The following is a 57,671-nucleotide window of genomic DNA, read 5'->3' as shown; positions in this document are numbered from 1 at the left end:
AGCACCTCGACGTCGCCGAGGTCCTCGATGGCGACCAGGCGTTTCACGAGCACTTTCAGCCGAGTGAGGCGGCGCGACCCGGTGGCGAGGCTGGTCGTGACGACCACGGGCAGCAACTGCGGGGTGACGCCGACCGCGATGGCGAGCGAGAACAGCATGGCGTCGAGCAGCGGGCGGCCCATGATCAGGTTCGTGGTGAACACTCCGGCAGTCAGCGCCGCGGCGACCCACACCAGCAGTCCGGAGAACCTGCGCAGCCCGATCTGGAAGGCCGTCTCCGCGTGCCGCTCACCCAGGCCGGCGGCGATCGCGCCGAAAGCCGTACCGGCGCCGGTCTGGGACACGGTCCCGGCGGCGGTTCCCGCAGTGACGACCGTGCCCATCAGCGCCGTGTCGCCGGGGTTCTTGCGAACCGGCAACGACTCCCCGGTCAGCACCGACTCGTCGCACTCGAAGTCCCGTGCCTCGGCCAGCTCGATGTCCGCGGGAACGACGGCGCCAAGCCTCAGCTGGACCACGTCCCCGGGCACCAGGTCGATGACGTCACGCTCGACGAGGGTGCCGCCGCGCAGCACGCGCGCCCGGCTGCGCATGTGCTCGTGCAGCGCCTCCACCGCGCGCTCGGCGCGGTACTCGTTGGCGAAGCCCAGCCCGACGCTCAACGCGACGATCACACCGATCACCACCGCGTCGGTCCGCTCCCCGACGAAGAACGACACGGTGGCCGCGACCAGCAGCAGTATCAGCAGTGGGCTGCGGAGTTGCCTGGCCAGCACCGCGACGGGGCGCGCCCGGTGGCTGCGGACCGCGTTGGGGCCGACCTTGGCCCGGACGGCCGCAGCCTGTTCGTCGGTGAGCCCTGTCGCGGCCGGTTCCTTCACCGTGAGTCCTCGGGCATCGGCGGATCCGGTCATGCGCTCCATGCCCTGAAGCAGATCACCCAGGCGTGTGGGGTGACCGCAGGCCAAAGGCATCCCCCTGGGGGACCTTCGGCCTACGTTGCCGCATCCTGGTCAGGCGGGTGCCTCCGATCAGTGCGCGAGACCGGGACCTTGACCGGAGTGCCTGTCGCTCGCGGGAGCGGCCGCATCAGGCCGGCCAGGACAGCGAGGCAGGCGACGATGACCCCCACGATCGGTGGAAGTACGGCCCACGCGGGTTCGTCGCCGCGGGTTTGCGCGACGAAGCGCGTGACCATGATCGGTAGTCCGGTCAGTGCGAGGAAGGCCAGCAGACCGGGAGCGGTCGTGTAGGCCCATGGCCGGCCCCGAAGGAGCAGTGCTCCGGAGATGAAGGCCGCGGGCAGGAAGAACGACAGGTCGAGCACATGCACCGGGCTGGACGGCAGGGCCGGCTCGCTCACGGCGGCGACCCAGACCAGGAAAAGCGGCCCGACGTGGACCGACAGTGTGTAGATGACGTAGTTGTAGGTCATGAAGGCCACGGCGCCGAGCCACGTCAGGTACGCGCGGAGCGAGCCCCGGCGGGCGAGGAACGCGAGCACGGCGATCGCCGGGGAGACCACGGCGAGATCGACGGCGTCCTGGGCGATCGCCTGGTTGACGAAGGCGCTCGTCTCTCTGCCGTAGATGCCTTCCAGGTCGGACAGCGCGTAGATATTGCCTGCAGCGGCCAGGAGCGCCGCCGTGACCGACAACCGTAGCCAGACGCCGGAGGCCCGGCCGGCCCATGCCATCGAGGCGGCAGAGGCGGGCCGGGAAGTGACAGTGGTCATGACCGTCTCACAGCTCGAAGACCAGCCGGGCGGGGATTCGGCCGGCGAGGACGTCCTCGACGCATTGGTTGATCTCGTCCAGTTTGCGAATCTCGTACTTCACCGTGGTGCGGCCGGCGGCGTGCAGGCGGAACACCTCTGCCAGGTCGGCGCGGGTGCCGACGATGGACCCGATCACGCTGATGCCGCCCAGCACCGTCTCGAAGATGGGCAGGGACATCGCGTTGTCCCGGGGCAGCGAGACCAGGACCAGGCGCCCGCCACGACGCAGCGACGCGTGCGCCTGCTGCAGGACGCCCGGATCGGCCGCCAGGACGACGGCCACGTCGGCACCGCCGAGGTGGCGTATCGCGGCCACCGGGTCCTCGGCCGCGGCGTTAACGACGTGGGTGGCGCCGAGTTCACCGGCGAGGAGGAGCTTTTCGCCCGTCACGTCGACCGCGACGGTCTCGGCCCCGAAGATCTGCGCGTACTGCTGAGCCAGATGCCCCAGCCCGCCGATGCCGAAGATCGCCGCACGCTCGGCCGGGCGCAGCCCGGACACCTTGACGGCCTTGTACGTGGTGACTCCCGCGCACGTCAGCGGAGCGGCGTCGAACGAACTCACGGCTTCGGGCACGAGGACCACATGGCCCGCATAGGCCGCGACGTAGTCGGCATGGCAGCCGTTCAGGCTGTAGCCCGTGTTCAGCTGGGACTCGCAGAGCGTCTCCCGCCCGCTCACGCAGTAGTCGCAGATGCCGCACGCGTAGCCCAGCCACGGAACCGCGACCCGCTCCCCGACGGCCCGGCCGGTGACGCCGGGGCCGACCTGCTCGATCACGCCGATGCCCTCATGCCCGGGTGTGAGCGGCAGAGCCGGCTTGACCGGCCAGTCCCCGCGGGCGGCGTGAATATCGGTGTGGCACAGCCCGCTTGCCTCGACACGCACCAGGACCTGACCGGGTCGCAGCTCCGGGACCGGAACGTCACGGATCTCGATCGGGCCATCGAATCGGGTGACCATCGCTGCACGCATTGTCTTCTCCTCTCCACCGGGGCTCCAGCGTCCGGCTTGCGCCGCCGCGAGCCTCGTATCCGGGGCTGCTCGGACTGTCACTCGGCCATGCGGGCGGCCGTCTCGACGAGCCGGTTGGCGTAGCCCCACTCGTTGTCGTACCAGCCGAAGACCTTCACCAGCTCGCCGTCCGCCTGGGTGAGCGCGGAGTCGAACACGCAGGAGGCGGGGTCGCCCACGATGTCGCGGGACACGATCGGGTCGGTGCTGTAGCGCAGCACGCCCTTCAGCTCCCGGTCGGCGGCGTCGGCGAAGGCCCGGTTGACCTCCTGAACCCCCACGGGGCGGGACAGCACCACGGCGAGGTCGGTGAGCGAGCCGTCCTCGACGGGGACGCGCAGCGCGACGCCGTCCAGCCGGCCCGCGAGCTCGGGCAGCACCTCGCCGACCATCCGGGCGGCCCCGGTCGTGGTCGGGACGATGTTCACGGCGGCCGAGCGGGCCCTGCGGGGGTCCTTGTGAGGGGCGTCCAGCAGCCGCTGGTCGGCGGTGTACGCGTGCACGGTCGTCATGAAGCCGCGCACGAGGCCGAAGTTCTCGTGCAGCACCTTCACCATCGGGGCCACGCAGTTGGTGGTGCAGGAGGCCATCGAGACGATCTCGTGGCGGCGGGGGTCGTAGGCCGCGTCGTTGACGCCGGGGACGATCGTGACGTCCACGCTCCTGCCGGGCGCGGAGATGAGCACGCGGCGGGCGCCGCCCTTGAGGTGGCGGGCCGCGTCGTCCCGCGTGCGGAACCTGCCGGTGGCCTCGATCACCAGGTCGGCGCCGTACGCGGCCCAGTCGATGTGCGCGGGGTCGCTGCGCGCGGTGACCGGGATGGAGCGGCCGTCCACGTCGATGGAGGAAGCGTTCGCGGTCACCGGCACGCCGAGGGGGCCGTGCGTGGAGTCGAACCTGAGCAGATGGGCGAGAGTCGCCGCGTCCGCGAGGTCGTTGATCGCGACAACCTCGATGCCCATGGGCAGCGCGCGGCGCAGCACGGCCCTGCCGATCCTGCCGAACCCGTTGATGCCGATCCTCATGGTGATCCTCCTCAGCGCTGGCTGTACCGCCATCGTCCGTACCGGCACGGAGCGGCCGTAGAGGCGTAAGTGCCGCAGACGGGGGCGCAACAGCCCCCGCGCGAAGGCCTTCCGCCTCTCCGCCCGCGCGGGGTGGTGCGATGGGATGAAGGAGGTGTCACGAGGAGGAAGAGATGCGTGTGAAGGTCGCCCAGGTCATGGCCCGCGACGTGCCCGTCGTAGAGGGCGGCATGCCGTTCAAGACAGTCGCCCAGGTGCTGATCGCCGCGGACCTGGGCGCCGTGCCCGTGGTCGACGCCGACGACCGGGTCATCGGCGTCGTCACGGACGCGGACCTGTTGCTCAAGGAGGAGTTCAAGGAGCAGTACGCCCACGAGGGCTACCGGCCGCCGTTGCGCGCCCGGCTGCGGCGCCTGTTCGGCCGGGCGGGGCGCGGATGGCGCGAGAAGTCGCGCGGTGACACGGCCGCCGAGCTGATGACGTCCCCGGCCGTCACGGTCGGCCCGGGAACGGCGGTGGTGTTCGCCATCCGGCTCATGGACCGGCACGGCGTCACGCACCTGCCGGTCCTCGGGCCGGACGGCAGGCTCGAGGGCATGGTCGGCCGGCACGACCTGCTGCGGGTCTTCACCCGTCCGGACGCCGACATCGCCCGCGAGATCACGGTCGACACCTTCGGCCGTTCCCTCTTCGGCGACCTGGCCATGGTGACCGTGACGGTCGACCAGGGCGTCGTGACGCTGACCGGTCGCCTGCACTGGCGCAGCGACGCGCTGACGGCAGCCCGGCTGGCCCGCGGTGTCAACGGTGTGGTGGACGTGATCGACCGCTTGGAGTGGGAGGATGACGACACCCACACCTGGCGCCACCGATGACAGTTCATCGCTCCGAGTGCCGGGGCCGGCGACGGTGAGCGAACCCACGACCATATGGCTGGTCGGGCACCCGTCAGTCGCCGGTTGCGCCGCCGCGGCACCCCGGGCCCTGCCCGAAGTCGTTCCGACGGTCAGGGGCGGCCCGCGGGCTCCCAGCCGCGGCGGGGCGGGCGCGACCCGGCGTGGTCGTCCCGGCTTCGGTAGACGATGTACGGGCGGGTCAGGTATCCGACGGGGGCGGTCAGCATGTGCACCAGCCGGGTGAACGGCCAGACGGCGAACAGGACGATCGCGCTGAGCGCGTGCAGCTTGAACAGGATCGGCGCGGCCGCCATCAGGTCACCATCCGGCTGGAAGTAGAAAACCGACCGGAACCAGGGCGAGATGGTGGTGCGGTAGTCGTAGCCGCCGCCGACGATGTTGGCCATGACCGTCGCGGTCAGCCCGAGCGCGATCGTCATGGCGAGCAGCGCGTACATCAGCTTGTCGTTGCGGGTGGTGGCGGTGAACACCGGGCCGACCGTGCGGCGGCGATAGACGAGGATCGCCAGGCCGGCGACCGTGCAGATCCCCGCGACCGTGCCGAGCACGACCGCCGTGAGATGGTAGGCGTGCTCGCTCACCCCCACCGCCTCGGTCCAGGTCTTGGGTATCACCAGACCCCCCACGTGACCGAGCGCCACGACCAGGACGCCGAAGTGGAACAGCGGGCTGCCGATCCGCAGCAGCCGCGACTCGTACATCTGGGACGAGCGGGTCGTCCAGCCGAACTTGTCGTAGCGGTATCGCCAGACGTGGCCCAGAACGAAGACCGTCAAGGCCACGTAGGGGGCGACCACCCACAGAGTCACGTCGAGCGCGTTCACCGCGATCCTCCCGGCGTCCCGGCCTGCACCGGGACGAAAGCCTCATGCCCGTACGACTCCAGGCCGACCTCCTCGGCCGGCGGTCCCTCCTCGGCCATCCGCAGCGCGGCACGGCGCTCCCGCTCGGTCGGTGGGGGCAGCGTCGCCAGCACCGCCGCCACGACGTCGGCGTACGGCGAGTACTCCTCGCCCAGGGCGCGCAGCAGCGTCTCGACACCGGCCCGGTGCTCGCGCAGCAGCCGCACCGCCTGTTCGGTGGCGCCCCGCCCGGACAGCTCGCACACGACGCCCAGGTGGTCGGGCAGCTCGTCGGCGATCTCGAACCCCGCCGCCTGGTAGGCGTGCTTGAAGCGCAGCAGGGCCATCCCGCGCCGCCGGGTGTCGCCGTAGGTGTAGTAGGTCAGATAGGGGCAGCAGCGGCGCTTGAGGTCGAATGTGGCCACGTAGTGCTCGGCCAGCTCCGGCAGCGGGGTGGCGGCCACGTGGTCGAGGAAGGCGGCCAGCCGCCTGGCCGGCTCGCCCGGCCCGAGCTGCGCCACCGTGGAGTTCAGCAGCGGCAGCGCCTCGATCAGCCGCTCGTCCGGATACGACAGCAGCACCGAGGCGGTCAGGTGCACCGCACGATCGGTCATGACTCGTCCTTCCGCTTGGGGAACAGCCCGTCGGGGGTCCCCTTGCCGTCCCAGTTGAGCAGGTTGACCCGGCCGCGCAGCTCGTCCGCCCGGTCCAGTTCGCCGGTTGACTGCCGTTCCCTCAGCGCGTGGAAGTTCTCCACCGCCACGGGGGCCGGCGGTCCTGACGCCTCGCCGAAGGGGCCGCCCATGCCGGGGCCGCCGTCGTAGTCGAGACTGCACCCGGTGGCGAGCTCCTCCAGCTGTGCGCCCTGCTCGGCGTGCGCCTTGGGGATGACGTACCGCTCGCCGTAGGGGGCGATGGCCAGCAGCCGGTACATCTCCTCGATCTCGCCACCCTTGAGACCCACGGCGGCGGGGATGGACTCGTCGCGCTCCCCCGCGAGGTTGATCCCCCGCATGTACGACCGCATGGCGGCCAGGCGGCGCAGCACCGCGCGTACGGGCTCGGGGTCGCCGGCGGAGAACAGCTCGGCCAGGTAGCCGATCGGGATGCGCAGCGCGTCGATGGCGCCGAACAGGTTGCCGGCCCGCTCGCCGTCGTGACCGGTCTCACGCAGCACGTCGACCACGGGCGACAGGGGCGGGATGTACCAGACCATCGGCATGGTCCGATATTCGGGATGCAGCGGCAGCGCCACGCCGTAGTCGAAGATCAGCTTGTGGATCGGGGAGTTGCGGGCCGCCTCCAGCCAGTCCTCGGGAATGCCGGAGGCCCGCGCCGCGGCGATCACCTCGGGGTCGCGGGGGTCGAGCATGACGCTCTTCTGCGCCTCGTACAGGGCCTTCTCGTCCGGCGTGGACGCGGCCTCCGCGACGCGGTCGGCGTCGTAGAGGACGAGCCCGATGTAGCGCAGCCGGCCGACACAGGTCTCCGAGCACACGGTCGGGATGCCGACCTCGACCCTCGGGTAGCAGAAGGTGCACTTCTCGGCCTTGCCGGTGCGGTGGTTGAAGTACACCTTCTTGTACGGGCAGCCGGTGACGCACATCCGCCAGCCTCGGCAGCGGTCCTGGTCCACCAGCACGATGCCGTCCTCGGAGCGCTTGTACATGGCGCCGGAGGGGCAGGAGGCGACGCACGACGGGTTGAGACAGTGCTCGCAGATGCGCGGCAGGTAGAACATGAAGGCCCGCTCGAATTCGAGCTTGACCTGGTCGGACATCTTGCGCAGCACCGGATCGGCGGGGGCAAGCTCGGGTGCGCCGGCAAGGTCGTCGTCCCAGTTGGCACTCCACTTGATCTTCGTCGGCTCGCCGGTGATGAGCGAGCGGGGCCGGGCGACCGGCGTGTCCTCGGTGACCGGCGCGGAGAACAGGCGGTCGTAGTCGTAGGTCCAGGGCTCGTAGTAGTCGCCGATGGACGGCATGAGCGGGTTGGCGAAGATGGTCAGCAGCTTCTTCAGCCGTCCGCCGGCTCTGAGCTGGAGCCGGCCCCGCCGGTTGAGCTCCCAGCCGCCCTTCCACTTGTCCTGGTCCTCATAGGTTCGGGGGTAGCCCTGGCCGGGCCGGGTCTCGACGTTGTTGAACCAGACGTACTCGGTGCCGGCCCGGTTGGTCCATGCCTGCTTGCAGGTGACCGAGCAGGTGTGGCAGCCGATGCACTTGTCCAGGTTCATCACCATCGCGAGCTGGGCCATCACACGTGTCATCTGTCGCTCACCACTCCTCGTTCACTACGCGGGCGACCTGTCGTGCCGGAGGCTCGCCCATCGAACAGAGCCTCGGCCGACCACTCCGCTCACTGGGTCGGGTTCGCTCGCGCATCAGTAGTCCACCTCCTGGGTGCGGCGGCGGATCACCGTGACCTCGTCCCGCTGGTGACCGGTCGGCCCGAGATAGTTGAACGCGAAGCTGAGCTGCGCGTACCCGCCGATCAGATGGGTGGGCTTGATCAGCAGGCGGGTGAGGCTGTTGTGGATGCCGCCGCGGCGTCCGGAGGTCTCGCTCTTCGGCACGTCCACCACGCGCTCCTGTGCGTGGTACATGTACACGGTCCCCGCGGGCATGCGGTGGGAGACCACGGCCCGCGCGACGACCACGCCGTTGCGGTTGACCGCCTCGACCCAGTCGTTGTCGCCGATGCCCGCGCGCGCCGCGTCGGCCGGGCTCATCCAGATCGTCGGGCCGCCTCGCGACAGCGTCAGCATCAGCAGGTTGTCCTGATACTCCGAATGGATCGACCACTTGGAATGCGGAGTGAGGTAGCGCACCACGATGCCGTCCTCCGCGCCCGGTCCCGTGGCGAGGGCGGCGGCGTTGAGCGGCGGCCGGTAGACGGGCAGCGCCTCCCCGGCCTCCTGCATCCAATCGTGGTCGAGGTAGAAGTGCTGGCGGCCGGTGAGCGTGTGCCAGGGCTTTCGGTGCTCGACGTTGATGGTGAAGGCGGAGTAGCGCCTGCCGCCGGTCTCGCTGCCCGACCACTCCGGCGAGGTGATCACCGGTGTCGGCCGCGCCTGCGTGTCGGCGAAGGTGATCCGCCGATGCTCGTCGGCCAGTCCGCCGAGGTCGGTGCCGGTGCGGCGGGCCAGGGTCGCGAACCCCTGGGCCGCCAGCCTGCCGTTGGTGGTGCCGGACAGCGCGAGGATCGTCTCGCACATCGCGACGTCGGTCGCGAGCGAGGGCCGGCCGTCGGCCGCTCCCCCGCGCACGGTCCCGTTCACCCGGCCCAGCCGTCCGACCTCCGCCGCGACGTCGAACGTGACGCCCTTGGTCGTGGCGCCCAGACGCTCGGCGAGCGGGCCGAGCGCGGCCAGCTTGTCGGCGATCGCGCCGTAGTCCCGCTCGACCACCACGATCTTCGGGAACGTACGGCCCGGCACCGGCGCCTCGCCGGTCTGCCGCCAATCGCGCACCCGTCCATGCGGGCTGGCCATCTCGTCGGGCGTGTCGTGGAGCAGCGGCACTGCGACGACGTCCCGGCGCACGCCCAGGTGGTCGCGGGCCAGCGCACCGAACGCCCGGGCGATGGAGTGGAAGGCGGCGAAGTCCGTCCGGGTCTGCCACGGCGGGTCGATCGCCGGGGTGAACGCGTGCACGAAGGGGTGCATGTCGGTGGACGACAGGTCGTGCTTCTCATACCAGGTGGCCGCGGGGAGCACGATGTCGGAGAACAACGTGGTCGAGGTCATCCGGAAGTCCAGCGACAGCAGCAGGTCGAGCTTGCCCCGGGGCGCCTCGTCCCGCCAGCTGACGTCGCCGGGCCGCCGGTCGCGGCCGTTCTCCTCCGCCCGCACGGCGTCGGAGGCGCCGAGCAGATGGCGGAGGAAGAACTCGTTGCCCTTCGCCGAGGAGCCGAGCAGGTTGGCCCGCCACACGGTGAGCACCCGCGGCCAGTTCTCCGGCGCGTCGGGATCCTCGCAGGCGAAGCCGAGGCGGCCCGCGCGCACCTCCTCCACCACGTACGCACCGGTTTCCCGGCCGGCGCGCTCGGCCTCGTCGGCCAGGTCGAGCGGGTTGCGGTCGAAGGTGGGATAGGACGGCATCCATCCCATCCGCGCGGACTGGGCGAGCAGATCGGCGCTGGTCCTCCCCGCGAACGTCCCGCCGCCGAGCGGTGAGGCCACCACGTCGGCGGTGTGCTCGTCGTAGCGCCACTGGTCGGTGTGCAGATACCAGTAGGCCGTGCCGATCATCTGCCGGGGCGGGCGGGCCCAGTCGAGCCCGGAGGCAAGCTGCGCCCATCCGGTGACCGGGCGGCACTTCTCCTGCCCGACGTAGTGCGCCCAGCCTCCGCCGTTGACGCCCTGGCAGCCGGTCAGTGTGACCAGCGCCAGGAACGCCCGGTACATCGTGTCGGAGTGGAACCAGTGGTTGGTCCCCGCACCCAGGATGATCATCGATCGACCGCCGGACTCCTCGGCGTTGCGGGCGAACTCGCGCGCGATGCGCGCCGCCGCGTCCGCCGGCACCGAGGTGATCGCCTCCTGCCAGGCGGGGGTGTACGGCTGCGCCGGGTCGTCGTAGCCGGACGGCCACTCCCCCGGCAGCCCGTCGCGGGCCACGCCGTACTGCGCGAGCATCAGATCGAAGACCGTGGTCACCAGATGTCCGCCGACGCGCCGGGCGGGCACGCCCCGGCGCATCACTCCCGCGCCGGGGCCGTCGAACCCGCCGTCGAACCTGTCGTCGAACCGGGGCAGCGCCACCTCGGCCGCCTCCCCCTGGCCGGCCAGGGTGAGCACCGGATCCACCTCGCCGAGGTCGAGGTTCCAGCGGCCCTCGCCCTCGGCGGAGAACCGGAAGCCGAGCGAGCCGCCCGGCACCATCGGTTCGCCGTCGTGGGAGTCCAGCAGCACCGTTTTGAAGGCGGCGTCCTCGCCCTCCTCGCCCAGGTCGGCCGAGGTGAGGAACTTGTCCGGCACGTACGCCCCGTCGTGCTCGCGCAGCCGCACCAGGAAGGGCAGATCGGTGTAGCGCTTCACGTAGTCGAGGAAGCGGGGCGTCTCCCGCTCCACGAAGAACTCCCGGAGGATCACGTGGCCCATCGCCATGGCCAGGGCGCCGTCCGTGCCGGGGTGCGGGGACAGCCACTCGTCGGCGAACTTGGCCGCGTCGTTGTAGTCGGGGGCCATGACGACGACCTTCTGCCCCCGATAGCGGGCCTCGGCCATGTAGTGGGCGTCGGGAGTGCGGGTGACCGGGACGTTGGAGCCCCACAGCATCAGGTAGGAGGCGTCCCACCAGTCCGCCGACTCCGGCACGTCGGTCTGGTCGCCGAACACCTGCGGCGAGGCCACCGGCAGGTCGGCGTACCAGTCATAGAACGACAGCATCGTGCCGCCGAGCAGCGAAACGAACCGCGCGCCCACGGCGTGGGAGACCATCGACATGGCCGGGATCGGCGAGAAGCCCGCGACCCGGTCGGGCCCGTACGCCTTGATCGTGTGCACGTGCGCGGCGGCGACGATCTCGGCGGCCTCGTCCCAGGAGACGCGGACGAGCCCGCCCCTGCCGCGGACCTCCTGGTAGCGGCGGCGCTTGACGGGATCGGTCGTGATCTCCGCCCAGGCCGCCACCGGGTCGCCCAGCCGTGCCTTCGCCTCGCGGTACATCTCCACCAGCACGCCCCTCGCGTACGGATAGCGCACCCGCGTCGGCGAGTAGGTGTACCAGGAGAAGGCCGCGCCGCGCGGGCAACCGCGCGGCTCGTATTCGGGCCGGTCGTCCCCCACGCTGGGGTAGTCGGTCTGCTGGGCCTCCCAGGTGATGATGCCGTCCTTGACGTACACCTTCCAGGAGCACGACCCGGTGCAGTTCACCCCGTGCGTCGACCGCACCACCTTGTCGTGGCTCCACCGGTCCCGGTAGAACACGTCGCCCTGCCGCCCGCCGACCTGGTGGAGCGTGCGCAGGTCCGGCGACACCTCGCCGCGGCGCAGGTGACGTCCCAGCCCGAGCAGGGCGTCACCGAGTGGCCCGTCAATCCTCGACATCGATTTCCTCTTCCTCACGTCACACGAGGTCGCCGGCCGCTTCGGGCCGCGCGGGGGCGCCGGGTCGCAGCACGAACCAGCAGTAGACCAGCGCGGCCGCCGCGACGGCCGCCAGCAGCATGAGCCCGATCGCGTACGAACCGGTGGCCTGGTAGATGAGGCCCATGACGATCGGCGGCAGGAAACCGCCGAGACCGCCGACCGCGCCGACCACCCCGGTCGCGCTGCCGATCGCGTGCGCCGGCACGGCCCCGCCGAGCAGCGCGAAGACCGCCCCGTTGCCCAGGCCCAGCGCGGCCGCCATCGCCAGGAAACCGGCCGTGGCCAGGGCCATCGGCGGCGCGAACGACACGGCGACCGCGCACACCACCGCTACGGCGAGCGCCCCGGAGAGCACGGTCTCGCCACCGAAGCGATCGGCCAGCCAGCCGCCCACCGGCCGGGCGAGCGTGGCCAGCACGACGAACCCGGCCGCCCGAGCCGCCGCGTCGGCCGTGAACAGCCCGTAGACCGCCTTCAGATACAGCGGCAGGTAGGCGCCGAACGCCACGAACCCGCCGAAGGTCAGCGCGTACATCGCGGCCAGTTCCCGGGTGACGCGCAGCCGCCCCGCGGCCAGGAACCTGACGAGGAACGGTTCGGTCGCACGACGGGTGCCCGGCGCCTCACGGCCGAACGCCAGGAACGCCAGCCCGACGACCACCAACGCCACCGCGACGACGAGGAACGGCGTCGGACGGCCGAACCGGTCCGCCAGCCACGGCGTGGCGAAGCCGGAGATCGCCGTGCCGATGTTGCCCATCCCGAAGATCCCCAGAGCCAGCCCGCGGCGCTCCGGCGGGAACCAGGCGTTGACGAACGGCACACCGATCGCGAAGGTCGCCCCCGTCAGGCCCAGGACGAACCCCCCGGCCAGCAGCGGCGGATAACTCTCGGCGAAGGCGAGGAAGACCACCGGGACCACGCCGAGCGTGCTCGCCACCGCGAACATCAGCCGCCCGCCGTACCGGTCGGTCAGCGCGCCGAGCACGATCCGGCCCAGCGATCCGACGATGACCGGGATCGCGACCAGGACCGACGCCTCGAACGGCGTCAGCCGGAGCAGTTCCTTATACGTCGAGCTGAGCGGGCTGATCAGCGCCCACGCCCAGAAGTTCACCGCGAAGCCTGCCGTCGCCAGTGCCAACGCGACCGCCCGGCCGCGCATGCGCGTCTCCTCGGCGGCCGCCGTGCCGACTGTCATACCGTTCCTCCGGGGGAAGAGGATCTTCCGCCATCACCCTCCTGTGGGGGCGGCGGGGACGTCAGGGCTTTTGGTCCTTCAGCTGTTACCCGAAAGACCCTTGGTCACCGTGCGCGCCGAAGGTCCCGCCGGGCCTAGACCTACGACCCGAGCGGGTCGGTGGTGTGAGGTCCTTTGGGTGGGACGTCCGGCCCTGCCGGAGGGGAGGCGGCGGGTGTGTGCTTGGTGCGTCGTCATCGAGACAAGGAGGTCACGATGAACCTCATGGAGCGGAGCCAGGGCCGGTTCCCCTTCCCTGAACTGCTGGAGCTGCTGGAGAGCCCGGTCTACGGGTTCCGGCCGTTCGGCCAGATCATCCGGGTGGAGGACTTCGTCGCGGACGGCCGGTACGTGCTGCGGGCGGAGCTGCCCGGCATCGACCCCGACAAGGATCTGGAGGTCACCGTCGGGCACGGCGTGCTCCACATCCGGGCCGAGAAGACCAAGGAGGCCGAGGACACCAAGGAACCGCGCCGCTCCGAGATCACCTACGGCGCGTTCTCCCGCTCGGTCACGCTTCCCACGACGGCCAGGGAAGAGGACGTGACGGCCGTTTACCGAGACGGAGTCCTGGAGGTCTCGGTCGGTCTGGAGGAGGAGCACAAGACGGCCGACCGCAGGATCGTCGTTCAGCACTGACCGCGAGACACGCCACCCTCGCAACCACCGGAGGGCGGACGGGACGGGCGGAGGCCGGCCGGGCCCCCGCCCGTCTCCCGCAACCGCCCGGATGACTTTGGTCCCCGTGGTCGATGACTTCCGCGCGCGGTGGGCGGATGGTCCAGGACCCACAGTGGAGACGGAACCGACGAAGGGGGTAGACGATGACCGTCACCGAGGTCAGGCGTCAGGGAGACGCGCAGGCGCCCGCCCGCGTGGCGTGGCGCGGCTTCCGCGGCACGACCTGGCGCGGGAGCGTCGACGTGCGCGACTTCATCCAGGCCAACTACACCCCGTACGAGGGCGACGAGTCGTTCCTCGCCGGGCCGACCGAGCGGACCCGCACGGTCTGGGCGGAAGTGTCGGACCTGTTTCCCGAGGAGCGGCGGCGCGGGGTGTACGACGTGGACACCGCCACGCCTTCCTCGATCACGGCGCACCGGCCCGGCTACATCGACTCCGAGCGCGAGCTGATCGTCGGGCTGCAGACCGACGCCCCGCTGAAGCGGGCGATCATGCCGGCGGGCGGGCTGCGGATGGTCGAGAACGGCCTGGCCGCCTACAGGTACACGCTCGACCCCCGGGTGAAGGAGATCTTCACCACGTATCGCAAGACGCACAACGACGGCGTCTTCGACGCCTACACCCCGGAGATCCGGGCGGCCCGCCGCGCGGGGATCATCACCGGGCTCCCCGACGCGTACGGCCGCGGACGCATCATCGGCGACTACCGGCGGGTCGCGTTGTACGGCGTGGACCGGCTGATCGAGGCCAAGCGGGCCGAGCTGCGCACGCTGGACGGCGAGTTCTCCACCGACGCGGTCATCCGCGACCGGGAGGAGCTGGCCGAGCAGCTGCGCGCCCTCGACGAACTGAAGCGGATGGCCGCCTCCTACGGCCACGACATCTCCCGGCCCGCGGCCACCGCGCGCGAGGCCGTCCAGTGGCTCTACTTCGCCTATCTCGCCGCGGTCAAGGAGCAGAACGGAGCGGCCATGTCCCTCGGCCGCACCTCCACGTTCGTGGACGTCTACCTGGAGCGGGACCTCGCCGAGGGACGGCTCACCGAGCAGGAGGCGCAGGAGCTGGTCGACGACTTCGTCATCAAGCTGCGCATCGTCCGATTCCTGCGCACCCCCGAGTACGACCAGCTCTTCTCCGGCGACCCGACCTGGGTGACCGAGTCGATCGGCGGCGTCGGCGCGGACGGCAGGCCGCTGGTCACCCGCACCAGCTACCGCTACCTGCAGACGTTGCGCAACCTCGGTCCGGCCCCGGAGCCGAACCTGACGGTCTTCTGGTCGCCGCGGCTGCCCGAGCCGTTCAAGCGCTTCTGCGCCCGTCTGTCCATCGAGACCAGCTCGATCCAGTACGAGAGCGACGAGCTGATGCGGCCGCGGCACGGTGACGACACCGCCATCGCCTGCTGCGTGTCGGCCGCCCCCGTCGGAAAGCAGATGCAGTTCTTCGGCGCCCGGGTCAACCTCGCCAAGGCCCTGCTGTACGCGATCAACGGCGGCCGGGACGAGATCAGCGGCGAGCAGGTCGGCCCCGTCTACCCCGCGCTGACCGGCGACGTGCTCGACTACGAGGAGGTCGCGGCGGCCTTCGACCGGATGATGGACTGGCTCGCGAAGACATACGTGAACGCGCTGAACGTCATCCACTACATGCACGACAAGTACGCCTACGAGCGCATCGAGATGGCACTGCACGACTACCCCGTCACGCGCACGCTCGCCTGCGGGATCGCCGGCCTGTCGGTGGCCGCCGACAGCCTGTCGGCCGTCAAGCACGCGACGGTCCGGGTGCTCCGCGACGTGACCGGGCTCGCCGTGGACTACGTGGTCGAGGGCGACTACCCGGCGTACGGGAACAACGACGACCGCGCCGACGGCATCGCCGTCGACCTCGTCAGGTCGTTCATGGACAAGATCCGCCGCAACCCGTCCTACCGCGACGCCGAGCACACCCAGTCGGTGCTCACCATCACCTCCAACGTGGTGTACGGCAAGCACACCGGCAACACGCCCGACGGGCGCAGAGCCGGGACGCCGTTCGCCCCCGGCGCCAACCCGATGAACGGCCGCGACCGGCACGGCCTGGTCGCCTCGGCGCTGTCGGTGGCCAAGCTCCCCTACGACCAGGCGCAGGACGGCATCTCGCTGACCAGCACCGTGACCCCGGACGGGCTGGGCCGCACGGCCGAGGACCGGGTCGCCGACCTGGTGGGCGTGCTCGACGGCTACTTCGACGCGGGCGGCTTCCACATGAACGTCAACGTGCTCGACCGGGCCACCCTGATCGACGCGATGGACCACCCCGAGAAGTACCCGCAGCTCACCATCCGGGTCTCCGGCTATGCCGTCAACTTCGTCCGGCTGACCCGCGAGCAGCAGCAGGACGTGGTCGACCGCACCTTCCACGGGCGGCTGTGATGCGCGAGCCCCTGCTGCGCGACGCCGCCGCCGAGCTCTGCCAGACGGAGCCCGCGGCCGGCACCGGCGTCATCGAGTCGTGGGACCTGTCGGTCGGCGTGGACGGACCCGGCACCCGCTTCGTGGTGTTCACCTGCGGCTGCCCGCTGCGCTGCCTGTACTGCCACAACCCGGAGACCTGGCGGATGCGCGACGGCCGCCGGGTCACCGTGGACGAGGTGATGACCGAGGTGGACCGTTACCGGCGGTTCATCTCGGTGGCCGGCGGCGGGGTGACGGTCAGCGGTGGCGAGCCGCTGCTGCAGCCCCGCTTCACCGGCCAGCTGCTGCGCCGCTGCCGTGACAGTGGCCTGCACACCGCGCTGGACACCTCCGGCTACCTCGGGGACCGCGCGAGCGACGCGCTGCTGGCCGCCACCGACCTCGTGCTGCTCGACATCAAGTCGTGGGACCCGCGGGGCTACCGGCGGCTGACCGGGGCACGTCTGGAGCCGACCCTGCGCTTCGCTCGCCGATTGGCCGATCTGGGCCGCCCGGTCTGGGTGCGGTTCGTCCTGGTTCCCGGCCACACCGACTCCGTGGAGAACGTGGACGGCCTGGCCAGGTTCGTCGCGACGCTCGGCAACGTCGAGCGGGTCGACGTGCTGCCCTTCCATCGCATGGCCGCCGGCAAGTACGCCCGGCTCGGGCTCACCTTCCCTCTGGCCGACGTCAAGCCCCCGGACAGGGCCCTCCTGGAACGCGTACACGCCCAATTCGCCGCCCACGGCGTCCGCAGCGTCTGACCATCACCACCAGCAGGGCCACCCCCGTGGCGATGCCTCCGGTGACGACCGGGTCGTAGTGCGATCCGTGGTCGGGGAACAGGGACCAGCCGACGTTGGAGGCGGCATGGCAGACGACCGCGGTGAGCACGCTCGCGCTGCGCAGGTACAGCGAGACGATGACGACCCGCAGGGCCACCGTGTGCAGGCACTGGCCCGCTATCCACAGCGGGCCGTGGCCGGCCTGTGCGTACGGGATCAGGTGCCAGACCGCCCATGTCACCCCGAGGATGACACCGGTGACCGGCAGGCTCCAGCGGGTGGACAGCGGATCGGTGGCGTACGCCGTCCATCCCGCCTCCTCGCAGGCGGCGGCGACGAGGAACACGGCGAACAGCAGTGGAACCTCGATCAGCGAAATCCGCGGCTCGGGCAGTGACCGGCCCAGCAGGACCGTCACGGCGTAGGAGCCGGCCACGACGCCCAGGGGGAGCGCGATCCGGCGCCGGGCGGCCACCGGCTCGGCCGGTCCCTGGAGGTGATGCCGGGCTCCAATCCTGCGTCCATGCGCTGTTGCCTGCGCCAGTTGTCGATGGTCTGGTCGCTGATCCGCAGATCGGCGGCCACCTGCTGTCTTACCGGGAGCCTCACCTCATTCTCAACTCCTCCGGCCCGCCCCCTCCTACGCCCATCCCGATCAGCGTGATCGGAATCGAACCGGTTCGATAAGCTGCTTCGACCGAACGTGCGCAGACATCATCGGCACAGCAGGCGTGCACGGCCATGCAGGTCGCGTCGGGCACCGGTCGCGTGAAGCCGGCCTGGGCGCGGTGGCCGGGACCGTAGCCCGCGGCGACCGGCTCAGCGGAGCGGCGGCGAAGGTGAGCGGGTGGGTCGTGGTTTTCGGTCACGTATTGCGCACCGACGCCGATGATAGAAAAGTTTCGGGGACGACTACGCTCGCCTGGGCCGGCGCGCAGATGCCGTGATGGCGATCTCGTCGATCCCGACCCCGGCTCCTCCCCCGTCGGGTCCTCCTCGAACAACAGCACTGGATGCCTAGGACCCGCGCGGCTCTTGGGTCCACGGGGTCGCGTGACGGCGGCGCGGCGAAGGTGTATCACGGACATTTCCGGCTCTTGACCATCCCGTCGGGACACGCTTATGGTCAAGTCGAATCGGTTCGCCGAATCGATTCGACCCGGCCGCACCCCCCGACGGGAAGGCGCATGGTCACACCCTTGTCTCGGCGGGCACGCAGGATCGCGGCGCACGCCGTCCTCGCCTCCGCACTCGCACTGACCACGACCCCGTGGCCGCGACATGGGTCGACTCGTCCGCGAAAGAAGGAAGAATGTCAGCTCATCCGAAACGCTTAGTCACCATTGGGCGTCCCGACGGTACAGCTGCGGCACCCGGCCAGGGCCGGGGCCTGAACGGCAGGAAGGGACTCGCAGTCCTCGGGACACTGTTCGCCACCGCTGCCTTGCTGGTCAGCGGCCAGCAGCCCGCCGCGGCAGACCCGAACGTCAGCTCTGCCGGCGTGAAAGAGCTGAGCGTCGATCTGTCCGCGAAGACGAAGCGGTCTGAGGGGGTGGGTCTTGGCATTCTCTACGGCATCACGCAGGACGGGTTACAACCGTCCGACGAATTCCTCGAACCGCTGAAGATCAACGCCTTCCGCAGCGGCGGCTGGTATGCGGGCGGCTGGATCAAGGACAAGTACACCTTCGGACCGGGCACCCAAGCCAACATCGATGCGGTCATCGCCGAGGCGAAGCGTCTACAGCGCCCGCCCCGTCATAAGGTCGAGTACCAGGTCCTGCTCAGCGATGTGTTCGGTTCGACCGGCGGGGCTCCGGCGAACACGCTGTGGCCGTGCACCGGCGGCGACTGCAGCAACTGGATCACGTTCATCGACGCGACTGTGTCCAAGCTCCAGGCTTCCGGCCAGAAGTTCACCTACGAGATCTGGAACGAGCCCGACCTCAGCATCTTCTGGAGACCGGGCGTCAACACGGAACAGTACTTCCAAATGTGGGACAGCGCCTACCGCGAGATCCGGCGCATCGCCCCGGCCGCGACAATCGCCGGCCCGTCGTTCGCCTACACCCCTGAGCGACACCCCGAGGAATGGCAGGCCTTCCTGGCCCACGTCAAGGCCGCGAACACTGTCCCGGACGAGATCACCAACCACGATGAGGGGACCGTGGACGACCCGGTCACCGTCGGCAAGTCCCTATCGGACGCACTCGACGCCAACGGGATCGCCCAACGGCCCCTCTCGGCCAACGAGTACCAGCCCGCGGATCGCCAGACCGCTGGAGATACCGCCTGGTACAACGCCCGGCTGGCTCAGTCGAACTATGCCAACGCCATGCGCGGCAACTGGAGCTGCTGCGTCATTCCGAACCTGACCGGGCTGCTCACCAAGACCCCGAGCGGATGGGCGGCCAACGGAAACTGGTGGGCGATGCGCACCTATGCCGACCTGACCGGCACGCTGGTCTCCACCTCCGAACAAGTCGGGTCGACCGCGATTTCCGCGTCCGAGGACCCCGCGAAGAAGCGCGCTGTGGCGCTGCTCGGTGACATCCAGGGCGCATACGTCGGGCCGATGACCGTTACCTTCAAGGGGCTGTCCTCGACGCCGTGGTTGGTCCGCGACGGCCTCGTCCATGCAACTGTCTACAGGATCCCTGACCAGGCACCCCTGTACACGCGCCAGGTCGTCCTCAGCCAGGACGTCAAGGTCGAGAACGATGCCATCACAGTGCCGTTCGACTTCGAGTCGCGGCACGACGCCTACGGCGTCTATCTGTCCTGGACCGAACCACAGGCGATCTCTCTCGACGCCCCGGCCGCCGTGCAGCCCGGGAGCACCTACACGGTCCCGGTGACGTTCACCAACGGCGGTGGGCAGATGGATCGCGACGTCCGGACGAGTCTCGCCGCCTACACCCCGGACGGCCAGCCGGCCCCCGGATTCACCATCACCTGCGCGGACGGTCACGCGCCGGCGTGCCCAGGCGTGCCCAAGCTGGCCTCCGGTCAGAGCACTGTCGTGCGGTACACGATGACGACCTCCGCCGATCTGCCCCGAGGCAACTACCGGTTCACGGCGGTCGCTACGGCGAAGTCGGAAGGACAGGACATCTCCGTGAAGAACTCCGTCGACGCGTTGCTGCACTGTGAGGTCGGGGACGTCTGCGAGGCTGAGGATGGAGCTCTGTCCGGCGGAGCATGCCTGGCCACGGACCATCCCGGGTATACGGGATCGGGCTTCGTCGCGTGCTTCACCGCACGGGGGCCGAGCGTGACTCAGCAGATCGTCGCCCAGGATGCGGGCACGTACTCACTGGACCTCCGCTACTCGGCCGGCCCTGACGGTCCGGCCGGCACCCGGAGCGCATCGGTGTCGGTAAACGGCGGAGATCGTCACCAGATTTCACTTCCGCTCACCGGGAGCTGGAACACCTGGGCCGACGCGACCATTCCGGTGCAGTTGGTGGCGGGTATCAACACGATCAGCGTCAGCTACGGTTCCGGTGACACCGGGTGGTTCAACCTCGACCACATGGTCGCCGCCAAGTAGCGCAAGGACTGCAATCTCGGTCGTATGTTCAGGCAGCCCCATCCGGCACCCAGCTCCATCGGTGGCGGATGGGGCTGCCGCTTTAACGCTCCGGATACATGAGAGAACCGCCCCGGGATGCCGGAGAGTCGATCGGCTCGAAGATGACTCTCGTGGCACGTCCATCGCGCCCATGCGGACTGGAAGGGCTGCGCCCGCGAGTTGGACACGTACGGTGCTCCGCTCGGACAGAGGCGCCTGCCATCACCACAGCCGGGCCGACCCGATCCTGCCCGAGACCGGGCTGAGTAGCGGCTCCGACCTGTTCGACCGGCCCGAGAACGCGGCTTCCTCGTCCGGCGGTTGGTTCGAGATGATCTCGGGTGACTCCGGCCGCGCCGGCTGAGGCGCGTGGCCGTCTTGAGGACTTCCCGGGTGAGGTGTTCACCCCGTTCGCCCGTAGGGAGCAGCGGTCGGCCTGGCCATCCCCGAGGCGTGAGTGCTGGACGACACCGGGCACGCCAAGGACGGGAACGCCTCGCCGGGGTGGCCCGGCAGTACACCGGCACGGCGGGCAGGGTCGCCAACTCACCGCGGCATCGCCCGCCACGAGGACGGCCACCTGCCCGAGTGCCGGCTGCCGGCCGAATGGCCGCCCGGTGCCGGCGAGCCCACCGATCACTGGCTGTCCACCCTGCTCACCGACACGCGGCTGCGGGACCTGGTCCGCCTGGCGAAGATCCGCCGGCGGATCGAGCACGACCGGGCGGCCCCTACCCACGCCTGACCGAGGACCAGCCCCGTTCGCAGCGCAGGCGCTCTCATCATCCCGGCCCAGGGTCTTCCGGCCGGAGGCGCTGCACTTTTCGGTCAGGCCCACTGCCTCGGAAAACGTAACATTCCCGAATTACGGACAGGCTTGACTGGCGTTGCACCAGCTCTTTATGGTCTATGGACCGAACCATATACCTTTGGAGGTGACATGGTCAGCGGGGAAGCTCTCGACAGCGCTGTCGATGCCTTGGCGGAGGAAGCCTTCGCTTTCCTCGAGCGCCTCGTCGCGGCGCCCAGCACGGTCGGCCACGAGGCCGAGGTCTGTGACGTATTCGGGGCGGAGCTCGCCGCGACCGGTTTCGACGTCGAGTTCCTGCCGATCCCGGAGGAGATCGTCTCGGACCCGCTCGCCGGCGTCGGTCAGACGTCCTATGCCGGGCGGGCCAACGTCCTGGGAAGGCGGGGCCATGGAGACGGCCCGTCCCTTCTTCTGAACGGCCATCTGGACGTGGTGCCGGCCGACACACCCGAGTTGTGGAGCAGCCCCCCGTTCCAGCCGGCCCGGCGGGACGGCCGGCTGTACGGCCGTGGCGCGGGCGACATGAAGTGCGGTTTCGCGATGGGTGTGCTCGCCGTACGGGCCCTCGACACGGTGGCGCCTGGGTTCGACACCGGTCGGCTGATGTTCCTGGGTGCCATCGAAGAGGAGTGCACAGGCAACGGCACGCTGTCGGCGTCGCGGGCCGGGGTGCTCGCCGACGCCGCCGTCGTACTCGAACCCACCGACCTCGGCATCCTCACCGGAGGGGTCGGCGTGATCTGGCTCGACGTGCGCGTCGTCGGCCGGTCCGCGCACGCCGAGTCCGCCCACATGGCCGTCAATCCGGTGGATCTGTGCGGCGTCCTCACCGAGGGTTTGCGGAAATGGTGCGAACGGCTCCCGCAGGAGGCGCCCGACGAGGCCTTCGCCGAGCTGGCGAGCCCGTACAACCTCAACGTCGGGGGCATCTCCGCCGGTGACTGGCACTCCAGTGTGCCGACCGACGCCGTGCTGAGGCTTCGAGTGGGTTTCCCACGGTCATGGTCCCCCGGCGAGGCCGAGCAGCGGATCAGGGCCGCCATCGAAGACATCGCGGCCCGTGACGGCCGGTTCCCGTCCAAGCCCGTCGTCACGGCCTCGGGGTTCCGGGCGTCCGGGTACGCCCTCGCGGACGGGCATCCGCTGATCGCCGCGATGGCCAGGGCCCATCGCGAAGTGCATGGCGCCGACCCGCGCAGGTTCGTCATGGGCACCACCACGGACGCCCGGTTCTACGTCAACGACTTCGGCGTCCCCGCCCTCTGCTACGGCCCGCAGGTCTACGACATGCACGGGATCGACGAGAGCGTCGAGCTGAGCAGCATCGTCGACGGAGCAAAGGCGCTCGCGCGCTTCCTCCACCACTGGTTCGAGCGGCAGCACCGCGGATGAGTGAGATCTTCGAGGCTCCGCTGCTGAACGAGCTGCAGCGTGACAACACTGACCCGCTGGCCGGGCCGATCGTGGTGCGCAACGCGCCGGAACAGATCGTGGAGCGTCTCGTCACCGCCGTCGCCCTCGGGGTGTACGTGCCCGGCCAGGCGCTTCCGCCCGAGCGCGAGCTCGCGTCGTTGCTCGGCGTCTCCCGGGCGACCGTGCGTGAGGCCCTGCGCCGTATGACCGACAGCGGCTTCATCGAGCAACGCAGGGGCCGCAATGGCGGCTCGTTCGTGCTGGAGGACTGGCGGCCGTCGTCGGCCGACCTCATCCGACGGCACCTGATGCCCAACTGGGCCCGCTTCGAGGCGTTGTTCGATGCCCGCCAGCTCTTGGAGCCGGTGATCGCCGCGACGGCGGCCCTCCGTCGCAACGACGGCGACGTGGCGGCCCTTTCCCAAGCCCTCGACGACTACCACGCGGCCACCGACCGCGAGGAGTCCCGCGTCGCCGACGAGCGCGTGCACCGGGCGATCGCGGAGTCGACGCACAATTCCGTCCTGGTCGGCCTGAGCGCTCAGATCCGTACGAGGATCAGTCTTGACCTGGGCGCCGAGCCGTACACGCCGGAGATCCGCCGGGTCGCCGCGGTGCAGCACGGGTTACTGGCCGACGCCGTGATCGACCAGGACCCCGAACGCGCCTCGGCCATCGCCCTCGAGCATTTCGGCCTGACCGAGAAACTGGTTCGCGACCTGGTGGCGCGAGTCCAGGAGCTGGCGAGCCTGGAGACCGACGAATGAACCCGCGCCTGCTCTTCGTGCTCCGACGGCTCGGGCTCACCATCCCGGTGCTGTTCGTGATGAGCGTCGTCATCTTCCTGATCATCCGGCTGGTTCCCGGCGACCCGGTCCGGACCATGCTGGGTTTCCGCGCCACCCCGCAGTCGATTGCGCAGGTGCGGGCCCAGCTTCACCTCGACGACCCGTTGTGGATGCAGTACCGCGACTGGGTCGCCGGTGTCCTGCACGGCGATTTCGGCCAGGACTTCGTGAGCAAGGCGCCGCTCAGCGAACTGCTCGCGCAGCGCATCCCCGTCACCTTGGAAATCACGCTGCTGTCGATGCTTCTCGCCGTCGCCGTCGGCGTGCCGCTCGGCGTCCGCGCGGCGGTCGGCGGCCGGTGGGCGCGCCGCCTGACCGAGGGCTTCGTGGTCTTCGGGATCAGCGTCCCCGACTTCTGGCTCGGCATCATGCTCGTGCTGCTGTGCGCCGGCACGATGATGTGGCTGCCGCCGTCGGGATACGTGCCCTTCCTCGAAGATCCCGGCGGCAACCTCACGTACATGATCCTTCCGGTGCTCACGCTGGCCGTCGCCGAGGCGGCGTACATCATCCGGACGACCCGCGGGGCGATGCTGGGGGTGATAGGACGGCCCTTCATCGTCTACCTGAGGGCGAAGGGCACCAAGGAACGCTCCATCGTTTACCGTCACGCCCTGCGTAACGCGGCGACGCCCATCGCCACGGTCATCGGCATCCAGTTCGGTGTGCTGCTGGGCGGCGCGATCGTCGTGGAGACGCTCTTCGCGCTCCCGGGAGTCGGCCGGCTGATCGTCACGGCCATCAACCAGCGCAACTACCCGGTGGTCCAGGCCGGGCTGCTTGTGGTGGCGACGCTGTTCATCCTGGTCAGCCTCATCACCGACCTGGTGGTGGGCTTCATCGACCCGCAGGTGTCCGACAGGGGAAAGTCATGACGGCCAAGAGCATCCCCGCATGGGTGACCGCCATGGTCAGAGCGTTCTTCTGGCTGCCGCGCTCCGCGCGGGCCGGCGCGCTCATCCTCGTGGTGCTGGCGATCGTCACCCTCCTCGCGCCCTTGATCGCCCCGCACGATCCCAACGCCATCGACCCCACACACGTGCTCGCCGCGCCTGACCTGGGGCACCCCTTCGGAGCCGACGCGCTCGGCCGGGACGTGTTCAGCCGCACGGTGTACGCCCTGCGGACCAGCCTGGCGATCGTCTTCGCGGCCGTGGCCGTCGCCTCCCTCGCGGCCCTGCCGCTGGGGACGGTCGCCGGCTACTTCGGCGGATGGGTCGACCAGGTCATCTCGCGCCCGCTGGACATGCTTCTCGTCCTTCCCGCGCTCCTCCTCGCGATCACCCTCATCGCGATCGTGGGGCCCGGGAGCATCGTGGCGGCGCTGGCCATCGCGCTGATCTACCTGCCGATTTTGGCACGGGTGCAGCGTGCGGCGTCTCTCGTGGTCGCGCATGCGGGTTTCGTCGAAGGCGGTCGGGCCCGCGGCTGGTCGTCGCTCGCCGTGCTGCGGCGCCACGTCGTGCCGAACGCGCTGGGCCCACTGCTCGTGCAGGCGGCGATCCTGGCAGGGTTCGCGGTCCAGATCGAGGCTTCGTTGAGCTTCCTTGGCCTTGGCACACAGCCGCCCACCCCGTCGCTCGGGCTCATGCTCTCCGAAGGCCGCGACGTGCTCACGCAGGCGCCCTGGGTCGAGATCTTCCCCGGACTGGCCATCGCGGTCATCGTCCTCGCCTTCAATCTGCTCGGTGACGGGCTGCGTCACCGCCTCGACCCGCAGGGGATGGTCTCGTGAACCGCGCCATGCTTCAGATCGACGACGTGCGGGTGCGCATCCCGGTGACCGGAGGTCGCTGGGTGGAGGCCGTGGGCGGGGTCACGCTTTCCGTCGGCTCCGGGGAGATCGTCGGCCTGGTGGGAGAGTCGGGCTGCGGCAAGTCCACGCTCGGCGGAGCCGTCATGGGCCTGCTGCCCAGCGGGTCACAACTGTCCGGCCAGGTGCTGCTGGACGGCCGGGATCTGCGCGGTCTCACCGCCGAGGAGTATCGCCGGGTACGCGGCAACGACATCGCCCTGGTCAGTCAGGACCCCTCGGCCAGCCTCGACCCGACATTCGCGGTGGGGGCCCAGGTCGCCGAGGCCATCCGCAACCATCGCGACATCGGCCGGCGCGAAGCGCGCGAGCGGGCCGTCGAGTTGCTGCGCGCCGTGGGCATCCCGGATCCCGGCGCCAGGTACTCCGACCCGCCCCACCGGTTCTCCGGCGGTATGAAGCAGCGCGTAGTGATCGCCGCGGCTCTCGCCAACGATCCCTCGGTGCTCATCGCCGATGAACCGACCACCGCCCTCGACGTGACCATCCAGGCCCAGATCCTGCACCTGCTACGCGACCTCACCGTCCGCACGGGCACCGGAGTGCTGCTGATCACGCACGACCTCGGCGTCGTCGCCCAGGTCTGCGACCGCATCGCCGTGATGTATGCCGGACAGGTCGTGGAGCAGGGGACGGTCCGCGACGTCTTCGCCGACCCGCTGCACCCGTACACCCGGGCGCTGCTCGACTCGCAGCCGGCCGCCCACCACCAATCCGGAGATCTTCCCGTCATCCTCGGCCAGGTGCCCGATCTCACTGATCCGCCCGCCGGTTGCCGGTTCGCGGCGCGATGCGCCCGGGTCCACGACCGCTGCACCGCGGCCCCGCCGGTGGTGGAGACGCGGGGCGGGGGCCGAGTCGCCTGCTGGCTGCACGACGCTCTCCCACCTGTGGCCCAGGAGGCCTCATGACCGCACTACTCGACGTACGCGGACTCGTCGTCACCTTCCCCGCCCCCGGGTCGGGCCTACGGCGCAAACGCGTGCACGCGCTGTCCGGCGTCGACCTGTCCCTACGGCGCGGCCATACCCACGGGCTGGTCGGTGAGTCGGGCAGCGGGAAGAGCACGCTGGCCCGCTGTGTTCTCGGCCTGCAGCGGCCGGACGACGGCTCGGTGGTCTTCGACGGCACGGAGATCGTCGGATTGCGGGGCAGCGCGCTGCGCGACATTCGCCGGCGCATCCAGCCGGTCTTCCAAGATCCGCTCGGCAGCCTGGACCCGCGGTGGACGGTCGGCCGCAGCGTGCGCGAGTCGCTGGACGCCTTCGGCGTCGGGTCGCCGCTCGATCGGGAGCGCCGGGTCCGCGAACTACTCGACCTGGTGGGGTTGTCGCCCGACCACGCGGACCGGCACCCCGTGCAACTGTCCGGCGGCCAGCGGCAGCGGGTGGGAATCGCCGCGGCGCTGGCCAGCGGCCCTGACCTCATCGTGGCCGACGAACCGGTGAGTGCCCTCGACGTCAGCGTGCAGGCCCAGATCCTCAATCTGATGGCGCGGCTGCAGCGCGACCTCGGCGTGGCCTTCCTGTTCGTCAGCCACGACCTCAGCGTCGTCGAGCACGTCAGCAATGAAGTCAGCGTGATGTACCTCGGGAAGATCGTGGAGACCGCGGATCGGGCCGACCTGTTCGCCGGTCCGGTGCACCCGTACACCCGGGCGCTGCTGGACGCTGTCCCGGTTCCCGAGCCGGACGCGCGGCTCGTCCACGTCCCGCTGTCCGGCGACATTCCCAGCCCGATCGACCCGCCGTCGGGGTGCAGGTTCCATCCCCGCTGCCCGCGACGGGTGGACTCGTGCTCGCGGGAACTTCCCGCCCTCACGCCCGTCGAGGCGCTCAACAGCACCGGCCACACCCCCCACCGCGTCGCATGCCCCGTCGTGCTGCCGGCCCGGCCGTAGCACGACCCGACTCCACAACAGAACTGATCTCGGAGGTCCCGTGTCAACCGCTTTCGTCAATGGCATCACGATCAACTACCAGCTCGAAGGCGAGGGGCCCGAAACGGTCGTCCTCGTCAACGGCCTCGCCGACGACCTGGAGACCTGGGGGGCCCAGGTGCCCGCACTGCTGGACGCGGGGCTGCGGGTCCTGAGCTTCGACAACCGTGGTATCGGCGCGTCGGACAAGCCGGCAGGGCCGTACACTTCCCGGCTACTCGCCGACGACGCGAAGGCACTGGTGGACCACCTGGGCCTGACCGGCATCCACCTGGCCGGCGTCTCCATGGGAGGGATGATCGCCCAGGAGTACGCCCTGGCGTACCCGGGCGACCTGAAGTCCCTGACGCTCGCCTGCACCTATGCCGCGCCTGGGCCGTTCTGCTCCCGCATGTTCGCGCTGTGGGCCGACATGGCCAGGGAGATGGGCGTCCCCACGGTGATGCGGGACGTCGGCCTGTGGGCCTTCACCGTGCCGTTCTTCGAGGAGCGGCCGGAGGAGGCCGCGGAGTTCGACACCGCGATGGCGGAGATGACCATGTCCGTCGAGGCGTACCTGTCCCAGCTCAACGTCATCCAGACCCACGACACCACCGAGCGGCTGGGGCAGATCAGCACTCCGACGCTTGTGCTCGCGGGCGAGGAGGACATCCTCATCCCGGTCCGGCTCTCGCGGCGTCTGCAGGAGGCCGTGCCCGGCTCGCAGTGGGCCACCGTTCCCGGCGGCCATGCCTGCCTGTGGGAGACCCCCGAGCCGTTCAACACCACCCTTATCGACTTCGTCCGCGCCCACTCCGGCTGACCAGGAGAAAGTCATGACATTCAATCCCGGCCCTGACTTTTCCCGGCGCTCGTTCCTGCGGCGCGCCGGCCTCCTCGGGTTCAGCGTGGTCGGCGTCGGCGCGGCCGGCTCTCTGCTGTCGGCCTGCGGCCCCACCACCACCTCGGCTGCCGGAGGCGGAGCCGCCGCCGCGCTGAAGGCGGGCGGCGTCCTCAAGGCCGCCCTCACCGGCGAGCCGGACAGCCTCGACCCCGCCGTGTCGTCGGTCTACACCGGCGCTCAGGTTTACGACGGCATCTTCAGCAAGCTCGTCGACCTCGGACCCGACGGCTCCGTCATCCCGCGACTGGCCACCAAGTGGACCGCCCAGGACGACAAGACGTGGGCCTTCGACCTGGCCGACAACGTCTACTTCCACAACGGTGAGAAGTTCAGCGCGACCGACGTGAAGTACACCTTCGAACGGATCCTCGACCCGAAGACCGCGAGCGCGTACGCCCCGCTGTACACGCCGATCGACTCGATCGAGGTGGTCTCCCCCACACAGGTGATCTTCCACCTGAAGTCGTCGTTCGGGCCGTTCCTGACGAACCTGGCCAACAACGGCGAGATCGTCAACCAGAAGGCGATCGAGTCGAAGGACCCGGCCCGCAACCCGGTCGGCACCGGGCCGTTCCAGTTCGTTGAATGGGTCCAGGGCGACCACATCACGCTGAAGAAGTGGGACAAGTACTTCCGCTCCGGTCGCCCCTACCTCGACGAGATCGACTTCCGGTTCCTGCTGGTGGACCAGAGCCGCATCGACGCCCTGTCGGCCGGGGAGATCAACTGGGCCGACGCCGTTCCGCTGCAGCAGCTGCCCACCCTGAGCAAGGACCCGCGCTTCACCTACAAGACCAGCCCCGTGGCCGGCATCCCGGACTTCCTCGCGATGAACGTCGCCAAGGCGCCGTTCGACAAGAAGGAAGTGCGTCAGGCCATCGCCTGGGCCATCGACCGCAAGGTGATCAAGGACATCGCCTACTTCGGGTCGGGCGAGGCCGGCGTGCAGGAGGTGCCCAGCGGATCTCCGTGGTACGACGGCGTCGACCCGTTCGCCGCCGGGCCGAACCTCGACAAGGCCAAGCAGCTCCTCGCCGCCGCCGGATACCCCAACGGGCTGACGATCCGCTACCTCGGCCTGCCGCAGTATCCGGAGCTGCTGAAGACCGGCGAGATCGTCGCCGAGGCGCTGAAGAAGATCGGCATCACGATGCAGATCGAGCAGGTCGACGTATCCGTGTGGTTCGACAGGTACTCCAAGGGCGACTACGAGATCACCAGCGCCTACCAGGAGCGCACCATCGACCCGGACAACTTCTACTCGCTCGTCGTGAGGACGGGAGGCTCCATCAACTCGATGAAGTACTCCAACCCGGCCCTCGACAAGCTCATCGACCGGGCCGCAGCCTCCACAGACATGGCCGAGCGCAAGAAGCTCTACACGCAGATCCGCGCGATCGTCCAGGAGGACTGCCCGCTGATCTTCGTGCACTACGAGACGCTCAACTACCTCATGCAGAAGAACGTGGGCGGCTCCGTCGTGAACCCCACGCTGGAACTCAACCTGGAGGACGTGGCCTTCACCGGATGACGTGCGCCCGATGCCGGGGTGCGGGGTCCGTTCAGGTCGGGCCAGGCGGGGCAGCTCGGGGAGTTCGGGGCACGCACCCACGAGTTCCTGCAGGAACGTGGTGCCGGCCTCGCGCGGCCTGCCGGGCCGTCCACCGCCCTCGGCCCGAGCTCCGGGCGGGCCCGCCTGTCCTACCGCCGGGCCGGCGAATGCTTCGAGGCCCCATCCCCGGTGATCACGCTTGTGCCGGCGCGCGCCTATGGCGCCTGCGGGCGATCGCGCGCGCGATCAAGGGGAAGCCGATCAGGGCCGGGAGCAACCAGTAGGCAACGGTGGGGAGCCTGTCCCAGAGCGGCAGGTGGGGGCCGTTGTCGACGTAGAAGCCGGTCAACACCAGCACGTAGGACGCGCCCATTGCGAGGATGTGGAGGTCGGGCCGGCGCCGCCGGTTGGCGTAGCCCGTCAGCGCGGCGGCGAAGCCAAGGGTGCCGATGACGAACAGGTGGACGTTCTCCCGCCAGCGGATCGCCGACATGACGGTCAGGGTGAGGTAGACGACGGCCCACGCCCACAGGTAGACGCGGCCGAATCGCCGGTGCAGTGGGCTTTCCTTGCGCGTCAGTGCGGCGATCGCGCCGCAGCTCACGCAGGTGATCCCGGCAGTGACGTGGATGGCGAGTGCGGCGAAGAAGACCGGTCCCGCGTTGGGGATCGGAGTGCCCAGGATGTCGATGTGGTCCATCGCATCTCCAATACGTAGCGTTCCTACATGTAGCAACGCTACTCCGGGTCTTGGCTTCCGGGAAGAGCAGATATAGCGTTACTACCTATGAGGGCGGAAGCACTGAAAGGACACCTGGACGGTCTCCTGCTGGCCACGCTGGAGGACGGACCGCAGCACGGCTATGCGGTGAAGGAAGCGCTGTGTGACGCCACGGGCGGCAAGCTCGATCTGCCCACCGGCACCGTTTATCCGGCGCTGCACCGACTGGAGCGCGCGGGCCTGATCAAGGGAAGCTGGTCGGTGGTGGGCGGTCGCAGACGGCGCACTTATGAGCTGACCGAGCAGGGGCGACGCTCTTTGGCGGGAGCACGCGACCACTGGCGGGAGTTCGCCGCGGTCATGTCCGCAGCGCTGGGTGGTGGACCGTGGCCGGCCACGAACTGATCGAACGCCACCTGCGGACGCTCGCCGAACGGCTGCCCGACCCCGTGGTCGACGAGCTCGCCGACGGCCTCTTGGCGTCCTACGACGACCAGATGGAGCGGCTCGGCGATCCGGACGCGGCAGCCCAGGCCGCCCTGGCGGACTTCGGCGACGCCGACACCGTCACCGCCGCCTTCATTCGCGCCTCACCGGCCAGGCACGCCGCAATCACGCTGCTCGTGGCCGGACCGATCGTCGGACTGGGCTGGGGAGCCACTCTCGTCACCGCCAACGGCTGGACCTCGGCGATCCCGCTCCCCTTACGCCTGACCCTCGGTCTCCTGCTCGGCTCGGTCGTGCTCATGCTCGTGACCGCCCTCCGTGAACAGCGGCACTACCGCACCGTACGGCTGGCCGCCCTGGGCGGCGCGGCAACCGTCGCTGTCGTGGACACGCTCATGCTGGGCATGGTCGTCACGCTTGTGCCGCCGCCGTCCTTGCTGCTGCTCGTGGCGCTGAGCGGCAGCGTCGCGAGGATCATGCTGGCGGTGCGAGCTGTCCCCACGCTGATCACACGCCTATGACTATGCCGCGGTGTCGTCTCGCCGGGGGGTGCTGCCCGCCTGGCAGGAGGGTCGCGACGAGGCGCCGCCGCTGACCGGGAGTACGCCCGCGCGAGGACGTCCCGGGCGGAGGCGATAAGAGCGGCGGGATCAGCTTTCCTGCTGCGCGTCGATCTCGGTGATCAGCGCCTGGATGCGGGTCTTGATCTCGTCCCGGATCGGGCGGACGGCCTCGACGCCCTTGCCGGCGGGGTCGTCCAGGGTCCAATCGAGGTACTTCTTGCCTGGGAAAATCGGGCAGGCATCCCCGCAGCCCATGGTGATGACGTAGTCGGAGGCCTGCACCGCCTCGGGGGTGAGCACCTTGGGGATCTGGCCGGAGATGTCGATGCCGACCTCCTTCATCGCCGCCACGGCGGCCGGGTTGACCTGCTCGGCGGGCAGCGACCCGGCGGAGCGGACCTCGATGCGGTCGCCGGCCAGGTGGGAGAGGAATCCGGCGGCCATCTGGGAGCGGCCGGCGTTGTGCACGCAGACGAACAGAACGGACGCGACAGGAGCGGTCGTGGGCATCTTCTATTCCTTCTTACCGATAGTGGTGCGGGTCAGGCCCGGGGCAGGGTGGCGGGCAGGTCGGCGACTCGCGCGTCGATCGCGTCGCGGATGGCGTGCAGGAGGTGGCGGCCGGGGCCTCAGGTTCCTATCAGCACCGACTGATGTGAAAGTATCAGTACATGCTGATGTCAGTCGACACTGATCTGTTACGGGTGCTGGCCGATCCCCTGCGGCTGCAGATCGTGACCCTGCTCGCCCGGGAGACGCTGTGCACCACCCACCTGGTGGCCGAGACCGGCGCGCGGCAGACCAACCTGTCCAACCACCTGAAGGTGCTGCGGGACGCCGGGATGGTGGACACCGAGCCGTGCGGCCGGTTCACCTACTACCGGCTCAAGCCTGACGTCATCGCCTCTCTGGCGGGGCAGTTCGCCGAACTCGCCGAGACCGCCCGCGCCACCGCCGCCGCCGACAGGAAGAGGTCCTGCCCATGACGGCCCCCGAGCCCGCGCTCGCCGCGCCCGGCGGCGTGGTGGGCAAGCTGTCGCTGCTGGACCGGTTCCTGGCAGTGTGGATCCTGGTCGCCATGGGCCTGGGCCTGGGCCTCGGCCGTGCCGTCCCGGGCCTGAACGACGTGCTGTCGAAGGTCGCGATCGGCGGCGTCTCCCTGCCGATCGCCCTCGGCCTGCTGATCATGATGTATCCGGTGCTGGCCAAGGTCCGCTACGACAAGCTGGACGCCGTCACCGGTGACCGCCGCCTGATGATCTCCTCGCTGGTCACCAACTGGGTCGTCGGCCCGGCCGTGATGTTCGCCCTGGCCTGGATCTTCCTGCCGGACCTGCCGGAATACCGCACCGGCCTGATCATCGTCGGCCTGGCCCGCTGCATCGCCATGGTCATCATCTGGAACGACCTGGCCTGCGGCGACCGCGAGGCCGCCGCCGTCCTTGTGGCACTCAACAGCGTGTTCCAGGTCCTGGCGTTCGGCCTGCTCGGCTGGTTCTACCTCGACCTGTTGCCCGGCTGGCTCGGCCTCGGCCAGGGGAAGCACCTCGACATCTCCGCCGCCAAGATCGCTCTCAACGTCGTCATCTTCCTCGGCGTCCCGCTGCTGGCCGGCTTCCTCACCCGCCGCCTGGGAGAACGTCGGCTCGGCCGCGAGCGGTATGAGAGCGCGTTCCTGCCGAAGATCGGCCCCTTCGCGCTGTACGGGCTGCTGTTCACGATCGTGATCCTGTTCGCCCTGCAGGGCAAGACGATCACCTCCGAACCCGCCGACGTCGCCCGCATCGCGCTGCCGCTGCTGGCCTACTTCGCGCTGATGTGGTTCGGCGCCTTCGCCCTCGGCAAGGCCCTGGGCCTGTCGTACGACCGGACCGCCACGCTGGCCTTCACCGCGGCCGGCAACAACTTCGAGCTGGCGATCGCCGTGGCCATCGCCACCTTCGGCGTCACCTCCGGCCAGGCCCTGGCGGGGGTCGTAGGACCGCTGATCGAGGTCCCCGTGCTGGTGGCGCTGGTCTACGTCTCTCTCGCCTGGCGCCGCGGATTCGCCCCCGCCACGCCCTGACAGGACTCCCCCATCGACGGCACGGGGGCCGCCCCGGTACGTCCGGAGCAGCCCCGCCGCGTACAGGCCCGGACTGTGGTTCTCAGGCGGGGGCGGCGCCGGTCAGCAGCCGGCCCATCCCGGCCAGCACGCTCGGCTCGACCCGGTAGTACACCCACGTGCCCCGCCGCTCGGAGGCCAGCAAACCGGCTTCCTTCAGCTTCTTCAAATGGTGAGAGACGGTCGGCTGGGACACCCCGACATCGGAGATGTCGCACACGCACGCTTCGCCGCCGGGCGCGGAGGCGACCGCGGAGAACAGGCGCAGCCGCACCGGGTCGCTGAGCGCCTTGAACATCGCCGCCGTCCGCTCGGCTTCTGCGGCCGTGAGCGTGCGTTCGGTCAGCGGCGGGCAGCACGGCACCACGGCCTCGGACTCCAGCACCGGCAGCGTCCGCGAATTCGACATGCATTTATGTTGACACACATCGAACCAACACGTGAGGGCCAACCCAGTCCGCTCATCCGGTGGCGGCTGCAGGCCGGTCAGCGGCGCAGGCGGGCGGCCAGCCGCCGGGCGGTGCGGACGGCGTCCCGTCCCACCCCGCGCAACGAGTTGGACGACAGGCTGCGCTGCCATTCCAGCCCCACGTAGGCGAGCAGAGGATGGGTGAGCGATGCGCCGTCGCGGTGCAGCGGACGCCCGGCCGCGTCCAGCGCGCCGAGCCGTGCCAGGTAGGGCAGGTCGGGGCGGTAGCCGGTAGCCGGCACGATCGCATCCACCTGCTCGGTCGTGCCGTCCGCCCAGGTGACCTTGCCGTCGCCGGCCTCGGTGAACAGCGCCCGCCGATCCGGAGCGCCGGAGTTCAGGGCTGAGCGGTAGCGGCCGTCATCGAGCACCGGCTGAGTCGGAGGTGTGCGCAGCAGACGGCCCAGCGGCGCGGTGTCCAGCCCGGTGACGGTCAGCCAGAAGTGCAGATCCCGGCCAAGGATGTGCTGACGGGCGAACCGTACCGGCGCCCGGGTGGCCAGCGTCACCCCCGCCACGGTCGCGAGTTCGGCGGCGATCTGCACCGCGGAGTTCCCCGCGCCGACCACGATGACCCGCTGACCGGCGAACGGCTCGGGGGCGCGGTAGTCGGCCGCGTGCAGCACCGTCCCTGTGAAGTCCTGCAGACCAGGTAGTGCGGGCCGGTGCGGGTTGCCGAATGTTCCGCTCGCCGCGACCACGGCCCGCGCGGAGAGGAGGCTGCCGTCGGCTAGGGCGATGCCGAACCCCTCGCCCTCCGCGCTGACCTCCGCCACGCGGGCACCGGTGCGAATGTCGGCGTCCAGGCGGTCGGCGTAGGCGGTGAGGTAGTCGACCACCTCGTCACGGTGTGGGTAGCGGTCCGGGTCCCCGCCGAACGGCATGCCCGGCAGCGAGCTGTAGCGGGCCGGGGAGAACAGGGTGAGGCTGTCGTAGTAGCGCGGCCACGACCCGGCCGGCCGGTCGGCGGCCTCCAGCATCACCGGCGTCAGCCCTTGCCGTCGCAACGCGTACGCCGTGGCCAGCCCCGACTGGCCGCCCCCGATCACCACAACCTCGGCATCCATGACGCACCCTCTCTTTGATTTGATGAATGTCTATGTTGACGGTTATCGAAACAGATGCCATGCTGGCCGCGCAACTTATAGACGAATGTCGAATCAGAGGAGACGCCGTGACCACGCACGCCGCCGAACTGCCCGTCGTCGTGATCGGAGCCGGTCCCATCGGCCTTGCCGCCGCCGCCCACTTGATCGAACGCGGACTCGACCCGTTGGTGCTGGAGGCCGGCCCCGCCGCAGGGTCCGCCGTCCGGGAGTGGTCACACGTGCGGCTGTTCTCCACCTGGGGCGAGGTCGTCGACCCGGCCGCCGAAAAGCTGCTCGCTCCCACCGGCTGGGTCCGCCCGGACGCGGCGACGTACCCGACCGGCGGAGACTGGGCCGAGCAGTACCTTCAGCCGCTCGCCGACGCCCTCGAAGGCAAGGTCCGCTACAACGCCACCGTCACCGGCGTGGCCAAGGCCGGACGAGACCGCGTGGTCGACTCCGGCCGCGACGAGCAGCCCTTCACCGTGCACGTACGCACCGCCGACGGCTGCGAAGAGCGAATCAGCGCCCGTGCGGTCATCGACGCCTCCGGCACCTGGACCACCCCCAACCCGCTCGGCGGCGACGGTCTGCCCGCCATCGGCGAAAAGAGCGCGACCAACCGCATCTCCTACCGCGTCCCCGACCTGAGAGACCCGGGCGTACGCGCCCGGTACGCGGGGCGGCGCACCGCGGTGGTCGGCTCCGGGGCCTCGGCCTTCACCGCGCTGGCGGCCCTTGCCGACCTCGCCACCCAGGAGCCGGGCACGCACGCGGTCTGGATTTTGCGGCGGGGCATCGGCGCGGGCACCTTCGGCGGCGGCGAGGCGGACCAGCTTCCCGCACGCGGCGCCCTCGGCGTCGCGGCCAAGGCCGCTGTCGAGGCGGGACACGCCACGGCGGTCACCGGCTTCCGCGCCGCCGCAGTCGAGCATGATAGTGACCGCCTGGTGCTCATCGCCGATGACGGCCGCCGCACCGAGCCGATCGATGAGGTCATCGTGCTGACCGGCTTCCGCCCGGACCTGTCGTTCCTGTCCGAGGTGCGTCTCGGCCTGGACGAGCGCCTTCAGGCCCCGGTCGCGCTGGCGCCGCTGATCGACCCCAACGTGCATTCCTGCGGCACCGTCTACCCGCACGGCGTGGGCGAGCTGTCCCACCCCGAGCAGGGCATCTACCTGGTCGGCATGAAGTCCTACGGACGTGCCCCGACGTTCCTGGCCATGACCGGATATGAGCAGACCCGCTCCATCGCCGCCGCCCTGGCCGGTGACCGCGAGGCCGCCGAACGCGTCGAACTGGTCCTGCCCGAGACCGGAGTGTGCGGCGGCTCCGGCCTGTTCGACCAGCCCGAGAACGCGGCTTCCTCGTCCGGCGGCTGCTGCGCCGCCCCGGCCACCTTGCAGATCGGCATCGGCGCTCCCGTCTCCTCCGGCGGCTGCTGACCCGGTGACCGACCTTCACGATCGCACGGCCGCGACCGGAGATGACGACCGGTCGCGGCCGCGTGCCGTCCTGCCCGCTCTGTGCGCCACCCAGATCACCAGCTGGGGAGTCGTCTATTACGCCTTCCCCGTGCTCAACCCGGCCATCACCGCAGACACCAACTGGCCCGTTGCCGCCACCACCGCGGCCTTCTCCGCCGCCCTGCTCGTCTCCGCCCTCGTCGGCATCCCCGTCGGCCGCATCCTGGATGCCCGCGGCCCACGGGCGGTGATGACCATCGGGTCCATCCTGGCGACGCTCAGCGTGCTGGCCGCCGCCTACGCGCCCAACCTGCTCACCTTCACCGCTGCCTGGCTCCTTGCCGGGATCGCGATGGCGGCGACCTTCTACCAACCGGCGTTCGCCGCCGTGACCCGCTGGTGGGGACCCGACCGCGTCCGCGCGCTCACCATCGTGACCCTCGCCGGCGGGCTGGCCTCCACTGTCTTCGCCCCCCTGACCGCCGCCCTCGCCGAGCATCTGTCCTGGCGCACCACCTACGCGGTGCTCGCCGCCATCCTGGCCGTCGTCACCATCCCGGCCCACGCCCTCGCGCTGAGAGCCCCCTGGCCCCTCGCCCCATCGCCACCGTCCGGTCAGCCTGCACATGGACCTGGCGATGCGCTGGTGAATGTGGCCAGGAGCAGGCCGTTCCTCCTGCTGGCTGCCGCGCTGACCGCCTCCGCCTTCGCGATGTACGCCGTCGTCATCGCGCTGGTTCCCCTTCTCACCACGCGTGGCGCCTCTACCACCGCCGCCGCCTGGGCACTCGGCCTAGGCGGCGCCGGCCAGACCCTCGGCCGCACCCTGTACGCCGCTCTCGCCCGCCGCACCGACGTGAGGCTCCGCACCGCCGCGCTGATGGCGGCCGGTGGCGCCACCACCGCTGCCCTGGCCATCATCCCCGGACCCGTCGCGCTACTCACCGCGATCGCCGTCGCCGCAGGCATGGTGCGCGGCAACCTCACCCTGCTCCAGGCCACCGCCGTCCCCGACCGCTGGGGCACCACCCACTACGGCCGCCTGTCCGGCCTACTGGCCGCCCCCGCCACCATCGCCGCAGCTCTGGCCCCCTTCGTCGGGGCCGCTCTCGCCCCACCCCTGGGCGGGTACCCGCAACTGTTCACCCTGCTAGCGGCCATGTCCGCCCTCGCCGGCCTCCTCGCCCTGGGCACCGGCCGCATTAGGCAGTGATCACGGAACAGCGTCCTCTCCGGACGGTCGTAGGTGACGATCCATGGTTGGCCGCCATGCCGGCTGGGTGTTGGGGTGAAGCATCTCGTATTCGATCGGGGTCGCGCTGATGACCTACCTCGCCTGCGCGGCGGTCCTGCGCCTGCTGCGCTCTGCTCCTCCTGCCACGGAGGCTGAGCCGCGCCACCGGTGACGTCAGATGGCGGGGCTGCGGCGTTCAGTCATGAGGACGTCGCGCCAGACGCCGTGATGGCGGCCGATGCGTTCGCGGGTGCCGAGGACGCGGAAGCCGGCCGCCTGGTGCAGGGCCAGGCTGGCCGTGTTCTCGGGGAACACGCCGGATTGGATGGTCCAGACGCCAGCGTCCTCGCGCGGCCCGCATCGGGCGGATCTCGAAGCCGGGAGCGACGGGCGGCTTGGCGGCCTTGACGATGGCCGAGTGGACGCCGTCGCCGTGGTCGGCGGTGGGAGTGATGGCGATGCCGGTGAAACCGGCGTCCAGGAGCAGGGTGCGATACTCGCCGACGGTCAGGGAACCGGCCGTGCAGCCGATGCGGGTCTCGGTGCGGCGGCGCAGGTCCTGGTCGGGGATGGCGTCCTCGGTAACGACGTCGCTGACGCCGAAGCGGCCGCCGGGGCGCAGGACGCGGAACGCCTCGGCCAGGGTGGCGGCCTTGTCGTCGGACAGGTTGATGACGCAGTTGGAGATGACCACGTCGACCGTACGGCCGGGCAGCGACGTGCTCGATGGTGCCGTGCAGGAACTCGGCGTTGGTCCCGCCGGCCTGTGCGGCGTTGTCGCGGGCGAGGCTCAGCATGTCGGGGCTGGCGTCCAGCCCGTAGACCCTGCCGGTGGGGCCGACGCGGCGGGCGGACAGCAGGACGTCGATTCCGCCGCCGGAGCCGAGGTCGAGCACGACGTCGCCCTCGTGCAGGTCGGCGGCGCCGACGCAGCCCTCGCCAAAGGAGGCGGAGTCGTGGCCGGACTGGGCGGTCATCGCAGTCCTGGCGAACCTGGAGTAGCGGTCGACGATCTCATCGTGAGCCACGGCGGCCTCGGTCACGCGCGGGCGCGCGCGGCGACAGGCCCAGGTCGCCCCCGGCCTCACCTCATCCTGCCGGGGCGGGGATCCGGTAGGTGGGACGCGGGTAGCCGGGCTTGAACGACGGGACGCCGGCGCTCTGCACGGCCGATGTGCCGCTGGCGGCGGACACCACCTCCACCGCCTCGGCCACCGCGGCGTCGAGCTCGGCGGGCTCACACGCGACGCGGGCGTTGAGCCGTGCCACCGCACCGGTGAACGTCCTCCCCACCGCGGCGTCCACGGTCGGCTCGGCGCCGCCGGCGGTCACGCTCACCTTGCTCAGGTCACCGGCGGACTCCAGGCTGACCTTCACGTGGCCGATCATCCAGCCGTTGCGGGCGGCGGTCGCGGACAGGTGCTCCAGCAGCGCACGGGCCCAGGCGTCCGGGTCGAAGCCCTCCACCGCCGTCACGTCCAGGCTGAGGTTCAGCCACGCCAGCGCGGCCTCGGCGTTGGCGTAGCGGTCGTAGTCGATGTCGAGACCGCGTCCGGCGGGCTGCGAGCCCAGCCAGCGGGACACCAGTTGCTCCAGCCCTTCCCCGGTTTTCGCCGAGTAGCCGACCACGGTGGCGGTGGGGTACCGCTCGCGCAGATCCGCGATGACGGCGGCGGCCTCCGCCGCGCCGAGCAGGTCGATCTTGTTGAGCGCGATCACGTCGGCTTCCTGTAACTGCTTGCCAAACAGGTAGGACATGTCCGACTCCGTGTCGTCCAGCGGCAACGACGTACGGAGCGCGTCGAGCCTTTCCGGTTCGACGACGACCAGGAGGGGGGCGGGCGCGAAACGTTCGCCGTAGTGAGCGCTGAGCGGCCGGATGACGGTGGCCTGCAGATCGGTGCAACTGCCCACCGCCTCGGCGAGCAGTGTGTCCACCTGGTGGCCGTCGACCAGGCGCTGCGCGACGGTCAGCAGGTCTTCGAACCGGCAGCAGAAACATCCGCCCGTGACCTCGCCGGCCTCCGCGATCGCCGACTTGGCGAGCTGGGTGTCCACCAGTTCTGTGCCCTGGTCGTTGGTGATGACCGCGACCCTGCGGCCCTGCGACTGGAGATGTTTCGCGACCGCGACGAGAGTGGTGGTCTTACCCGCCCCGAGAAAACCGCTCAAGGTCATGAAGGTGATCAACCGGCGTTCGCCTCACTTCTGGTAACGGTGCTCCGTACAGATATCGCCGCATTGCACGGCACGAGTGAGTATTCGCGTCACAGGGTGTCGAGGTGGTGTCGGTGATCCGCCATCCGCAGCCAGCTAACAGCCTCTGTTCAACGAGGTCAAGATCCTTGACGCCAGGAAACAAATGATTAACAATGCCGCGAAGTCGCACCGGAAAGGGGTATTGATGGCAATCAATACAGATGCTACGATTACCGCTAGCCTATTCGTTCACGGAATTAATCACGCGTCATTTTCGTAATGACGGCATCGGTGGCCGGCCGCCCGCCGGATCGCCTATCGCGCGGCGACGGAGGGCAGGGCGATGATGCCCGTCAGTGCGGTGAGCGCCTCGGGCACGACCCGGTAGTAGACCCAGGTGCCCCGCCGAGTCGACGTGACGAGCCCGGCGTCCCGGAGAACCCTGAGGTGATGGCTGATGGTCGGCTGGGTGAGGTCGAACGCCCCGACGAGGTCGCACACGCACGCCTCGCCGTCGAGGTGAGAGGCGACGAGGGAGAGCAACCGCAGCCGTACGGGGTCGCCGAGCGCCTTGAAGCCCGCGGCGAGCGCGATGCTCTGCTCCCGCGTCAACGGCTCCGTCACCCGCGCCGGGCGCGGCACATCGGGTTCGACCGCGGGAAGGTCTTCATGCGGCAGCAGCACAGGCTCGTCGTGCTCGGCCATGGCGATCGGGTCCTCTCCCTCAGCGCCCCGGGCGTGGGTCACCCGGCCGCATCACCCACGAGTCTAGACAACCCTTCCACGCAGGAGGTCTCGTCATCTCGCGTCCCCCGCTGACCCACGCAGAGGCGACGGAGCGTGGCGCCCTGCTGCGCGTGCGGTCCTACAACCTGCACGTCGATCTGAGCAGGACCGAGGAGCCGGTGTTCCGATCCAGGAGCACGGTCCGCTTCACCTCCGCCCGGCCGGGCACCTGCAGTTGGGCCGACGCGCTGCCCCGGCGGATGCGTTCCGCCGTGCTCAACGGGCGGCCGGTCGAATACGACGGCGCCGGACGGATCCTCCTGCCCGATCTGGCGACCCGCAACGAGCTGACCGTGGAAGCGGACTACGACTTCTCCACCAGTGGCGAAGGCCTGCACAAGTACACGGACCCTGCCGATCAGCAGGTGTACGTGTACAGCCACCTGCAGCCCGGCCACGCCCCCCGGGTGTTCGCCTGCTTCGACCAGCCCGACCTCAAGGCGCCCTTCGCGATCAGCGTGACCGCTCCGGACGGATGGACCGTGTTGTCCAACGCCCCGCTCGACGACCGGCCCGGGACAGGCGTCCACAGGTTCGCCCCCACCCCGCCGATCAGCACGTACGTGGCGGCGGTGGCGGCCGGCCCGTGGGCGTCGTGGACGGCGGACCGGGGAGGCTCCGTGCCCCTGGGGGTGCACTCCCGGCGTTCCCTGGCGGCGCACCTCGACCCGGGCGTGCTGCTGGAGCGGCTCGGGGCGGGGGTGGCGTTCTTCGCCGAGGCGTTCGGCACGCCCTATCCGTTCCGGAAGCTCGACCTGTGCTTCGTCCCCGAGTTCAACTTCGGCGCCATGGAGAACGCCGCCTGCGTGTTCGCCGCGGAGACGTTCGTGTTCGACCGCGCGGTGACCCGGTACGCGCACCGCCGCCGGGACGAGATGATCTTCCACGAGATCTCCCACCAGTGGTTCGGCGACCTCGTCACGCTGCGCTGGTGGGACGACCTGTGGCTGAGCGAGGCGTTCGCCACCTGGGCGGGCGTCCACGCGCTGACCCGGCTCACGGGAGACGCCGGCGCCTGGGCCGACTTCGCCGCCGGCAAGAAGGCGCATGCCTACCTTTTGGACCAGTCGGCCTCCACCCACCCCGTCGTGACCGGCGTCCCCGACGTGGACGCGGCCGGGTCGGCCTTCGACGCACTGACCTACCACAAGGGCGCGAGCGTGCTGCGCCAGCTCGTGGCCCGCCTGGGGCTCGACGGGTTCCTGGAGGGCATGCGGCGCTACTTCGCGGACCATTCCTACGGCACCGCCGGCCGGGCGGAGATGCTCGCCGCCCTGGAGAAGGCGGGTGGCGTGGATCTGACCGCCTGGACGGACGCCTGGCTGCTGACGGCCGGGCTCACCGAGGTGCGGGCCGACTTCGACGTCGACGAGACCGGGTGCTTCACGCGTTTCGACCTGGTCCAGGGGGGAGTGCCGAGGCCGCACCGTCTCGCCGTGGGCGTCTACGCGGAGGACCGGCACGGTGATCTGGTCCGCGTGCGGAGGCACGAGCTCGACGCCGACGGCCCGCGCACGAGCGTCGACGCGCTCGTCGGCAGCCGGTCCGGCGCGCTGGTGCTGCCCAACGACGGCGACCTGACGTACTGCCGGATCGTCCTGGACCCGCGCTCGACGGAGGAGATCGTGCACCGGATCGGCCGGCTGGCCGATCCCATGGCCCGCTCACTCTGCTGGACGGCCGCGTGGGACATGGTCCGGCACGGGGAGCTGCCGCCGCGGCGGTTCCTGACGATGGTCCTCAACGGACTTGCGGCGGAGACGCAGATCGGCGTGTTCCAGCGGCTCCTCGTCCGGGTCGCCACCGTGCTGACGGCCTACACCGAGCAGAGCTGGGCCCGCGCCCACGGCTGGCCCTCGTACGTGGACCGCCTGCTGGACGTCGTCAATGCTCCAGACGGCGACACGAACGGCGGCACAGACGCGGACCAGAGGCTGGCGGCGGCGCGGGCGGTCGCGGACGCGGCGCTGACGCCCGTTCACGTCGGCACGGTGCGAAAATGGTTTCACGGAGCGGCCCCGTTCGATGTGGACGACGCGTTGCGCCGCAGGCTCGCCCGGTCCCTGGTCGCACATGGCGAGCCCCTGGAGGACGTCACCGGCGCCTTCACCGCCGTGGGAGACCGGCTCGCCGAACGGCTCAGGGCGTCGGCGCCCACCGCGGAGGCCAAGGAGTGGGCGTGGACGACCATGCTGGGCAGCGAGAGCGTCGCGCAGGTCCGCGCGCTGGCCGACGGATTCACCCACCCCGCGCATCATCACCTGCTCGCGCCGTTCGCGCAGCGTTACGCGCGGGACGTCCTCCCGCTGCTGGCTGCAGCGGGAGACCGGGAACCGGCCCGTACGATCACCGTCCGGTTGTTCCCCTCCTGGCCGGTCTCACGGCGCACGCTGGGACTGATCGACCGCCTGCCCTCCGATGACCGGTTCGTCAGGCTGACCGGCGCCGCCAGGGCCGAACTCGCCCTCGCCGTGGACCTGTCCGAGCGGGACGCCGCCGGGTGACAGCCACTTCTCCGCGCTGTCGCCCGCGGCGAACCCGCGGAAGACCTCCCGCATGGCCGGCCCGGCGTCCGGGCCGGCGTACCACCGCTCCCCCGCCCGGCCGGCCAGGTGGTCCCACAGCGTCTCGCGCAGCATGAACGCCTGGTGATACACCAGCGGGTAGCAGGGCTTGCCCTCCAGGTAGGTCTGCATCCGGTCCCATGCGGCCCCTCGGTCCACCGCGACGCCGAACTCCCGCTCATGCGAGCGCACGTACTCGGCGGCCGGGTCCGGGCATCCGTCGTGCACGGCCATCTCGTAGCAGAGGCCGGTCGCCACCAGACGCCGGACGTGCTCGCGCGCGAAGGCCAGGCGCTCCACTGCCTCGGCGTCCACCGTCACACCGAGGTGGCGCCGCTGCCAGTCCGGCCGCCGGACGACCCGTTCCAGGGTGAAGCCGAACGCCTCGGTCAGCGCCGGGTGCGTGCGCCACAGGTCGGCGGGGTGGCGGGTGCCCGCGGTGAAGTGCAGCGCGTGCCCGAACTCGTGCAGAAGCGTGGCGTGGTGGCCCAGCGTCGTGCCCGGCATGGTGGACACCCGCACGTCGACCGGCGGCGCGACCGGCGAGCAGAACGCCGTGCCCGACTTGCCGGGCCGTGCGACGTCGTCGACGAGGATGCGTTCCAGACATCCGCCGAAACCCCACGCGCGTACGGTGGAGCGGACGCTGTCGAGCGCGCCGCCGGCGCCCTCGGGCAGGACGGCGCGTGCGGCGACGAGGCGGGCGTCCCCCAGGGACGCGGTGGAGATCGCGTCGCGTGCCCGCCAGTCGTCGCATCGCTTGAGGAACCCGGCCCGCGTGGCGTCGAGCCAGTTCCGTGCGTGGGCCACGAACCGGTCCACCTCCGGGTGCAGCGCCCGCACCAGCGCGGCGTGCGTCGGGAAGCCCAGCCCGGCCCGCGCCTCGGCGTACGCGTCGAGCCAGCGCCGCCGGCCCTCGCGCAGCCGCTCTCCGACGTCCGCCAGGGCGGCCCGGACCTCGGCGCGCCGCCGGTCGTCGGTGACCGTCCGCGAGAGGGCGACCAGTTCCCCGTGGGTGAGCGTCCTGCCGCCGGCCTCGGCGATGACGGTGCGCTGGAGCAGCCGCAGCCGCGCGGTCGCCTCCGTCAGCCGGACGCGGAAGTACCAGAGGACCAGCTCCCCGGCGTAGTGCAGGTCACCGTGCTCCAGCGCCTGGAGGACGAGCCGGCCGTCGGTCAGCCATGTGAGGCCGCCCTCCGGCAGCGCCGGGTGGTCCTCGCCCTGTCCCGTCGCGGCCAGCCAGCGAGCATGGGCGACCCGGGCCTGCAGTGCCGCGAGATCCTCGACGTGACCGGCCAGGTAGCCGGGAACGGCGGTCACGACGGGTCCACGGAGGCCGCCGGGGGCAGGCCGAGCACCTCCGAGGCGCCGTCGGCGACCCGCTGCCAGAAGTCGCGCCGGTCCTCCGGCAGCCCGGCGAACAGCTCCGAGCAGCGGCGGGTCATCTCCAGTGCCAGCCCGGGGTGGGCCAGCACGCCGCGGATCCACGCGAGCTGGCCGGGCTCCGGCGGGTCGATGCGCAGCCCCGCGAGACCCGCGCGGACCTTGCGCCCGACGCGCTCGTCCAAGCGGGTCGCGTAGCTCTCCCTGGCCTGCGGCGTGTCGCCATCGACCGCGAGGGGCACCGTGGCGGCGAGAGTCTCCGCCGCCGCGCACGCGTCGGTGATGCCCGCGCCGAACAGCGGGTCCTTGTGGCAGTAGGCGTCGCCCGCGAGCCGCCAGCCCGGGCCCGCCGGCTCGCGGTGGAAGTTTCGCAGGCTCTTCGACGCGTACACGGGCGAGACCCGCCGCGCCGCACGCAACCGGTCCGCCATGGCGGGGATCGACCGGAGCAGGCGCTCGTATCCCTCGTCTCCCCCCGCGCCTGCCCGGAGGGCCGCGTACTCCTCCAGGGGTGCCGACACCATGATCACCCACCGCCCGCCGTCGCACGGACCGACCTGGAGCACGTGACCGTCGTCGTGCCACAGCTCCAGCGCGGGCGCGGGCAGGGGGACGACGTCCTCCCAGTAGGCGTGGAACGTGCAGCGCATGGCTCCGGCGTCGAAGGTCGTGGCCGCGCCGGCCTGACGGGCGGTCGCGGATCCCCGCCCGTCCGCGCCCACGACGATCCTGGCCTTCTCCGACCACCCCGCGCCCTCGATCCCGATGACCTGGTCACCGTCCCAGCGCAGGGACCGCACGGGGCTGCGTTCCCTGATCTCGGCCCCGTGCCGGCTCGCGGCGCGCAGCAGGACGCCGCTGAGGGTCTCCCGGCGTACGCACAGGTTGTAGTGGTACGGCGAGCGGGGCAGCATCGGCGCCCCGTAGTAGCCGCCCTCGACCTCCAGGTGCCAGCGGCGCAGCGGTGGCGCGCCGGTGGCGAGCACCTCGTCCAGCACGCCGAGCCGGTCCAGGAAGGACAGCGTCGTCGGGCCGAAGAAGTGGGTGGAGACGGCCGGGGCCGGCAGCCTGGTGCGGTCGCACACCAGGACCCGCAGACCCTCCCGCGCGAGCAGGGCGGCGCTCGCGGCCCCGGTGACGCCGCCGCCGACCACGATCACGTCATACATCGGCCGCTCCTCACGTCATGTCCCGCCGGCCAGTACGAACGGCAGGCGGCCCGACCAGATCCTGCTGACGGCCCACCGGCGGTCGCTGACCGCGCGGAAGCGGTGGCCGAGCACCTCACGCAGGTCCAGGGCGATCGGTCGCTGCCGGAGGATCCCGGCCACCCGTCCGTTCCTGATCAGGAACCCGAGCCGCAGCCTGCCCTCGACCACCGGTGAAAGGCCGGCGCGCTGGTGTCCGCCCATCAGCGACTCGACGAGCACCCCCTCACGGACACCGGCCAGCAGGTCGTGGAAGGACCCGGCATCGGCCGGTCCGGCGGACAGCGTCGCGCCGTTGAGCACCGGCGTGGCGGGCTTGAGCACCGTGCGGCGCAGCGCGTTGCCGCGGAACCCGTGCCCGGTGGGCGCCGTCCCGCACGCGGCCGCCGTACGGACGCTGTGGTACGCCCGGACCGGGACGCCCCGCTCGACCAGCGTGAGGGGCGCGCACGGCACGCCGTCGTCGTCGCTGCCCGGCCAGGCCAGCCCGCCGGTGCCCTCGTCGTCCGGCGCGGCCGGCTCCGAGGGATGGTCGCGCAGGCCGATCGAGGGGTGCAGGAACGGCTCACCCAGACGCCCGGCGACGAACGAACGGCCCGCGATGACGGCGGTGCCGTTCAGCGCGGTGACCAGTGGGGTGAGCAGGGTGTGCACCGCGGACGGGGCGAGCAGCACGTCGTGGTCGCCGGAGGGCGCGTCGGCCGCGGGCAGCGCGTCCCATCCGGCCGCGGCCTCCAGCCACGCGGCGAGTGCGGCGGGCAGCTCCGGCGTCCGGGTCCAGCCGGTCCAGGGCAGCTGGACGGCCGAGCCCTCCGCCAGAGCGGCGATGTGGAAGAACCGGTCCGAGGTCGTGGTCCGCCCGTCCGGGGCCGCGCGGTGCACCGCCTGCTGCGTCCTGGTCACCGTGCCGTGCACGGTCAGCCCCGCCGAGCGTTGCAGCGCGCCCAGCTGCTCGGCCAGGAGCCGTACGGATCGGGTGCCCTCATCCGCGGCGGGCCTCTCGGCGGCCTCAGCGGCGGCGTTCCTCCCGATGACCGGGTCGCGAGGCGCCGGGGGCCCGTGAGCCGCGTTCCGCACGGCCTCGCCGACCAGGCCGTGCACGTCGTCGAGGCGGGTCGTGGTGGCCGTGCCCACGCGGCCGTTGCGGTGCACCCGCAGGCACAGCGCCGTCTCGTGCGCGGACCTGACCAGGTCGGGCACGCCCGAACCGACCTCCACCACGGTGTCGTCGCGCTCGACGGCCAGGATCTCCCAGTGGTCGGCGCGGGCCGCGGCCTCCGCGCCGGCCTGTTCCAGCCGGTCAGCCAGAGGTGACACGTATGCCTCGCAATCGCAGCATGGGAGCCCAGGAGCTCACCGGCAGCGCGTTCTGGCCCTGCTTGCCGCAGCTCGCCGAGGTGTCGCCGCGCCACTGCTCACGGCCGATCGCGTCGATGGCCGCGAAGGCGCCGAGCACAGCACCGGACAGCACCACGCCTCTGACCCGGCCGCGGACCTCGCCGTCGCGGATCTCCCGGCACTCCGCCGGCAGGAAGGTGAATCCGGCGCGGTCGGTCTGCCCGCCGAGCACGCCGCGGGCCAGCAGCCCGCGCGCCACGCCGCCGATCATCTCCTCCTCGGACGCGGCGCCGGGGGCGATGGCGATCGTCCGCAGCCGGGGCAGCGGCGGGTGGCGGAAGTTCAGGGCTCTGGCGTTGCCGGTGGGGTCCTCACCGAAGGCCGCCGCGGTGGAGCGGTCGTGCAGCCGGGGCCGGGTGACGACGCCGTCGCGCAGCAGTTCCACCGCGGACCCCGCCGTGCCCTCGTCGTCCACCGGTACGAATCCCCGCGCACCGGGACGTCCGGGGTGATCGGTGATCGTCAGCATGGACGGGCCGAGCCGGCGTCCGGGGGCCAGGGACCGTTGCAGCTGCGCGTCCCCGAGGTGGTGGTCGGCCTCGGCCAGATGCCCGATCGTCTCGTGGGCCCAGATGCCGGCCAGCGGGCCGTCGCAGACCACGTCGTACTCCCCCGGCGCCACCACGGGGGCGGCGCGCAGGTCCACCGCGGTCGCGACGGCGGCCTCCAGGTCCGGGGCCAGGCCCCGCACCACGGAGAAGTCGCCGCCGCTGCCTGCCGACACCGAGCCTGCGGTCCTCGCGGCGCCGCCGTCGGCGTAGACGGTGATCTGCAGCGTCAGGTCCCTGCGCCGGTACGAGACGCCGGTCCCCTCGCTGGTCAACAGCTCCACGTCCGCGACCGACTCGCGGTAGTAGACGAGCGCCCCGGTCACGCCGGGATGCGCGGCCAGCGCCGCCGCGTGGTAGGCGCCGAGCAGTTCCGTCTTCTCCGCCAGGCCGACCGTCTCCGCGAGCTCACCGGTCTCGCCGGGACGGTCGGCCAGGTAGGGGCGGTGCGCGGCGAGACGTCCCGCCGCGCACCCCAGCTCGACGGCGTCCCGCGCGGCCCTGCGCAGCACCGGCCCGGCGTCCATGCCGGTGGCCGACGCGAACGCCGACCCCGACCGGCCGATCACGCGGGCACAGCACCCCTCGTCACGGCTGGTCACGCTGCTTTCCATGCCGTCGCCGCGCCACACCAGGTCGACGGTCGTGGCGCGTTCGAGACGTACCTCGGCGTAGTCGTCCGCCCGCAGGCCCGCGTCCCGGAAGAGCGCGGGCGAGCCGCCGGTCAGCAGCACGGTTGGGCGGGGCTGTCGTCCCGGTAGGCGAAGATCATGGCACTGGTGACCTGCGCGCCGTCGCGGTAGGGGACGAGCCCGTCGCTGCGCATGTCCACGCTGCCGAAGCCCGCGCCGAGCACCAGGTCGCGGTACTGGCTCTCGGTCATGCCCACCACGCACCTTGCGAAGTCCTCCGCGCCGGCGGACTCGCCGGCCGCCACGTCCGCCGGGGGCGGGCCGTCGTCGGAGTACACGACGTCGGAGATCACCGCCACTCCTCCCGGGCGCAGGACGGCCGCGACCGCGTGCAGCACTTCCTTCTTGTCGGGGAACATGCCGAGGACGCAGTTGCTCATCACCACGTCCACGCTGGCCTCACGCACCGGTGGGCGCCGGATGTCGCCGACCCGCACATCGATGTTCCTGAGCCCCATCTCCTTGGCCGCGCGCCGAGCCGTCCTGACCATCTGAATCGACGCGTCGACGCCGATGACCCGGCCCGTCTCACCCACCCGGCGCGCGGCGATCAGCAGATCCAGCCCGGCGCCGCAGCCGAAGTCCACGACCGTCTGCCCGGGGCGCAGGCCGATCGCGTTCATGGGCGAGCCGCAGCCACTGGACAGCTCCAGGACCCAGTCGGGGATCTCGGCGAGCTCCTCCGGGGTGTACACCGACGTGGGAGAGCAGCACAGCGTGCTGGTGCCCTGCACCGCCAGCGCGTCGTAGCGCTTCTTGACGTGCGTCTCGACGGGAACGGGACCCTGGTCGGCCGGGGCCGCTTCCGGGGCCGAGCAGCAGCCGGCCGCCTGGTCCGCGGTCTGCGGGGCGCATCCGCAGGCGTCCGGCTCGGTGAGCGTCTCGGCGGCCGTCCGCGGCCGGATCAGCTCATCCAGGGAAACGAACCCACGCGTGTCATCTGCTCCCACGTTCCCTCTTCTCCTTCCGGTCGGTTCGCGTGCTCCTGCTGCCGGCGCAGCGCCATGGGCAGCAGGTAGGCCAGCTGGGTCTCGACACGCGTCGTGATGCTGGACACCTTGGGGCAGTAGCAGGTGTTGAAGTCGCCGCCGTTGGCCGCCCACGCCTTGATGGGGCAGCCGCCGCCCCCGCAGAACAACTTCACGTTGCAGTCGCGGCACATGGGCACGGTGTCCACGTGGCGGTGCCGCCAGGGATCCCGGTAGCCGGCCGCGTAGCTGAACTCGGGGTAGAACGTCCCGCAGGCGTGCTGGGGACGGCCCACGGTCTCCGGGCAGCCGTAGATCTTGCCGTTGGGGTCGAAGGCGACGACGCTCGTGCCTGCGCTGCACCCCTGGAGGTTGGGCCGCAGGCGGTCGCCCTCCAGGACGGCCGACCTGATGCGGGCCAGGTCGGGCTGCAGCATGCGGTCCACCAGGGGGTTCTGCTGGACCATGCGCCAGAAGGCCTCCTGGAGCCCGGCCTTGACGTCGCCCCGGACCATGCGCTTGCGCTTCTCCTCGGGGTGGTCGGGGGTGACGTACAGGAACGTGGTGGCCTTGGTGAAGCCGTTGAACAGGCGGATCTTCGGGTGGTCGAGCCACCCCTTGGCCTGCGCGAACTCCGCGAAGCGCGGCATGTCGTCCACGCTGTCCTCGTCGACGAGCACCCGGATCAGCACGCGGATGCCGGCCTCCGCGGCCACGTCGATGCTGCGCTCGATGAGCTCGAACGTCGGCTTGCCGTTGCGGAACACCCGCCGGGTGTCATGGGTCCTCGGCGTGCCGTCCAGACTGACCTGAACCTCCTCGCAGCCGTACTTGAGCAGCATCGGCACGTACGCGTCCAGCGCCACGCCGTTGGTGATCGCGGTGACCGGGTAGCCGCGGTCGTACGAGCCGCGCAGGATCTGCTCGACGGCGCCGCGCTGGTACGGCGTGTCCAGCAGCGGTTCCCCGCCGAACAGGGTGATGTACGGCGGGCCGGAGTTCTGGTGCCGGTCCTGGATCTCGGGGATGGTGTCGAACGCGGCCTCGATCATCTCCTCGTCCATGCGCGGGCTCCTGGTGGTCAGCTCGCCCTCGAAGCAGTACGGGCACGCCAGGTTGCACACGAACGACGGGATGAACATGAACTGGAACGGCGCTTCCTGGATCGCCTGGAAGTAGCCGTCGACGATGGCGCGGTAGCGCGCCTCCTCCTCGACCGGGTCGGTGCAGACGTACCCGCGCTCCAGCAGGCCGGCCACGAGCTCACGGTCGACGGCGGCGTCTCCGGCGCGGACCCGTTCGAGCACGGCGACCTCGGCGGGGGTGACGATGTCCATCGATCCGGACACCGCGTTGGCGAGGACGCTCACCTTGCCGCTCTCGTCGAGATAGGCCGGGTCCAGGGTGCCCTCGGGGAGCTCCACCGAGAAGGTGACGGTGTTCGGGCTCACGAGCATGGTGTGTCTCCCAGAAACGGTGTCCGGTGGGCCGGGACGTGGAGGGCGCGGCAGGGGACACCCGTGTCGTACGGTCCGCCGGCCACGGTCACTCGCAGCCGTCGGGGTCGTTGGCCATGATGCTGGTCACGACGTCGAGGTTCTTCCGGCCGCGCATGGCGGTGCAGCAGTCGGTCTGCTTCTCGGACACTTCGGCGTTCTCGATCATGGAAATGGCGATCATAGGTATCACCTCCTCCACTGTGATCTCTGCCGCGCTCTCCGGCCCGCTCCCCGCCGCGACGCGGCGGGGAGAGTCGTTGGTGGGGCGCGTGCCCCAGGTGGCGGGTCACCGCAGGACCTCCCGCACGATGAGCACCGCGACGGTGATCAGGCCCTCGCCGATGATCAGACCGGAGGCGACGATCTCGGTGCCGCTGCGCCGCCCGGGGTTGCGGCGGGTGAGCAGCCACTGGGTCAGGCCTCCGGCGGCGAGGGTCAGCGAGTCGGCGGGGGGAAGCAGCACTCCGAGGCCGATCATCGTGGGCATGGCCGAGGTGAAGGCCAGGCCCAGGCCCAGCGGGCCCGAAACGGCCAGCGCGAGGGCCACGGTGGCGGGGTATTCGGTCGATCCCCGGACGGTGGCGTCCACGAACTGGACCGCGGTGGCCACGGGGGCGGGGAAGGAGCCTCCTCCGAGCACACCGGCGCGGCTGAGCACCGCGATCACCAGGACGCCGACCACGGCGCCGGCCAGGCCGCCCGCCAGTTGCGTCCAGCCCGTCAGCCGCCTGGGCGGCTCGGACAGGCCCTCGGGACGGTCGTGGGCGACCTTCACGGAGTAGGTGAAGTACACGGCGGCGAGGGCCGCGCAACAGACGGTCGAGGCCATGAGCAACGCCGCCGTCTGGTCCGCGCCGGATATGGCGAAGGCGACGACGCTGAAGTACAGCGCCGGGGACAACGGCACCAGGCCGATCTCGCCTCCGGCCCGGGTGAGGAACACGGTCATCACGGCGAGCAGCACGACGCCGAGCAGGCCGTAGCCGAGGTAGCGCAGCAGGGACGGGTACACCAGCGCCAGGAGCGCCGTTCCCACGAGGACGGCGGCGGCGAGCCACCGCGTACGGCCCGGGAGCAGACGGCCACCCTGGAGGGAACGCGCCAGCGGGCCGCGGACCCGGGCGATCGAGGCGAGGGAGTAGCCGAGGATGAGGCCGACGCCGGCGGCGAGCACCCACGGATAGGACAGATGGTCGGTGTACGCCACGGACCGGCCCTCTGTGCCGTCCTGGACCGCCCACACGACGACGGTGTACGCCGCGCCGGCCGCGAGCCAGGCGCACGCGCGCGGGCCGATGAGGAATCCGACCCCGTACAACAACGGCGAGAGGGCCAGGGCCAGATGGGTGCCCGTGACCTCCGGCGTGACCTCGTGGCCCCACAGGGCGACCCCCAGGGCCGACGCGGCGCCGACGCCTGCGGCGATGGGAAGCATGCGGCCGAGCCGGTCGCTCTCCCCGTCCTTGGGGCTGCTGAGCGACGCCATCAGGGTGATGGCCGGCTTCAGGGTCGGGTAGGGCAGCCGCTCGGCGACCACCAGCGCCCGCGCGACGAGCCCGCCGAGGAGGATGCCCACGGCGTTCGCGGCCATCGCCAGCACCACCAGGAAACCCCAGGCCGGCAGCTCACCGGCCCGCAGGACGACGGCTCCGATGCCGGTGTCCAGCGCGGCCGTGGCCATGTATCCGCTGGACGCGATGGAGAAGACGACGAAGAGACCCTGCCAGCTGAGCGCCCCCGCCACCCGGAGCAGCGCCGCGCCCAGCGCGGCCACCAGCGCCGACCCTCCGAAGGACGTGCCGGTGCGGAACAGGACCAGCACGTTGAGGACGCAGAGCAGCACGCCGATGGCCAGGCCGATGAGCGTGGCCCAGACGTACGATCCCCGCCAGCCGGCAAGAGCGTCCACCGCCAGAGCCGAATGCGATGGAGCGGAGGATGCGGTGCGCTCCTTACCTCCCACAGAGCGCCCCCCATCTCGACCAGGTGAACTACATTGATAACTATCGATGTACGCGGCAAATGCACATTAAAAGGGTCTTGCGGCAATGGTCAAGGGTCTTGACAAGATTTCCTATTCGTGTACACGGCTTATGTTGCGCGACCATTACGAAACATTTCGGAATTACGCCATACAGCATGTCCGCCAATTCCGCCAGATCACAGCGTGCGATCGGCGAGCAGGGGGTCGGCCTTTACACGTCCGGCCGTGACCGCGCCCGTATCGCGGCCGTACAGCCCGGAGACCAGGGCGAGACCGATCACGCCGCCGATCAGCTGGACGACGACGAACCCCGGCACCGAGGACGGGGCGATCCCGGCGAAGGTGTCGGAGAAGGCCCGGCCGATGGTCACGGCCGGGTTCGCGAAGCTGGTCGACGAGGTGAACCAGTACGCCGCGCCTATATAGGAGGCGACCGCGACCGGCGCCAGGCGGGCGTTCCCCGCACGGACCAGCAGGAAGACGACGAGCACCAGCCCCGCCGTGGCGACCGCCTCGCCGAGCAGGAGGTTCCCGGCCGAGCGGTCGTGCGTGGACCAGGTGACGGCGGCCTTGCCGAACATCGCGTTGGCCAGCACGGCCCCGCTGATGGCGCCGGCGATCTGGGCGGCGGCGTAGACCCCCACGTCCGAGAGCGAAAGCTCGCGGTGCACCCACCAGTCGGCCAGCGTGACCACCGGGTTGAAGTGCGCCCCGGAGATCGGGCCGAGAACGAGGATCAGCACCCCGAGCCCGAAGACCGTCGCCGTCGAGTTCTCCAGCAGCTGGAGTCCCACGTCGTCGGGCGAAAGCTCCTGCCCCATGATCCCCGACCCGACCACCACCGTCACCAGCAGCAGCGTGCCCACGTACTCGGCCAGCGCCCGGCGGGGCAACGCCGGGCTCACCAAGAATCACCGATCCGGTCGAGACGCGCTGCCGAGTCACGCACGCTTGGCCTCCCCTGGACATGACATACCGCATGACGTCCTGCCGCACCGCGCCAGCCGACCTGTCGCTACACGACCCGAACCGATATTTACAGATATCAATGCGATTTGGTAGCGCCAATTTCCGCGAAGTTCGCCTGACTGCCGCGCCGAACACCTAGCCGCGATGACCCATTTCCGGACAGGCCAAAAATGGGCTGGTGTGGAGCCAACCGGTCAGCGCGGGCAAGCGAATCGACCTTCACCACCGTCCACACCGCATCAAGATCACCAAGTGGCCGGGTTTCCCGCACGGCCCGGCTGGCGACGGCCATCAAGGCTGGTGGAGGCGGCGTAGCAGCGCCGGCGCGGTCAACGCACCCCAGTTCGTCGCCCTGCCCGCGCCGGGACAACCTCCGTCAAAGGAAAACCGTCGAGTGACCCGAGGAATCACCGGCCGTTAAGGACCAGTCAATAGGGCGTTAACAGGATCTTCACTCAAAAGTCTTGACGATAGCTCCGATAGTATTGACGCTATTGCCGTCGGGCAGGGGATATACGGTTCAAAGGCCGGTGATGTCAGCGTGAACGTCGGACAGGCCGTACAACAGCGCTACAGCGTTACAGCGCCGCGTCGCGGGTCCCTGCGCCGGGCCATGCTGCTCTGATGCGCAATCCCTTGCGGCTATTCCCTCGGATGTATTGCAGCAGGATTTCGGCTGCGGAAATCCCGTCAGCTACGTAGGACCTGGCGAGCCGGTGCTCGACCTGGGCAGCGGCGGCGCAGGGCTGCAACCGGTCCGTGGCTGGGCGGTTCCACTCCGGCCGAGCCATACCTCTCGCTGCGCGCGCTCCCCCACGAGCACCGCTACCCCCGGAGGCATACCTATGGAAGTGCTCGTACTTGTGCTCGTGCTCTTACTGGCCGCCGCCAACGGAGCGAACGACGTGCCGAAGGGTGTCGCCACGCTCGCCGGCGCGGGCGTGACGAAAATCCGCACGGCCATCGCATGGGGCACCGTGGCCACCACCCTCGGCTGCCTCGTCTCGTTGACGTTGGCCTCGAAGATGACCGATCTCTTCTCCAAAGGCATCGTCTCCGCCAAGCCCACCCCGGCTTTCACGGTCGCGGTGCTGGTAGGAACCATCTTCTGGGTCGTCTTGGCCACCGTCCTGAAGTTGCCCGTCTCCACCACCCATGCCCTGGTCGGCTCGCTCCTCGGCGCCGGAAGCCTGTTCGCCGGTTCCGCCGTCGAGTGGAACGGACTGCTCGGGAAGGTCGTGCAGCCGCTGCTGCTGAGCATCCTGGTGGCCTACGCCATCTCAGCCGTTTTAGGAATCATCACCCGGAAAGTCGTGACGATCCGTACGGCGAGAAGGGAGAGAATCCAGGCTCCGGTCCCGGACGGCGACACGGCGCCGGTCGCGACCTTGACGAGACAGGTCGAGCCGACCAAGGCGCAGCAAGCCATCGGAATCGCGCACTGGGCGACAAGCGGCCTGGCGAGCTTCGCCCGGGGCCTCAACGACGCGCCCAAGATCGTCGCTATCGGCACCTTCGCGCTGGTGGGCGGGATGACCCCGACGGGCCTGCTGTTCGCGGTCACCGCGGCCATGGCCGTCGGAGGTGTCGTGGCGGGCTCTCGCATCGCCGACCGGCTCGCGTACTCCGTCATCAAGATTCCTCATGTCGAAGGTTTCACCGCCAACCTCACGACCGCGAGCCTCGTCGGACTGGGCGCCATACTGGGCTTGCCCATGTCGACCACGCAGGTGTCGGCAGGGGCCATCTCCGGCATCGCGGCCAACGACCTCTCCCGGCTCAACAAGAAGACCGTCCGGGACCTGCTGATCGCGTGGTTGTGCACACCGCCCGTCGCCGCCGCCGTAGCCGCAGGCGCGTACCTCCTGCTTGCGTAGCGGCACCGCTTCGGAGGCGTGGCAGCACCTGCCGGCCGCCTCAGGCAACCTGAGGCGTTCGCTTGCGGCCGTTTCAGGGTGAGCGATGTGGCGATCGACCACACCTCCGCACCGAGCGACGCACCACGGCGGGAGATCGGGCATGGTGTGCCGTGAATGCCGTCAGCCAGAGCGAATATCAGGAGCTCCAAGCAGATCGAAGGGACCGCTCATGCCCCCGATGCCCAGCGTCCTGTTCGTATGCGTACACAACGCCGGCCGTTCCCAGATGGCGGCCGGCTGGCTCGCTCATCTGGCTGGCGACCGCGTCCAGGTCCGTTCAGCCGGTTCGGCGCCCGCAGAGCGGGTCAACCCCGTCGCCGTCGACGCCATGCGCGAGGTCGGCATCGACATCAGTGCCGAAAGTCCGAAGCTCCTCACTGCCGATGCCGTCCAGGCATCCGACGTGATCATCACTATGGGCTGCGGTGATGCCTGCCCTCTCTTCCCCGGCAAACGGTACGAGGACTGGAAACTCGACGACCCGGCCGAGCAAGGCATGGATGCTGTGCGCGTGATAAGAGACGAAATCCACGACCGGGTGAAGGCTCTGGTGGTCGAGCTTTTGGAGCCCTGATGCGCTTCCAGGAGTACAGGGCGGCTCTCGTGGTTGGAGTCCTTGGCACCAACCACGCTCACGACCTACGGGTTTCTCACGCCTCGTGAATACGATCGGGTTCGAGTGCGGCGAGCGGCTGGGTGGTGAGAAAGACCCGGAACCCATCCTTAAACGGCTGCCCACCACAACCCGCATGAGAGCGGTTCCTCCTGAGATGCTTCTCAAGACACCCACTCTTTACATAGTAGATTCGCCACCGTTGTATGCCGCCAAAACGGACAGTTCCCTGGATGACGAGAGAACTCATCCGAACACGGTGGCCAGGCGCACCGTCGTTGATCGCTGGTCGGGGCACCGGTCGGCTCCCTGGGCCTGATTGGTTGTCGGGGGGACACTCATGACAGCCAGCATGGAGGGTTGACGCAGCGTCATGGTCAAGCCCGCAGGGCAGATTCGATGCGTCCACTCAAATGGAAGCGACGGCCGGCGCCCGACGAGCATGGCTGACTTGTCAGACGGATCGACAAAGTGGAACCCAACGAACACGACAGAGCCCACCTCCGGCGTACCGGGGTGGGCTCACGCGTCGGGAGCGCGCTTCAGTCCTGGAGCGGCCAGGTGTCGAAGGCTTCTCGTGCGGCGCGCAGCACGTCGCGCTCTATGAGGGCGGCCAAGGAGACGCCCATCGTGCGGAGCCCCTCCCCGACGGTGTCGAGATGGAAACGCCGCAAGTCTTCGGGCAGCGGGATGTCGCCGACCAACGCGAATCGCACGGCACCGGTCGCGTCGCGGACGGAAAGCTCTGCCCTAGCAAGCGAAGGACTTTTCACGCGAAAGATCAAACTTGGCGAAATTCGCCGTGAAAGCCCACGGCTAATTCCATGCCCGAGAGAACAGGCTCCTGCTTGACGGCCGCCGCTTCGCTCAGCAACCCGACGCGACCGGACCGTTCTTCCACGTGATGACCTTGTTGTTGGCATCGTACGCTATGACGTGCGTGAATGTCTGGTACGCGTTGCATCGCATACTGGGGCTGCTGATCCCACCACTGGAGTTCGACGGAAGCGTGCCGGTGCACGCGCTCGGACCGGGCTGATCAGCGAAGATTGTCTGCAGCATGAGATTCACACACACCTTCTTCACCGTGGTGCCGGCCTTGTAGGTGGCGTATGCGTGAAGATATCCGTTGTTATACGCCAGCAGATAAGGCGTGAGACTGTAGGACGCAGCCGATGCCGGCATCGCGGACGCCAGAAGCAGAC

The 57,671-nt window shown here is 70.3% G+C and carries 49 protein-coding genes and 2 pseudogenes (2 of these 51 only partly in view); 24 read left to right on the top strand and 27 right to left on the bottom strand.

Features of this window, described 5'->3' with window-relative positions; translation table 11 throughout:
* The 4 genes from mgtA to gap form a co-directional block, all read right to left on the bottom strand.
* Positions 1-881, bottom strand: partial view of a magnesium-translocating P-type ATPase gene (gene mgtA / locus BXA11_RS24285; RefSeq protein WP_239105126.1) — the 5' end (the start) only. It extends 1,636 nt beyond the left edge of the window; only the first 881 of its 2,517 coding nucleotides appear in the window; the start codon lies at positions 879-881; the stop codon falls past the left edge of the window.
* 113 nt (positions 882-994) lie between these two features.
* Positions 995-1,735, bottom strand: coding sequence for a hypothetical protein (locus BXA11_RS24280; RefSeq protein ID WP_143734486.1), 741 nt, complete (start codon positions 1,733-1,735; stop codon positions 995-997).
* Positions 1,736-1,742: 7 nt separating this feature from the next.
* Positions 1,743-2,753, bottom strand: coding sequence for a zinc-dependent alcohol dehydrogenase (locus BXA11_RS24275; RefSeq protein ID WP_076438132.1), 1,011 nt, complete (start codon positions 2,751-2,753; stop codon positions 1,743-1,745).
* A 77-nt stretch (positions 2,754-2,830) separates the two neighbouring features.
* Positions 2,831-3,823, bottom strand: coding sequence for a type I glyceraldehyde-3-phosphate dehydrogenase (gap, locus tag BXA11_RS24270; protein ID WP_076438253.1), 993 nt, complete (start codon positions 3,821-3,823; stop codon positions 2,831-2,833).
* Positions 3,824-3,990: 167 nt separating this feature from the next.
* Here gap and BXA11_RS24265 point away from each other — a divergent pair, with 167 nt between their 5' ends.
* Complete coding sequence (locus tag BXA11_RS24265; protein WP_076438130.1) at positions 3,991-4,692, top strand: CBS domain-containing protein; 702 nt, start codon at positions 3,991-3,993, stop codon at positions 4,690-4,692.
* A 131-nt stretch (positions 4,693-4,823) separates the two neighbouring features.
* Here the strand turns inward: BXA11_RS24265 and narI are convergent, their stop codons facing one another.
* The 5 genes from narI to BXA11_RS24240 form a co-directional block, all read right to left on the bottom strand.
* Positions 4,824-5,558, bottom strand: coding sequence for a respiratory nitrate reductase subunit gamma (narI, locus tag BXA11_RS24260; RefSeq protein WP_076438128.1), 735 nt, complete (start codon positions 5,556-5,558; stop codon positions 4,824-4,826).
* The gene (narJ, locus tag BXA11_RS24255; RefSeq protein WP_076438126.1) at positions 5,555-6,190 is read right to left on the bottom strand and encodes a nitrate reductase molybdenum cofactor assembly chaperone; all 636 of its coding nucleotides are present in this window, start codon (positions 6,188-6,190) and stop codon (positions 5,555-5,557) included. The genes narI and narJ overlap by 4 nt, the downstream gene beginning before the upstream one ends.
* Positions 6,187-7,842 (bottom strand): nitrate reductase subunit beta, encoded by a 1,656-nt coding sequence (gene narH / locus BXA11_RS24250; RefSeq protein WP_076438124.1) that lies wholly within the window; start codon positions 7,840-7,842, stop codon positions 6,187-6,189. Before narH ends, narJ begins: the two co-directional genes overlap by 4 nt.
* A 114-nt stretch (positions 7,843-7,956) precedes the next feature.
* A complete protein-coding gene (locus tag BXA11_RS24245) occupies positions 7,957-11,625 on the bottom strand; it encodes a nitrate reductase subunit alpha (protein WP_076438122.1) in 3,669 nt (1,222 codons plus the stop codon).
* Between the two features lie 19 nt (positions 11,626-11,644).
* Positions 11,645-12,868, bottom strand: coding sequence for an MFS transporter (locus BXA11_RS24240; protein WP_076438120.1), 1,224 nt, complete (start codon positions 12,866-12,868; stop codon positions 11,645-11,647).
* Between the two features lie 255 nt (positions 12,869-13,123).
* On the opposite strand from BXA11_RS24240, the gene BXA11_RS24235 reads away from it, so the two are divergent.
* The 3 genes from BXA11_RS24235 (at position 13,124) to pflA (ending at position 16,790) form a co-directional block, all read left to right on the top strand.
* A complete protein-coding gene (locus BXA11_RS24235; protein WP_076438118.1) occupies positions 13,124-13,546 on the top strand; it encodes an Hsp20/alpha crystallin family protein in 423 nt (140 codons plus the stop codon).
* 185 nt (positions 13,547-13,731) lie between these two features.
* Positions 13,732-16,005 carry a formate C-acetyltransferase gene (pflB, locus tag BXA11_RS24230; protein ID WP_076438115.1) on the top strand — a complete coding sequence of 758 codons (2,274 nt, stop codon included), beginning with the start codon at positions 13,732-13,734 and terminating at the stop codon, positions 16,003-16,005.
* Entirely contained in the window at positions 16,005-16,790 is a 786-nt protein-coding gene (pflA, locus tag BXA11_RS24225; RefSeq protein WP_083744543.1) for a pyruvate formate-lyase-activating protein, read from the top strand. The genes pflB and pflA overlap by 1 nt, the downstream gene beginning before the upstream one ends.
* On the opposite strand, the gene BXA11_RS24220 is transcribed toward pflA, so the two are convergent.
* On the bottom strand, positions 16,717-17,286 hold the full coding sequence (locus BXA11_RS24220) for a CPBP family intramembrane glutamic endopeptidase (RefSeq protein ID WP_076438113.1): 570 nt from the start codon (positions 17,284-17,286) through the stop codon (positions 16,717-16,719). The two genes, pflA and BXA11_RS24220, sit on opposite strands and share 74 nt — an antisense overlap.
* 837 nt (positions 17,287-18,123) lie before the next feature.
* Between BXA11_RS24220 and BXA11_RS24215 the strand changes: the two genes are divergently transcribed.
* The 11 genes and pseudogenes from BXA11_RS24215 to BXA11_RS24170 all read left to right on the top strand — a co-directional run bounded on the left by BXA11_RS24215 (position 18,124) and on the right by BXA11_RS24170 (position 29,623).
* Positions 18,124-20,364, top strand: a complete 2,241-nt coding sequence (locus BXA11_RS24215; protein ID WP_143734485.1) for a CBM35 domain-containing protein — start codon at positions 18,124-18,126, stop codon at positions 20,362-20,364.
* Between the two features lie 214 nt (positions 20,365-20,578).
* Positions 20,579-20,749 (top strand): hypothetical protein, encoded by a 171-nt coding sequence (locus tag BXA11_RS43290; protein WP_159454835.1) that lies wholly within the window; start codon positions 20,579-20,581, stop codon positions 20,747-20,749.
* Positions 20,750-20,956: 207 nt separating this feature from the next.
* Positions 20,957-21,106: pseudogene (locus BXA11_RS44785) on the top strand (IS701 family transposase); the annotation flags it as partial.
* A 219-nt stretch (positions 21,107-21,325) separates the two neighbouring features.
* Positions 21,326-22,588 carry an ArgE/DapE family deacylase gene (locus tag BXA11_RS24205; protein WP_083744540.1) on the top strand — a complete coding sequence of 421 codons (1,263 nt, stop codon included), beginning with the start codon at positions 21,326-21,328 and terminating at the stop codon, positions 22,586-22,588.
* Positions 22,585-23,376: a FadR/GntR family transcriptional regulator gene (locus BXA11_RS24200; protein WP_051762461.1), complete on the top strand. Its 792-nt coding sequence runs from the start codon at positions 22,585-22,587 to the stop codon at positions 23,374-23,376. Before BXA11_RS24205 ends, BXA11_RS24200 begins: the two co-directional genes overlap by 4 nt.
* Complete coding sequence (locus BXA11_RS24195) at positions 23,373-24,332, top strand: ABC transporter permease (protein WP_030511324.1); 960 nt, start codon at positions 23,373-23,375, stop codon at positions 24,330-24,332. Before BXA11_RS24200 ends, BXA11_RS24195 begins: the two co-directional genes overlap by 4 nt.
* On the top strand, positions 24,329-25,192 hold the full coding sequence (locus tag BXA11_RS24190; protein WP_076438107.1) for an ABC transporter permease: 864 nt from the start codon (positions 24,329-24,331) through the stop codon (positions 25,190-25,192). The genes BXA11_RS24195 and BXA11_RS24190 overlap by 4 nt, the downstream gene beginning before the upstream one ends.
* Positions 25,189-26,181 (top strand): ABC transporter ATP-binding protein, encoded by a 993-nt coding sequence (locus BXA11_RS24185; RefSeq protein WP_204053828.1) that lies wholly within the window; start codon positions 25,189-25,191, stop codon positions 26,179-26,181. Before BXA11_RS24190 ends, BXA11_RS24185 begins: the two co-directional genes overlap by 4 nt.
* Positions 26,178-27,170, top strand: a complete 993-nt coding sequence (locus tag BXA11_RS24180) for an ABC transporter ATP-binding protein (protein WP_030511321.1) — start codon at positions 26,178-26,180, stop codon at positions 27,168-27,170. The genes BXA11_RS24185 and BXA11_RS24180 overlap by 4 nt, the downstream gene beginning before the upstream one ends.
* A 40-nt stretch (positions 27,171-27,210) precedes the next feature.
* Positions 27,211-28,011, top strand: a complete 801-nt coding sequence (locus tag BXA11_RS24175) for an alpha/beta fold hydrolase (RefSeq protein WP_076438105.1) — start codon at positions 27,211-27,213, stop codon at positions 28,009-28,011.
* Positions 28,012-28,024: 13 nt separating this feature from the next.
* Entirely contained in the window at positions 28,025-29,623 is a 1,599-nt protein-coding gene (locus tag BXA11_RS24170; protein WP_076438103.1) for an ABC transporter substrate-binding protein, read from the top strand.
* A gap of 214 nt (positions 29,624-29,837) precedes the next feature.
* Here BXA11_RS24170 and BXA11_RS24165 read toward each other — a convergent pair whose 3' ends face one another.
* On the bottom strand, positions 29,838-30,344 hold the full coding sequence (locus BXA11_RS24165) for a DUF2306 domain-containing protein (RefSeq protein WP_083744539.1): 507 nt from the start codon (positions 30,342-30,344) through the stop codon (positions 29,838-29,840).
* An 87-nt stretch (positions 30,345-30,431) separates the two neighbouring features.
* Between BXA11_RS24165 and BXA11_RS24160 the strand changes: the two genes are divergently transcribed.
* Positions 30,432-30,770, top strand: coding sequence for a PadR family transcriptional regulator (locus tag BXA11_RS24160; RefSeq protein ID WP_076438101.1), 339 nt, complete (start codon positions 30,432-30,434; stop codon positions 30,768-30,770).
* Complete coding sequence (locus BXA11_RS24155) at positions 30,752-31,333, top strand: hypothetical protein (protein WP_076438099.1); 582 nt, start codon at positions 30,752-30,754, stop codon at positions 31,331-31,333. Before BXA11_RS24160 ends, BXA11_RS24155 begins: the two co-directional genes overlap by 19 nt.
* Positions 31,334-31,462: 129 nt before the next feature.
* On the opposite strand, the gene BXA11_RS24150 is transcribed toward BXA11_RS24155, so the two are convergent.
* The gene (locus BXA11_RS24150) at positions 31,463-31,885 is read right to left on the bottom strand and encodes an arsenate reductase ArsC (protein WP_030511315.1); all 423 of its coding nucleotides are present in this window, start codon (positions 31,883-31,885) and stop codon (positions 31,463-31,465) included.
* A 161-nt stretch (positions 31,886-32,046) separates the two neighbouring features.
* On the opposite strand from BXA11_RS24150, the gene BXA11_RS24145 reads away from it, so the two are divergent.
* Together BXA11_RS24145 and arsB are read left to right on the top strand one after the other, a co-directional pair.
* On the top strand, positions 32,047-32,361 hold the full coding sequence (locus BXA11_RS24145) for an ArsR/SmtB family transcription factor (RefSeq protein WP_076438096.1): 315 nt from the start codon (positions 32,047-32,049) through the stop codon (positions 32,359-32,361).
* Entirely contained in the window at positions 32,358-33,440 is a 1,083-nt protein-coding gene (gene arsB, locus BXA11_RS24140) for an ACR3 family arsenite efflux transporter (RefSeq protein ID WP_076438094.1), read from the top strand. Before BXA11_RS24145 ends, arsB begins: the two co-directional genes overlap by 4 nt.
* Before the next feature lie 82 nt (positions 33,441-33,522).
* Here the strand turns inward: arsB and BXA11_RS24135 are convergent, their stop codons facing one another.
* Positions 33,523-33,888 carry an ArsR/SmtB family transcription factor gene (locus tag BXA11_RS24135; protein ID WP_030511312.1) on the bottom strand — a complete coding sequence of 122 codons (366 nt, stop codon included), beginning with the start codon at positions 33,886-33,888 and terminating at the stop codon, positions 33,523-33,525.
* 77 nt (positions 33,889-33,965) lie between these two features.
* Positions 33,966-35,015, bottom strand: a complete 1,050-nt coding sequence (locus BXA11_RS24130) for a flavin-containing monooxygenase (RefSeq protein WP_076438093.1) — start codon at positions 35,013-35,015, stop codon at positions 33,966-33,968.
* Between the two features lie 107 nt (positions 35,016-35,122).
* On the opposite strand from BXA11_RS24130, the gene BXA11_RS24125 reads away from it, so the two are divergent.
* Both BXA11_RS24125 and BXA11_RS24120 read left to right on the top strand, forming a co-directional pair.
* Positions 35,123-36,481, top strand: coding sequence for an FAD-dependent oxidoreductase (locus BXA11_RS24125; protein WP_239105124.1), 1,359 nt, complete (start codon positions 35,123-35,125; stop codon positions 36,479-36,481).
* A gap of 4 nt (positions 36,482-36,485) precedes the next feature.
* On the top strand, positions 36,486-37,715 hold the full coding sequence (locus BXA11_RS24120; RefSeq protein ID WP_076438089.1) for an MFS transporter: 1,230 nt from the start codon (positions 36,486-36,488) through the stop codon (positions 37,713-37,715).
* Positions 37,716-37,932: 217 nt separating this feature from the next.
* On the opposite strand, the pseudogene BXA11_RS45650 reads toward BXA11_RS24120, so the two are convergent.
* The 3 genes and pseudogenes from BXA11_RS45650 to BXA11_RS24095 form a co-directional block, all read right to left on the bottom strand.
* Positions 37,933-38,679: pseudogene (locus tag BXA11_RS45650) on the bottom strand (methyltransferase domain-containing protein); the annotation flags it as partial.
* Positions 38,680-38,825: 146 nt separating this feature from the next.
* Positions 38,826-39,926 (bottom strand): GTP-binding protein, encoded by a 1,101-nt coding sequence (locus BXA11_RS24100; RefSeq protein WP_275409729.1) that lies wholly within the window; start codon positions 39,924-39,926, stop codon positions 38,826-38,828.
* A gap of 324 nt (positions 39,927-40,250) precedes the next feature.
* A complete protein-coding gene (locus BXA11_RS24095) occupies positions 40,251-40,640 on the bottom strand; it encodes an ArsR/SmtB family transcription factor (protein WP_083744555.1) in 390 nt (129 codons plus the stop codon).
* Positions 40,641-40,792: 152 nt separating this feature from the next.
* Here BXA11_RS24095 and pepN point away from each other — a divergent pair, with 152 nt between their 5' ends.
* Positions 40,793-43,225 (top strand): aminopeptidase N, encoded by a 2,433-nt coding sequence (pepN, locus tag BXA11_RS24090; protein WP_076438087.1) that lies wholly within the window; start codon positions 40,793-40,795, stop codon positions 43,223-43,225.
* Positions 43,226-44,601: 1,376 nt separating this feature from the next.
* Here the strand turns inward: pepN and BXA11_RS24085 are convergent.
* The 8 genes from BXA11_RS24085 to BXA11_RS24055 all read right to left on the bottom strand — a co-directional run bounded on the left by BXA11_RS24085 (position 44,602) and on the right by BXA11_RS24055 (position 53,870).
* Complete coding sequence (locus BXA11_RS24085) at positions 44,602-45,837, bottom strand: NAD(P)/FAD-dependent oxidoreductase (protein ID WP_076438085.1); 1,236 nt, start codon at positions 45,835-45,837, stop codon at positions 44,602-44,604.
* A 15-nt stretch (positions 45,838-45,852) separates the two neighbouring features.
* Positions 45,853-47,193 carry a metallopeptidase TldD-related protein gene (locus tag BXA11_RS24080; protein ID WP_076438082.1) on the bottom strand — a complete coding sequence of 447 codons (1,341 nt, stop codon included), beginning with the start codon at positions 47,191-47,193 and terminating at the stop codon, positions 45,853-45,855.
* Entirely contained in the window at positions 47,177-48,556 is a 1,380-nt protein-coding gene (locus BXA11_RS24075; protein WP_076438079.1) for a TldD/PmbA family protein, read from the bottom strand. The genes BXA11_RS24080 and BXA11_RS24075 overlap by 17 nt, the downstream gene beginning before the upstream one ends.
* Positions 48,547-49,464, bottom strand: coding sequence for a methyltransferase domain-containing protein (locus BXA11_RS24070; RefSeq protein ID WP_143734482.1), 918 nt, complete (start codon positions 49,462-49,464; stop codon positions 48,547-48,549). Before BXA11_RS24070 ends, BXA11_RS24075 begins: the two co-directional genes overlap by 10 nt.
* Positions 49,419-50,939 (bottom strand): radical SAM/SPASM domain-containing protein, encoded by a 1,521-nt coding sequence (locus tag BXA11_RS24065; RefSeq protein ID WP_030511303.1) that lies wholly within the window; start codon positions 50,937-50,939, stop codon positions 49,419-49,421. Before BXA11_RS24065 ends, BXA11_RS24070 begins: the two co-directional genes overlap by 46 nt.
* Before the next feature lie 88 nt (positions 50,940-51,027).
* Entirely contained in the window at positions 51,028-51,162 is a 135-nt protein-coding gene (locus BXA11_RS45450; RefSeq protein ID WP_259402773.1) for a hypothetical protein, read from the bottom strand.
* 105 nt (positions 51,163-51,267) lie between these two features.
* Positions 51,268-52,890 (bottom strand): OPT/YSL family transporter, encoded by a 1,623-nt coding sequence (locus BXA11_RS24060; RefSeq protein ID WP_076438076.1) that lies wholly within the window; start codon positions 52,888-52,890, stop codon positions 51,268-51,270.
* A 251-nt stretch (positions 52,891-53,141) separates the two neighbouring features.
* Positions 53,142-53,870 carry an aquaporin gene (locus BXA11_RS24055; RefSeq protein WP_204053825.1) on the bottom strand — a complete coding sequence of 243 codons (729 nt, stop codon included), beginning with the start codon at positions 53,868-53,870 and terminating at the stop codon, positions 53,142-53,144.
* Between the two features lie 780 nt (positions 53,871-54,650).
* On the opposite strand from BXA11_RS24055, the gene BXA11_RS24050 reads away from it, so the two are divergent.
* Both BXA11_RS24050 and BXA11_RS24045 read left to right on the top strand, forming a co-directional pair.
* Positions 54,651-55,811, top strand: a complete 1,161-nt coding sequence (locus tag BXA11_RS24050; protein WP_143734481.1) for an inorganic phosphate transporter — start codon at positions 54,651-54,653, stop codon at positions 55,809-55,811.
* 211 nt (positions 55,812-56,022) lie between these two features.
* On the top strand, positions 56,023-56,427 hold the full coding sequence (locus BXA11_RS24045) for an arsenate reductase ArsC (protein WP_076438071.1): 405 nt from the start codon (positions 56,023-56,025) through the stop codon (positions 56,425-56,427).
* Positions 56,428-57,008: 581 nt separating this feature from the next.
* On the opposite strand, the gene BXA11_RS43285 is transcribed toward BXA11_RS24045, so the two are convergent.
* Both BXA11_RS43285 and BXA11_RS42370 read right to left on the bottom strand, forming a co-directional pair.
* Complete coding sequence (locus BXA11_RS43285) at positions 57,009-57,182, bottom strand: hypothetical protein (RefSeq protein ID WP_159454834.1); 174 nt, start codon at positions 57,180-57,182, stop codon at positions 57,009-57,011.
* A gap of 151 nt (positions 57,183-57,333) precedes the next feature.
* Positions 57,334-57,671 carry the 3' portion of a hypothetical protein gene (locus BXA11_RS42370; protein ID WP_143734480.1) on the bottom strand. Its footprint extends 52 nt past the window's final position, so only the last 338 of its 390 coding nucleotides appear in the window; the start codon falls outside the window, past its right edge; its stop codon occupies positions 57,334-57,336.

It is taken from the genome of Microbispora rosea, from assembly GCF_900156315.1.
Lineage (GTDB): Bacteria > Actinomycetota > Actinomycetes > Streptosporangiales > Streptosporangiaceae > Microbispora > Microbispora rosea.
Note: the sequence above shows the minus strand (reverse complement) of the source record. Positions and strands in the feature narration are given on the sequence as shown.

Excerpts from the sequence above, each read along its gene's own strand:
- BXA11_RS24205 (WP_083744540.1), top strand. The coding sequence starts at position 21,326 with ATGGTCAGCGGGGAAGCTCTCGACAGCGCTGTCGATGCCTTGGCGGAG.
- BXA11_RS24135 (WP_030511312.1), bottom strand. The coding sequence starts at position 33,888 with ATGTCGAATTCGCGGACGCTGCCGGTGCTGGAGTCCGAGGCCGTGGTG.
- BXA11_RS45450 (WP_259402773.1), bottom strand. The coding sequence starts at position 51,162 with ATGATCGCCATTTCCATGATCGAGAACGCCGAAGTGTCCGAGAAGCAG.
- BXA11_RS24265 (WP_076438130.1), top strand. The coding sequence starts at position 3,991 with ATGCGTGTGAAGGTCGCCCAGGTCATGGCCCGCGACGTGCCCGTCGTA.
- BXA11_RS24240 (WP_076438120.1), bottom strand. The coding sequence starts at position 12,868 with ATGACAGTCGGCACGGCGGCCGCCGAGGAGACGCGCATGCGCGGCCGG.
- BXA11_RS24045 (WP_076438071.1), top strand. The coding sequence starts at position 56,023 with ATGCCCCCGATGCCCAGCGTCCTGTTCGTATGCGTACACAACGCCGGC.
- pflA (WP_083744543.1), top strand. The coding sequence starts at position 16,005 with ATGCGCGAGCCCCTGCTGCGCGACGCCGCCGCCGAGCTCTGCCAGACG.
- BXA11_RS24130 (WP_076438093.1), bottom strand. The coding sequence starts at position 35,015 with ATGGATGCCGAGGTTGTGGTGATCGGGGGCGGCCAGTCGGGGCTGGCC.
- BXA11_RS24150 (WP_030511315.1), bottom strand. The coding sequence starts at position 31,885 with ATGCCCACGACCGCTCCTGTCGCGTCCGTTCTGTTCGTCTGCGTGCAC.
- arsB (WP_076438094.1), top strand. The coding sequence starts at position 32,358 with ATGACGGCCCCCGAGCCCGCGCTCGCCGCGCCCGGCGGCGTGGTGGGC.
- BXA11_RS24235 (WP_076438118.1), top strand. The coding sequence starts at position 13,124 with ATGAACCTCATGGAGCGGAGCCAGGGCCGGTTCCCCTTCCCTGAACTG.
- pflB (WP_076438115.1), top strand. The coding sequence starts at position 13,732 with ATGACCGTCACCGAGGTCAGGCGTCAGGGAGACGCGCAGGCGCCCGCC.
- BXA11_RS24160 (WP_076438101.1), top strand. The coding sequence starts at position 30,432 with ATGAGGGCGGAAGCACTGAAAGGACACCTGGACGGTCTCCTGCTGGCC.
- BXA11_RS24095 (WP_083744555.1), bottom strand. The coding sequence starts at position 40,640 with ATGGCCGAGCACGACGAGCCTGTGCTGCTGCCGCATGAAGACCTTCCC.
- BXA11_RS24190 (WP_076438107.1), top strand. The coding sequence starts at position 24,329 with ATGACGGCCAAGAGCATCCCCGCATGGGTGACCGCCATGGTCAGAGCG.
- BXA11_RS24145 (WP_076438096.1), top strand. The coding sequence starts at position 32,047 with ATGCTGATGTCAGTCGACACTGATCTGTTACGGGTGCTGGCCGATCCC.
- BXA11_RS24170 (WP_076438103.1), top strand. The coding sequence starts at position 28,025 with ATGACATTCAATCCCGGCCCTGACTTTTCCCGGCGCTCGTTCCTGCGG.
- BXA11_RS24180 (WP_030511321.1), top strand. The coding sequence starts at position 26,178 with ATGACCGCACTACTCGACGTACGCGGACTCGTCGTCACCTTCCCCGCC.
- BXA11_RS24200 (WP_051762461.1), top strand. The coding sequence starts at position 22,585 with ATGAGTGAGATCTTCGAGGCTCCGCTGCTGAACGAGCTGCAGCGTGAC.
- narJ (WP_076438126.1), bottom strand. The coding sequence starts at position 6,190 with ATGACCGATCGTGCGGTGCACCTGACCGCCTCGGTGCTGCTGTCGTAT.
- BXA11_RS24085 (WP_076438085.1), bottom strand. The coding sequence starts at position 45,837 with ATGTATGACGTGATCGTGGTCGGCGGCGGCGTCACCGGGGCCGCGAGC.
- BXA11_RS24195 (WP_030511324.1), top strand. The coding sequence starts at position 23,373 with ATGAACCCGCGCCTGCTCTTCGTGCTCCGACGGCTCGGGCTCACCATC.
- BXA11_RS24215 (WP_143734485.1), top strand. The coding sequence starts at position 18,124 with ATGTCAGCTCATCCGAAACGCTTAGTCACCATTGGGCGTCCCGACGGT.
- narH (WP_076438124.1), bottom strand. The coding sequence starts at position 7,842 with ATGACACGTGTGATGGCCCAGCTCGCGATGGTGATGAACCTGGACAAG.
- BXA11_RS24280 (WP_143734486.1), bottom strand. The coding sequence starts at position 1,735 with ATGACCACTGTCACTTCCCGGCCCGCCTCTGCCGCCTCGATGGCATGG.
- BXA11_RS24275 (WP_076438132.1), bottom strand. The coding sequence starts at position 2,753 with ATGCGTGCAGCGATGGTCACCCGATTCGATGGCCCGATCGAGATCCGT.
- BXA11_RS24245 (WP_076438122.1), bottom strand. The coding sequence starts at position 11,625 with ATGTCGAGGATTGACGGGCCACTCGGTGACGCCCTGCTCGGGCTGGGA.
- BXA11_RS24165 (WP_083744539.1), bottom strand. The coding sequence starts at position 30,344 with ATGGACCACATCGACATCCTGGGCACTCCGATCCCCAACGCGGGACCG.
- BXA11_RS24065 (WP_030511303.1), bottom strand. The coding sequence starts at position 50,939 with ATGCTCGTGAGCCCGAACACCGTCACCTTCTCGGTGGAGCTCCCCGAG.